Annotated in this window: 53 protein-coding genes, 4 tRNA genes and 1 pseudogene (1 of these 58 running past the window's edge); 50 read left to right on the top strand and 8 right to left on the bottom strand. The window is 29.8% G+C overall.

What is annotated here, in order from left to right; genetic code table 11:
- Both H8R92_RS08665 and H8R92_RS08660 read left to right on the top strand, forming a co-directional pair.
- On the top strand, positions 1-125 hold the end of the coding sequence (locus tag H8R92_RS08665; protein ID WP_186835227.1) for a helix-turn-helix domain-containing protein. 1,177 nt of this gene lie to the left of the window's left edge; the window shows 125 of its 1,302 coding nt (coding positions 1,178-1,302); its start codon lies off the left edge, out of view; it ends in the stop codon at positions 123-125.
- Between the two features lie 17 nt (positions 126-142).
- Positions 143-1,405 carry a helix-turn-helix domain-containing protein gene (locus tag H8R92_RS08660; RefSeq protein WP_022212956.1) on the top strand — a complete coding sequence of 421 codons (1,263 nt, stop codon included), beginning with the start codon at positions 143-145 and terminating at the stop codon, positions 1,403-1,405.
- 38 nt (positions 1,406-1,443) lie between these two features.
- On the opposite strand, the gene H8R92_RS08655 is transcribed toward H8R92_RS08660, so the two are convergent.
- Positions 1,444-3,510 carry a helix-turn-helix domain-containing protein gene (locus tag H8R92_RS08655; protein ID WP_186835226.1) on the bottom strand — a complete coding sequence of 689 codons (2,067 nt, stop codon included), beginning with the start codon at positions 3,508-3,510 and terminating at the stop codon, positions 1,444-1,446.
- A 197-nt stretch (positions 3,511-3,707) separates the two neighbouring features.
- Here H8R92_RS08655 and clpB point away from each other — a divergent pair, with 197 nt between their 5' ends.
- Positions 3,708-6,308, top strand: coding sequence for an ATP-dependent chaperone ClpB (gene clpB, locus H8R92_RS08650; RefSeq protein WP_186835225.1), 2,601 nt, complete (start codon positions 3,708-3,710; stop codon positions 6,306-6,308).
- A 44-nt stretch (positions 6,309-6,352) separates the two neighbouring features.
- Here the strand turns inward: clpB and H8R92_RS08645 are convergent, their stop codons facing one another.
- Positions 6,353-7,528, bottom strand: a complete 1,176-nt coding sequence (locus H8R92_RS08645; protein ID WP_186835224.1) for an MFS transporter — start codon at positions 7,526-7,528, stop codon at positions 6,353-6,355.
- A gap of 502 nt (positions 7,529-8,030) precedes the next feature.
- Here H8R92_RS08645 and H8R92_RS08640 point away from each other — a divergent pair.
- The 10 genes from H8R92_RS08640 (at position 8,031) to H8R92_RS08595 (ending at position 14,689) form a co-directional block, all read left to right on the top strand.
- Entirely contained in the window at positions 8,031-8,510 is a 480-nt protein-coding gene (locus H8R92_RS08640; protein WP_186835223.1) for a DUF2975 domain-containing protein, read from the top strand.
- A 9-nt stretch (positions 8,511-8,519) separates the two neighbouring features.
- Entirely contained in the window at positions 8,520-8,720 is a 201-nt protein-coding gene (locus H8R92_RS08635) for a helix-turn-helix domain-containing protein (RefSeq protein ID WP_186835222.1), read from the top strand.
- Between the two features lie 136 nt (positions 8,721-8,856).
- Positions 8,857-8,933: transfer RNA gene (locus H8R92_RS08630), tRNA-Arg, on the top strand.
- Between the two features lie 6 nt (positions 8,934-8,939).
- Positions 8,940-9,015: transfer RNA gene (locus H8R92_RS08625), tRNA-His, on the top strand.
- Positions 9,016-9,018: 3 nt separating this feature from the next.
- Positions 9,019-9,093 (top strand) — tRNA-Gln (locus H8R92_RS08620).
- A gap of 5 nt (positions 9,094-9,098) precedes the next feature.
- Positions 9,099-9,174 (top strand) — tRNA-Lys (locus tag H8R92_RS08615).
- A 152-nt stretch (positions 9,175-9,326) separates the two neighbouring features.
- Positions 9,327-10,334 carry a LacI family DNA-binding transcriptional regulator gene (locus H8R92_RS08610; RefSeq protein ID WP_186835221.1) on the top strand — a complete coding sequence of 336 codons (1,008 nt, stop codon included), beginning with the start codon at positions 9,327-9,329 and terminating at the stop codon, positions 10,332-10,334.
- 213 nt (positions 10,335-10,547) lie between these two features.
- Positions 10,548-12,209 (top strand): glycoside hydrolase family 13 protein, encoded by a 1,662-nt coding sequence (locus tag H8R92_RS08605; protein ID WP_186835220.1) that lies wholly within the window; start codon positions 10,548-10,550, stop codon positions 12,207-12,209.
- 25 nt (positions 12,210-12,234) lie between these two features.
- Positions 12,235-13,896 (top strand): PTS transporter subunit IIBC, encoded by a 1,662-nt coding sequence (locus H8R92_RS08600; RefSeq protein WP_186835219.1) that lies wholly within the window; start codon positions 12,235-12,237, stop codon positions 13,894-13,896.
- Positions 13,897-13,900: 4 nt separating this feature from the next.
- Positions 13,901-14,689 (top strand): endonuclease/exonuclease/phosphatase family protein, encoded by a 789-nt coding sequence (locus H8R92_RS08595; RefSeq protein ID WP_022211179.1) that lies wholly within the window; start codon positions 13,901-13,903, stop codon positions 14,687-14,689.
- Positions 14,690-14,796: 107 nt separating this feature from the next.
- Here the strand turns inward: H8R92_RS08595 and H8R92_RS08590 are convergent, their stop codons facing one another.
- Positions 14,797-15,390 carry an ECF transporter S component gene (locus H8R92_RS08590; protein WP_186835218.1) on the bottom strand — a complete coding sequence of 198 codons (594 nt, stop codon included), beginning with the start codon at positions 15,388-15,390 and terminating at the stop codon, positions 14,797-14,799.
- A 202-nt stretch (positions 15,391-15,592) separates the two neighbouring features.
- Here H8R92_RS08590 and H8R92_RS08585 point away from each other — a divergent pair, with 202 nt between their 5' ends.
- From H8R92_RS08585 to H8R92_RS08525, 13 genes are all read left to right on the top strand, one after another.
- A complete protein-coding gene (locus tag H8R92_RS08585; protein ID WP_186835217.1) occupies positions 15,593-15,937 on the top strand; it encodes a hypothetical protein in 345 nt (114 codons plus the stop codon).
- Complete coding sequence (locus H8R92_RS08580; protein ID WP_186835216.1) at positions 15,927-17,156, top strand: TcaA 3rd/4th domain-containing protein; 1,230 nt, start codon at positions 15,927-15,929, stop codon at positions 17,154-17,156. The genes H8R92_RS08585 and H8R92_RS08580 overlap by 11 nt, the downstream gene beginning before the upstream one ends.
- A 48-nt stretch (positions 17,157-17,204) precedes the next feature.
- Positions 17,205-17,405, top strand: coding sequence for a hypothetical protein (locus H8R92_RS08575; RefSeq protein ID WP_186835245.1), 201 nt, complete (start codon positions 17,205-17,207; stop codon positions 17,403-17,405).
- 20 nt (positions 17,406-17,425) lie between these two features.
- A complete protein-coding gene (locus tag H8R92_RS08570) occupies positions 17,426-18,220 on the top strand; it encodes a hypothetical protein (RefSeq protein ID WP_186835215.1) in 795 nt (264 codons plus the stop codon).
- A gap of 107 nt (positions 18,221-18,327) precedes the next feature.
- Complete coding sequence (tig, locus tag H8R92_RS08565; RefSeq protein WP_022211186.1) at positions 18,328-19,602, top strand: trigger factor; 1,275 nt, start codon at positions 18,328-18,330, stop codon at positions 19,600-19,602.
- Positions 19,603-19,763: 161 nt separating this feature from the next.
- The gene (gene clpP, locus H8R92_RS08560) at positions 19,764-20,351 is read left to right on the top strand and encodes an ATP-dependent Clp endopeptidase proteolytic subunit ClpP (protein WP_022211187.1); all 588 of its coding nucleotides are present in this window, start codon (positions 19,764-19,766) and stop codon (positions 20,349-20,351) included.
- Positions 20,352-20,392: 41 nt separating this feature from the next.
- Positions 20,393-21,688 carry an ATP-dependent protease ATP-binding subunit ClpX gene (gene clpX, locus H8R92_RS08555; protein WP_022211188.1) on the top strand — a complete coding sequence of 432 codons (1,296 nt, stop codon included), beginning with the start codon at positions 20,393-20,395 and terminating at the stop codon, positions 21,686-21,688.
- Positions 21,689-21,827: 139 nt separating this feature from the next.
- Positions 21,828-23,486, top strand: a complete 1,659-nt coding sequence (lonB, locus tag H8R92_RS08550; RefSeq protein ID WP_186835214.1) for an ATP-dependent protease LonB — start codon at positions 21,828-21,830, stop codon at positions 23,484-23,486.
- 113 nt (positions 23,487-23,599) lie between these two features.
- On the top strand, positions 23,600-25,927 hold the full coding sequence (gene lon, locus H8R92_RS08545) for an endopeptidase La (RefSeq protein WP_186835213.1): 2,328 nt from the start codon (positions 23,600-23,602) through the stop codon (positions 25,925-25,927).
- Complete coding sequence (gene yihA / locus H8R92_RS08540; protein ID WP_022211191.1) at positions 25,917-26,504, top strand: ribosome biogenesis GTP-binding protein YihA/YsxC; 588 nt, start codon at positions 25,917-25,919, stop codon at positions 26,502-26,504. The genes lon and yihA overlap by 11 nt, the downstream gene beginning before the upstream one ends.
- 145 nt (positions 26,505-26,649) lie before the next feature.
- Positions 26,650-27,114 (top strand): hypothetical protein, encoded by a 465-nt coding sequence (locus tag H8R92_RS08535; RefSeq protein ID WP_022211192.1) that lies wholly within the window; start codon positions 26,650-26,652, stop codon positions 27,112-27,114.
- Between the two features lie 26 nt (positions 27,115-27,140).
- The gene (locus H8R92_RS08530) at positions 27,141-27,470 is read left to right on the top strand and encodes a hypothetical protein (protein WP_186835212.1); all 330 of its coding nucleotides are present in this window, start codon (positions 27,141-27,143) and stop codon (positions 27,468-27,470) included.
- 106 nt (positions 27,471-27,576) lie between these two features.
- On the top strand, positions 27,577-28,089 hold the full coding sequence (locus H8R92_RS08525; RefSeq protein ID WP_186835211.1) for a hypothetical protein: 513 nt from the start codon (positions 27,577-27,579) through the stop codon (positions 28,087-28,089).
- A 146-nt stretch (positions 28,090-28,235) separates the two neighbouring features.
- Here H8R92_RS08525 and H8R92_RS08520 read toward each other — a convergent pair whose 3' ends face one another.
- Positions 28,236-28,976 carry a hypothetical protein gene (locus tag H8R92_RS08520; protein WP_186835210.1) on the bottom strand — a complete coding sequence of 247 codons (741 nt, stop codon included), beginning with the start codon at positions 28,974-28,976 and terminating at the stop codon, positions 28,236-28,238.
- A 234-nt stretch (positions 28,977-29,210) separates the two neighbouring features.
- The gene (gene perR / locus H8R92_RS08515; RefSeq protein WP_186835209.1) at positions 29,211-29,618 is read right to left on the bottom strand and encodes a transcriptional regulator PerR; all 408 of its coding nucleotides are present in this window, start codon (positions 29,616-29,618) and stop codon (positions 29,211-29,213) included.
- Positions 29,619-29,793: 175 nt separating this feature from the next.
- Here perR and H8R92_RS08510 point away from each other — a divergent pair, with 175 nt between their 5' ends.
- From H8R92_RS08510 to H8R92_RS08455, 12 genes are all read left to right on the top strand, one after another.
- Positions 29,794-30,111 (top strand): hypothetical protein, encoded by a 318-nt coding sequence (locus tag H8R92_RS08510; RefSeq protein WP_022211196.1) that lies wholly within the window; start codon positions 29,794-29,796, stop codon positions 30,109-30,111.
- 162 nt (positions 30,112-30,273) lie between these two features.
- Positions 30,274-30,498, top strand: coding sequence for a hypothetical protein (locus H8R92_RS08505; protein WP_022211197.1), 225 nt, complete (start codon positions 30,274-30,276; stop codon positions 30,496-30,498).
- 173 nt (positions 30,499-30,671) lie between these two features.
- Entirely contained in the window at positions 30,672-32,663 is a 1,992-nt protein-coding gene (locus H8R92_RS08500) for an ATP-dependent helicase (protein WP_186835208.1), read from the top strand.
- A 54-nt stretch (positions 32,664-32,717) separates the two neighbouring features.
- Complete coding sequence (locus H8R92_RS08495) at positions 32,718-33,107, top strand: hypothetical protein (RefSeq protein WP_022211199.1); 390 nt, start codon at positions 32,718-32,720, stop codon at positions 33,105-33,107.
- Between the two features lie 104 nt (positions 33,108-33,211).
- Entirely contained in the window at positions 33,212-35,278 is a 2,067-nt protein-coding gene (locus H8R92_RS08490) for a cell division protein FtsA (protein ID WP_186835207.1), read from the top strand.
- An 18-nt stretch (positions 35,279-35,296) separates the two neighbouring features.
- Complete coding sequence (locus H8R92_RS08485; RefSeq protein WP_186835206.1) at positions 35,297-36,481, top strand: M20 metallopeptidase family protein; 1,185 nt, start codon at positions 35,297-35,299, stop codon at positions 36,479-36,481.
- A 65-nt stretch (positions 36,482-36,546) separates the two neighbouring features.
- A complete protein-coding gene (locus H8R92_RS08480) occupies positions 36,547-37,524 on the top strand; it encodes an RluA family pseudouridine synthase (protein WP_022211202.1) in 978 nt (325 codons plus the stop codon).
- 12 nt (positions 37,525-37,536) lie between these two features.
- Positions 37,537-39,141: a putative polysaccharide biosynthesis protein gene (locus H8R92_RS08475; RefSeq protein ID WP_186835205.1), complete on the top strand. Its 1,605-nt coding sequence runs from the start codon at positions 37,537-37,539 to the stop codon at positions 39,139-39,141.
- A 112-nt stretch (positions 39,142-39,253) separates the two neighbouring features.
- Positions 39,254-40,297 (top strand): ABC transporter ATP-binding protein, encoded by a 1,044-nt coding sequence (locus tag H8R92_RS08470; RefSeq protein ID WP_186835204.1) that lies wholly within the window; start codon positions 39,254-39,256, stop codon positions 40,295-40,297.
- Entirely contained in the window at positions 40,291-41,157 is an 867-nt protein-coding gene (locus tag H8R92_RS08465; protein WP_186835203.1) for a carbohydrate ABC transporter permease, read from the top strand. The genes H8R92_RS08470 and H8R92_RS08465 overlap by 7 nt, the downstream gene beginning before the upstream one ends.
- A gap of 14 nt (positions 41,158-41,171) precedes the next feature.
- Complete coding sequence (locus tag H8R92_RS08460) at positions 41,172-41,996, top strand: carbohydrate ABC transporter permease (RefSeq protein WP_186835202.1); 825 nt, start codon at positions 41,172-41,174, stop codon at positions 41,994-41,996.
- A 71-nt stretch (positions 41,997-42,067) separates the two neighbouring features.
- A complete protein-coding gene (locus H8R92_RS08455) occupies positions 42,068-43,396 on the top strand; it encodes an extracellular solute-binding protein (RefSeq protein WP_186835201.1) in 1,329 nt (442 codons plus the stop codon).
- Between the two features lie 51 nt (positions 43,397-43,447).
- Here H8R92_RS08455 and H8R92_RS08450 read toward each other — a convergent pair whose 3' ends face one another.
- The 3 genes from H8R92_RS08450 to H8R92_RS08440 form a co-directional block, all read right to left on the bottom strand.
- Positions 43,448-43,630 (bottom strand): alpha/beta-type small acid-soluble spore protein, encoded by a 183-nt coding sequence (locus H8R92_RS08450; protein WP_022211208.1) that lies wholly within the window; start codon positions 43,628-43,630, stop codon positions 43,448-43,450.
- A gap of 127 nt (positions 43,631-43,757) precedes the next feature.
- Positions 43,758-45,257: a stage V sporulation protein B gene (gene spoVB, locus H8R92_RS08445; protein ID WP_186835200.1), complete on the bottom strand. Its 1,500-nt coding sequence runs from the start codon at positions 45,255-45,257 to the stop codon at positions 43,758-43,760.
- Positions 45,258-45,435: 178 nt separating this feature from the next.
- Positions 45,436-46,257 carry an undecaprenyl-diphosphate phosphatase gene (locus H8R92_RS08440; RefSeq protein ID WP_186835199.1) on the bottom strand — a complete coding sequence of 274 codons (822 nt, stop codon included), beginning with the start codon at positions 46,255-46,257 and terminating at the stop codon, positions 45,436-45,438.
- 182 nt (positions 46,258-46,439) lie between these two features.
- Between H8R92_RS08440 and H8R92_RS08435 the strand changes: the two genes are divergently transcribed.
- The 12 genes and pseudogenes from H8R92_RS08435 to H8R92_RS13605 form a co-directional block, all read left to right on the top strand.
- On the top strand, positions 46,440-47,723 hold the full coding sequence (locus H8R92_RS08435; RefSeq protein ID WP_186835198.1) for a PQQ-dependent sugar dehydrogenase family protein: 1,284 nt from the start codon (positions 46,440-46,442) through the stop codon (positions 47,721-47,723).
- A gap of 97 nt (positions 47,724-47,820) precedes the next feature.
- Positions 47,821-48,336: a class I SAM-dependent methyltransferase gene (locus H8R92_RS08430; protein ID WP_186835197.1), complete on the top strand. Its 516-nt coding sequence runs from the start codon at positions 47,821-47,823 to the stop codon at positions 48,334-48,336.
- 416 nt (positions 48,337-48,752) lie between these two features.
- Positions 48,753-49,079, top strand: coding sequence for an ATP synthase archaeal subunit H (gene ahaH, locus H8R92_RS08425; RefSeq protein WP_186835196.1), 327 nt, complete (start codon positions 48,753-48,755; stop codon positions 49,077-49,079).
- Positions 49,066-51,018, top strand: a complete 1,953-nt coding sequence (locus H8R92_RS08420) for a V-type ATP synthase subunit I (RefSeq protein WP_022211214.1) — start codon at positions 49,066-49,068, stop codon at positions 51,016-51,018. The genes ahaH and H8R92_RS08420 overlap by 14 nt, the downstream gene beginning before the upstream one ends.
- Positions 51,019-51,030: 12 nt before the next feature.
- A complete protein-coding gene (locus H8R92_RS08415) occupies positions 51,031-51,519 on the top strand; it encodes a V-type ATP synthase subunit K (protein ID WP_022211215.1) in 489 nt (162 codons plus the stop codon).
- 17 nt (positions 51,520-51,536) lie between these two features.
- A complete protein-coding gene (locus H8R92_RS08410; RefSeq protein ID WP_186835195.1) occupies positions 51,537-52,133 on the top strand; it encodes a V-type ATP synthase subunit E in 597 nt (198 codons plus the stop codon).
- An 11-nt stretch (positions 52,134-52,144) separates the two neighbouring features.
- Positions 52,145-53,146, top strand: coding sequence for a V-type ATP synthase subunit C (locus tag H8R92_RS08405; RefSeq protein WP_186835194.1), 1,002 nt, complete (start codon positions 52,145-52,147; stop codon positions 53,144-53,146).
- On the top strand, positions 53,139-53,450 hold the full coding sequence (locus H8R92_RS08400) for a V-type ATP synthase subunit F (protein WP_186835193.1): 312 nt from the start codon (positions 53,139-53,141) through the stop codon (positions 53,448-53,450). The genes H8R92_RS08405 and H8R92_RS08400 overlap by 8 nt, the downstream gene beginning before the upstream one ends.
- A gap of 17 nt (positions 53,451-53,467) precedes the next feature.
- A complete protein-coding gene (locus H8R92_RS08395) occupies positions 53,468-55,243 on the top strand; it encodes a V-type ATP synthase subunit A (RefSeq protein ID WP_022211219.1) in 1,776 nt (591 codons plus the stop codon).
- The gene (locus H8R92_RS08390) at positions 55,236-56,618 is read left to right on the top strand and encodes a V-type ATP synthase subunit B (protein WP_022211220.1); all 1,383 of its coding nucleotides are present in this window, start codon (positions 55,236-55,238) and stop codon (positions 56,616-56,618) included. Before H8R92_RS08395 ends, H8R92_RS08390 begins: the two co-directional genes overlap by 8 nt.
- 3 nt (positions 56,619-56,621) lie before the next feature.
- Positions 56,622-57,263 carry a V-type ATP synthase subunit D gene (locus tag H8R92_RS08385; protein WP_022211221.1) on the top strand — a complete coding sequence of 214 codons (642 nt, stop codon included), beginning with the start codon at positions 56,622-56,624 and terminating at the stop codon, positions 57,261-57,263.
- Between the two features lie 270 nt (positions 57,264-57,533).
- A pseudogene (locus H8R92_RS13605) lies at positions 57,534-57,671 on the top strand (recombinase family protein); the annotation flags it as partial.

Here is a 57,671-nt window from a genome sequence, read left to right as displayed (position 1 = left end):
GAGCAGCAGAAGTTGCTATAATTATTGGTAAATTATATATAGATCTAAAAAAAGATGGCCAAGCAGCTGAATATTTAAATCAAGGAGTTACAATATTTAAGGAGTTAGGTATTCTAAATAATTAAGTTATTTGGGGGTAGGAATGGAAATATTATCAACTGGAGAAAAAATAAAAAGAGCCAGAGTTTATAAAGGGATAACACTTAAGGAACTATGTAGTGATGAAATATCTATCTCTAAAATGAGCTGTATTGAAAATGGAAAAATAAAGGCAGATAGTGAAGTATTACAGTATATTTCTAAAAAAATTGATATAGATTATAACTATCTAGTTCAAGATGTTTATGAACAAATAGAAGAAAATCTTAATTTATTAAGAAATAATAAAGTACCACTTAATAAAATAGATGAATTTATAAATTATAATTTAGAGTATGCTATGGATTATTCATACTTAGACTTAGCATTTGAGTTAATTCATAGATTATTAAATTTTTATGTTGAAAATAATAAAATTGAAAATATACAGCTTCTTATTTCGCAATATTATGATTTATATCAAAAAAGTAGCAGTGATAAAAATACTTTGATTTATTATAATGATATGGCTTCATTTTTTATGAAGATGAAAGAGTATAATGAAGCAATTAATTATTTCTCAAAGATAAGGGAAGTAATTGAAGAAAATGGAATAAGAGATAAGAAGGGGTATGTATATACTTGTTTCAGAGAGGGGCTTTGCTACAAAGAAACTAATGAAATACAAGAGGGATATAATAAACTTATGAATGCCGTAAAATATATAGATTATATTGAAGATAATAAGGATAAAGGAAAAATATATCAAGAGTTTGCTAATTTAAATATATTGTTAAATAAAGTTGAGGCAGATAGATATATAAATCTTGCAAGAAGATATCAAGGTAATGATTTAGTTGAAGTTGCAAATTCAAAAGCAGAAAATGGAAAATATTACTTTGCCATAATGGATAATGTTAAGGCAATAAATGAAATAAAAGAATCTATAGATATTTTCCCAAAGGAAAATGAAAGAGAATATGTGAAATTTCTTATAAAATGTATTTGTACTTTATATTATAATAATGAACTTGATTTAGCTGTTTCTATTTGTGATACTGCTTTGAATTTAGCTATATGCTTTAATGACTTACATCTTATTGAAAGAGCATATTATTTTAAAGGAATGCTTTTACAAAAAAATAATAAATATAGAGAAGCAGAAATGTATATGAATTTATCTACAGATTCTTTATTTAGATTTGCCAATAAAGAAGAGAGATATAAGAGATGTCTGGAAATGGCTGATTTATATTATAATTTAAATGAACCAAAAGAATGTATAAAATATTTTACTTTAGCTATGAATTTAGAAAAGAAGCTATAAAAGATAAGCAAAACTGCTTATCTTTTTATAAATAATTGTTATTTTATGTTTCGTAAAATTATTAGTTTTGCACCGTATCCATTTAATTCAGTAATTATATTTAAGACAGAATTTTTTTTGCTGTATTTAAATTCAATTTTAGGATAAGAAGCTTTATGGAGTATTTCTTTTTCTTCTTTGTTAAGTCTTTTAGGAGAGCCCATAGAAAGCCAATAGTTATAGGAAGAACCAGTGCTTTCATCGATGGTATAAGTGATTATCCTTGTTGAACTTTTTAAATTAGCTATATTTAAAGAGTATTTCTTTTTAAAGGATTTTTTTAATATACCATTTTTATAGATAGTGTCATATTTAGCTAAAGAGTCTATATCGTTATTATGACAATATAGAAGTATAGCACATAGGTCATCAGATTTAGTTACGATACAACCATCATCAATGGATACTATTTCATCAGCCAGCTTGCTTAAAAGATAAAAAGCATAATAAGATGGTTTACGTATCCCCATATCATTAACAATTCCAGAGGCTCCAATAAATACTTCGTTAGTGATGTTGGTAGCTTTTTCTAACACATCAAAATTTCTTAAAAATGAAAGGTTATCCTTTTTAAAGATAGTACTGTGTATTATATAAGGAAGCATGTAAGAAGTGTCATATATTTGATTTAAAGTGTTTTCAATGATAAAATCATTATCCAAAATTTCGAAATTAAATTCACTATTTAGAAAATCTAAAAGATTATTTTTAATTTCTTTGTTTATGGTAGAAGAAAATTGAAATTTTAAGTGTTCTATAGGTGAAAAATCTAATGCTGAAAAATATTCAATAAAGCTTTTTAAAACATTTCTATATTTTTCGGTGGTAAAGGTTAAATTATCAATAACTATTAATGGTTTTATGTCAATATCATAAAGAAATTCTAATACAGATTTAGCTCTATTCCAATTATAAAAGTCAGAATCTATGAAGACCCCCATATCGTTATGGAACATCTTTTCCAGTCTACCATAAGTAAAGTGTATTTCTTCTTGCACCTCTTCTAAAATATCTTTATTATCTTCAATTAACAGGTCGAAAGCTTCACCGAGATTTAAAATATCTTTGAAATTATTATCAAATATATTTAATGATTCATTCATGTTTATATGTATATTCCAAAGTTTATTTTCAAAATTAAACCTATCATAGTTTTCTAAATTATATGATAATAAATTAAGAGCATTATTTAAATCTAAGGAAGTAACATTTTTGGAATTATCAAAATCCTTTTCGTTTAAATAATATTTCTTTCTGTATTGAAGGGGGGTACAACCAAAATATAATTTAAAGTTTTTATTATAATAACGTACATGGGAAAAACCTATTTCTTCAGATATTTCAGTTATACTCATAGAAGTATCTAAAAGAAGTTTAATTGATTCCTCTATACGAGTAAGATTTATTAAATGAGTAAAACTGTGGCCAGTAGCATATTTAATTTCATGAGATAAATAATGTGGACTAAGAAATTCCTTTTTAGCTATTTCCTGTAAGGTTATATTATTGTTATAATTATTAAAGATATACTTAGAGATTCGATGATATCTATCTAGTTGTTCTGATTTTTCTTTAAGCTCCTCTTTATCGGTAGTAAGGTAGTGAAAATTATTTATTAAATGATAAAGCAAGTTGATTAGAATATCTTCTATTTGTTCGTCGAAATCATCTAGAGTCTGAACAAATTCACATAATATTTTGCAAAGAAGAGATTTAAGCTCATCATATTTTTCGCCACTTTGATCCTCTTCATCGTTAGAATTAGTATAAAAGAAAACATTTCTAATATCTTTATAATACTTTTCGAAGAAATCAGGATCGATTTGAAATATCAACACTTTATTATCACTTTCGCTGGAGAATGAATGACATTCATCAGGGTTAATTATTTCAACTTCATTTTCTTTTAAAATAAAACTATCTGTATCTATGGAAATATTGATAGTTCCCTCCAGTACATAAATGATCTCGGTGGAACTATGCCAGTGAGTGGGATAATTATGAATATTATAATACGAAATATTCACTGGTAGATTTAAAGGATAGTTTATATATTGCTTTCTCAAAATTTCACCTCTTTTATCTAAAATTATCTTTTTTACTATCTTAAGCTTATGGTAAATATTATATCAATTAATTTATTATAAAACAAAAATACTGGTAATAATATAAAAAGAAAAAAGATAAAAATATACTTTGACTTTCTTTGACTTTTATATTACTATAATAATATAGTAAGAAAAAAATAAACGAGGTGAAATAAATGAACGTTGAAAAAATGACATTAAGAGTACAACAAGCATTAAATGACGCCAATTTAACAGCAGTAAAATATAGTCATCAACAAATTGATATAATTCACTTATTTTCTGCTTTATTAGAACAAGAAGATGGATTGGTACCTAATATTTTCACAAAGATGGGCATTAATATAAAAATGATGAAATTAGATGTTGCATCAGCTTTAGAAAGAATGCCAAAGGTATCAGGCAGTGGTTCTGAAGGTGCAGGACCATATATAACAAGGGATATTGATAGGGTGCTTATTGCAGCAGATGAAATAGCAAAAGAATTTAAAGATTCATATATAAGTGTAGAACATCTTATGCTTGCTATATTAGATGTAGATAAAAAAGGATCAACTAAAGAGATTTTAAATAAATATGGTGTTAATAAGAAGAGCTTTATGAAAGTACTTCAGGAAGTAAGAGGAAGCCAAAGAGTTGATACACAAGATCCAGAAGGAACATATGATGCTCTTGCTAAATACGGTACGAATCTTGTGGAGCTAGCTAAGAAGCATAAGCTTGATCCAGTTATAGGAAGAGATGATGAAATAAGAAGAACAGTAAGAATACTTTCTAGAAGAACTAAGAATAATCCAGTGCTTATTGGTGAGCCAGGTGTAGGTAAAACTGCTATTGTAGAAGGGCTTGCTGAAAGAATTGTTCGAGGAGATGTACCAGAAGGTCTAAAGGATAAGATTATCTTTTCATTAGATATGGGTTCATTGATTGCTGGAGCAAAGTATAGAGGTGAGTTTGAAGAAAGATTAAAAGCTGTATTGAAAGAAGTTCAAAATAGTGAAGGAAGAATTATTTTATTTATTGATGAAATCCATACTATTGTTGGTGCTGGTAAAACAGATGGGGCAATGGATGCTGGTAATTTAATTAAGCCACTTTTAGCTAGAGGAGAACTTCACTGTATAGGTGCAACAACCTTTGATGAATATAGACAATATATAGAAAAGGATAAGGCTCTAGAGAGAAGGTTCCAACCAGTAATTGTTGATGAACCATCAGTAGAAGATGCAATTTCTATTTTAAGAGGGTTAAAAGAAAGATTTGAAATTCATCATGGTGTTAGAATTCATGACTCAGCATTAGTTGCAGCAGCAAAATTATCAGATAGGTATATATCAGATAGATATTTACCAGATAAGGCTATAGATCTTATTGATGAAGCAGGTGCTATGATAAGAACAGAAATAGATTCTCTACCATCAGAGCTTGATGTTGTAAGAAGAAAGCTTATGCAACTTGAAATTGAAAAAGAAGCATTGACTAAGGAAAAGGATGAAGGTTCTAAAAAGAAGTTAGAAGCTCTTGAAAAGGAATATGCAGAGCTTAAGGGTAAAAATGATGAAATGACTGCCAAATTTGAAAGAGAAAAAGGTGCCATAGATAAACTTAAAGAGTTGAAGAGTAGGCTTGATGATGCTAGAGGAAACTTAGAGCAAGCTCAAAGAAATTATGACTATAATAAGGCAGCTGAAATACAATATAGTGAAATTCCATCATTAGAAGAAGCTATTAAGCAGATGGAAGTAGAGGTAAAGGAGAATTATGAAGGTGCACTTCTTAAGGAAGAAGTAACTGAGGAAGAAGTTTCTCAAATACTTTCAAAATGGACAGGAATTCCAGTATCTAATCTTCTAGAAGGTGAAAGAGAAAAATTATTAAGACTAGAAGATGAAATGGAAAAGAGGGTTATTGGTCAAAGTGAAGCAGTTACCGCAGTTACATCAGCTATTTTAAGAGCTAGAGCTGGATTAAAGGACATAAATAGACCAATAGGATCATTCATCTTCTTAGGTCCAACAGGTGTAGGTAAAACAGAACTTGCTAAAACACTTGCTAGAAATCTTTTTGATTCAGAGGAAAATATCATCAGAATTGATATGTCTGAATATATGGAAAAGCATACAGTATCTAGATTAGTTGGAGCTCCTCCAGGATATGTTGGCTATGAAGAAGGTGGGCAGCTTACTGAGGCAGTTAGAAGAAAACCATATAGTGTAATTCTTTTTGATGAAATTGAAAAGGCCCATGAAGATGTCTTTAATATCTTCCTACAAATATTAGATGATGGAAGACTTACTGATAATAAAGGTAAGACTGTAGATTTTAAAAATACAATAATTATTATGACATCTAATATAGGAAGTAACTATTTGCTTGAAAATACTTCTGAAGAAAGTATAGATCCTAGCATAAGAGCTTCCGTTATGGATGAATTAAAGATGAGATTTAAGCCGGAATTCTTAAATAGGGTTGACGATATAATTATGTTTAAACCATTATCTGAATCAGGTATCACAAAGATTATTGATATATTTGTTGGTGAAGTTGCCAATAGATTAAAAGATAGAAATATAACTTTAGAAATTACACCAGCAGCTAAGCATATCTTGGCTGTTGAAGGTTACGATCCAGTTTATGGAGCAAGGCCACTTAAGAGATTTATTCAAAATACTCTAGAAAATAACCTTGCTAGAAAGATAATCTCTGGAGATGTACATTATGGTTCACATGTAATTGTTGATGGCCATGATGATGAAATAGTAATAAAAAGTGAATAATAAATATCAAGGATATGGAATAAGTCATATCCTTGTTTTTGTAATTAATATGATTTAATTTTATTTGACAAACTTTTTTTTGTTGATAAAGCTAATATAATAAGTCCAGTGGCAATAATTATAGCTGAAATAAAGAAAGGTAATTTATTTCCAAGTTCAAATATAAATCCTGCAGAAAGTGAACCAGCAACCATACCTATAGCTTTACAAGAATTAAGAATACCCATCAATGAGCCATAGTTTTCATTAGATAGTTTGGTTATTAAAGTTTGTTGAAGAGGAATATGCATACTTGCTAATGAAGCAAAAAGTATTGCTGCACAAAAGAATATTGTTAAATTATTGCAATAAACCATAAGTAATAATGTTAAGCTTAAAAGTAAAGTAATTATTTTAAAAACATTAATTTCTTTAAAGTATTTTGTAAGTAGTGGTGTGAAAAATAAGTTCACTGTAAATCCAACTATACCAGCTATAGCTAAGAAAGCACCTATAAATGTTGATGATAAATTTAATACATCTTCTATATAATAATTTATTGTCGAATTATAACTTGTGGAAGCAAAGAAAAATAATATTATTACGATAAAAACTGACATTAAGTTTTTATTAGTAAAAGTTGAATTAGTATTAGATTTATTTTTCTTAAAGTATATTTTTTCACTTGAAGGTGTTATAGTTTCATTCAATAAAAAGTATACAGATATAGCTAATATCATACAGAAAATAAATTGTACAATAAATGTAATTTTATAGTTATTACGTCCAATAGTACCACCCAAAAGAGAACCAAGAGCAGAACCAATTGTACTAGTTGCTGAATAGTAAGTTATATACTTAACTCTTGTTTCTTTAGTGGTTATATCAGTAATATAAGCCATAGAAGTAGTTAGATAGCTTACTACAAAAAAACCACCTGTAAATCTAAAAAGAAGAATTATTAACGGGTTAGTTACATATCCAAATCCCAATTGACTAAAACCATATCCTAAAGCACCTAATATTAAAAATTTAATTCTTCCCTTATTATCGGATAATGTTCCCCATAGTGGAGAACCAATAAAGTTTCCAATAGCCATTACTGCAAATAAAATACCAAACATAAAAGATGGTAAACTTAATGATTTCATAAGCATAGGTGTTACTGGATGTGCCATGCTGAAAGTTAATGAACTAAATAGGGTAAGTAATAATATAAATATTAAAGATTTGTTTTTCATTTTTTCCTCCTGTGTAATGAATATATTTTATGGAGATATATTACCATAATGGAGAGGCAATTGAAAATGCTAATTAGTTAAGTCGCCTTCGGCTAGTTAAAAAATTAAGAATGAAAAATTAAAAATGAAAAATGAAGAATTGAGGATGAAACTCCTAAGGGAATTCCTTTTTACAATTATGAATTATGAATTATGAATTAAGGATGAGATTCCTTAGGGAATTTCTAAAATATATATTTAAAAGAATTTCGTAGAAATTCTCTCCTTAATTTTTTATATACTTGTATATAAAAATTTAATTAGCTTATGAGCGTAGCAATATAAGCGTTTCACTAGTCACTTGTGATGAGTTAATTAAGTGAATTAGCGGAGTGATATTCACTGTTTAACTAAATTAACGCTTCGCTAATTAATGTATTTTTATCGAAAAACAATAAAAATATATTGAAATAAACAAAAAAACAATATATTATATAATTAAGAAAAATTTGGGGGGGAAAGTATGGAAAAGGCAAAATGGACAAATTTATTTATTAATATGGCTTTATTTTTTGTTTTAGGAGCATTTGCAGCATCTATTATTGTAGGAATAGGAATTTATAGTGGGAAAATAGAAGCAAGTATTATTAAACTTTTATTAGGTGTTGTAGGAACTATTTTATTAACTATTATTTTGTATGAACTTAAAAAAATTGTTCAATTAGTAATAAAAAAACAAGTTTTTATCATGGAAAATGTAAAAAGGTTTAATATTATTTCGTATATACTATATGTATTAGCCATAGGCTTTTGTTTTGTTAACAATGAACAAGGTGGTATGCATATTATTGATATAAGTAGTATTTTTTCCATAAAATTTGAAACAGTGATTTTATTAGTATTAGGATCATTTTCAGCAGTAGTAGCTTATGTATTTCATGAAGCTATAAAAATAAGAGAAGAATCAGAAGAGTTAAAAGAAGAAAGTAAATACATAATATAGGAGGGAAATATGCCTATAATAGTAAATCTAGATGTGATGATGGCTAAGAGGAAGATGTCATTAAATGAATTGTCGGAAAAGGTGGGGGTGACTCCTGCTAATTTATCTATATTGAAAACAGGAAAGGCCAAAGCTGTAAGATTTTCTACTCTAGAAGCTATTTGCAAAGTTTTAGAATGCCAACCAGGAGACATTCTTGAGTATAGATAAACATTAGGTTAATTAAGTGCATTAGTGAAACGACATGTACTGGTTAACTTTTTAAAACTTTGAGGAAAGTTTTAAAAAAACTGTTGACATATGTCGAACTTGTCTATATAATATTAAAAGTAGTCGACAGACACATGCGTGTTTAGCTCAGCTGGATAGAGCAACGCCCTTCTAAGGCGTGGGCCAGGAGTTCGAATCTCTTAACACGCACCATGTATGGTGGACGTAGTTCAGTTGGTAGAGCGCCAGATTGTGGTTCTGGTTGTCGTGGGTTCGAGTCCCATCGTCCACCCCATATAGGGATATCGCCAAGTGGTAAGGCACCACACTTTGACTGTGGTATTCGTAGGTTCGAATCCTGCTATCCCTGCCATATGTGGTTTACTAGCTCAGTCGGTAGAGCACTTGACTTTTAATCAAGGTGTCCGGGGTTCGATTCCCCGGTAAGCCACCAAATTCAATGCTGAGATTATATAAAAAGAAGTACATGCGTATATGTACTTCTTTTTTTTATAAAATTAGTGTAATATTATGAATATAAATAAAGAAAATGCTTAAAAATTGGAGATATAAGCAAGCTATTTTAACATAAGTGAGGGTTATAACATGAAAGTTACAATTAAAGATGTTGCTAAAGAGGCTAATGTTGCTACTTCTACCGTCTCGAGAGTTTTATCTAATAGTCCGAGAATAAGTGAAGAAACTAAGAAGAAAGTAAACGCTGCTATAAAAAAATTAAATTATACTCCCAATGTGGTGGCTAGAGGTTTGGCTAATAATAGAACAAGGATACTAGCGGTAGTACTGCCAGATGGAGCTGAAAAGATGTTTTCTAATCCATTCTTTGCACAAGCTTTAAAGGGGATAAGCGTTTGTGCACAAAAGGAAAATTATTATATCATGTATGGCTTTAAAGAAGATTGTAGTGGTGATGGGTGGATAAAAAAATTTACTGAAAGTAATTTAGTAGATGGATTATGTCTTTTTAATGCAAAAGATAATGATGAAGATATAGAGTATTTAAAAAAAATAAACTTTCCTTTTGTTATAATAGGGCGTCCTGAAGAAGTGAAGGGAGTTTTATGGGCTGATAATGATAATTTTCAAGCTATGTATTTGCTGACACAAAAATTAATAGAGATGGGTCACGAAACAATTGGCTTTATAGGTGCAAAAGGAAATTTAAATATGTCCAAGGATAGATTAGAGGGATATAAGCAAGCACTTAGGAGTAGAGGTGTTGAAGCTAGGGAAGAATTGATAATAGAATGCGCTGATTTTACTGAAAAATGTGGTTATATTGCTATGGAGGATATTATAAAAAATGATGATGTGACAGCAATACTAACAACTGATGATTTGCTAGCATTTGGTGCACAAGATAAGATGAAGGACAGCGGTAAGGAACAAATAGCAGTGGTAGGATTTAATAATACTCCTCTAGCAGAATATAGAAGTACTCCTTTGGCATCAGTGGATGTAAAGGCAGAAGAGTTAGGTTATTACGGGGCAAAACTTTTAATAGATAAGCTTGAAAGAAAAACTATAGGAAAGAACTTCTATATAATTGATACAGAACTAGTGGAGAGAAAATCATTATTTGTAGATTTGTGAAATGTTAGTGCAAACGGTTGCCGAATGATAAAAATTAAAGAAAAATAGAGGGAAATGAGAATAGATTTTAAAAATCAGCGAATTTGGTACTTGTAAACAATTTCAAATAATGTTACATTATTAATGTAATATAAAATCTTAAATATATACAGTTGAAAAACTGTATATATATTTTAAAGAAAAAGCAAACGGTTGCACAGAAGGGAGATATAAATGGAGAGAGTATGGTGGAAAGAAGCTGTAGGTTATCAGATTTATCCAAGAAGTTTTAAAGATTCAAATAATGATGGTATAGGAGATATAATAGGTATTATTTCTAAGCTAGATTATTTAAAGGAATTAGGTATAGATGTAATATGGGTTTGTCCTATGTATAAATCACCTAATGATGATAATGGATATGATATAAGTGACTATCAAGATATTATGGATGACTTTGGAAATATGGAAGATTTTGATTTGTTGCTTGATGAAGTACATAAAAGAGGGATGAAACTTATCATTGACTTAGTTATTAATCATACAAGCGATGAACATCCTTGGTTTATGGAGTCAAAACTTTCAAAAGATAGCAAAAAGAGAGATTGGTATATTTGGAGAGATGGAAAAGATGGTGTTGAACCTAATAATTGGGAAAGTATATTTAAAGGATCAGCATGGCAGTATGATGAAAATACAGAACAATATTTTTTACATTTATTTAGTAAAAGACAACCAGATTTAAATTGGGATAATGAAGAAGTAAGACAAGAGATATATAAGATGATAAACTGGTGGCTTGATAAAGGCATTGATGGGTTTAGAGTAGATGCCATTAGTCATATAAAAAAGGAACCAGGATTAATAGATATGGAAAATCCTCATAATTTAAATTATGTATCATCCTTTGAAAAACATATGAATGTTGATGGAATACATGAGTATCTTGAAGAATTAAATAAAAATACTTTTGCTAAATATGATATTATGACTGTTGGTGAAGCAAATGGTGTAGATGCCAGTGAGTCAGAAATGTGGGTTGGTGAAGAAAATGGTAAATTCAATATGATTTTTCAATTTGAACATTTGAATTTATGGGGAGAAGTAGGAGAAAATAAATTTAATGTTAAAGAGTATAAGAATGTCCTTACAAAATGGCAAAATGCTCTAGAAGGAAAAGGATGGAATGCATTATTTATTGAAAATCATGATATTCCAAGAGTGGTTTCTTCATGGGGAAATGATAACGAATACTTACAAGCATCAGCTAAGGCATTTGCATTAATGTATTTCATGCAAAAAGGTACTCCATTTATTTATCAAGGACAAGAAATTGGAATGACAAATGTTAGATTTGATTCTATTGAAAAATATAATGATGTGAAGAGTATAAATATTTATGAGGAAAAGATTAATGAAGGAGCTAGTGTCCATGAAGCTTTAAAAGCAGTTTCAAGTATTTCAAGAGATAATGCACGTACTCCTATGCAATGGGATGCATCAGATTATGCAGGGTTTAGTGAAAATACACCATGGATTGATGTAAACGAAAACTATAAAACAATAAATGTTGAGAAACAACTGGCTAATAAAGATTCAGTATTAAATTTCTATAAAGATTTAATAAAGATTAGAAAGGAAAATCTTTCTTTAGTATATGGAAAATATGATATGATTCTTGATGAAGATGAAAATATTTATGCATATACAAGGACTTTAAATAATGATAAATATGTTGTGATAGTAAATTTATCAGATGAAAAAGCACTATATAAGTATGATGATTTAAATCTTAATTATGAAAACTTAATGCTTGCAAATTATAAGATAAGAGAGCATGGAATGTTAAATGAGTTGGTATTAAAGCCTTATGAGGCTAGATTATACAAGGTATAAAAGAATTATTGAGGGGGAATATAAAATGGGAAGAGAGAACAACAAGGGTAAGTTATTTTCATTTGATTTTTGGCAAAAATTTGGTAAAACTTTAATGGTGGTTATTGCAGTAATGCCTGCTGCAGGTTTAATGATTTCTTTAGGGAAATTAATTGGGATGTATTCACCTACTGATTCTGTATTACTTCAAGGATTCTCAAGAGTATTAGATACTATTGGATGGGGTTTTATAAATAATATGCATATATTATTTGCTGTTGCTATTGGTGGATCATGGGCAAAAGAAAGAGCAGGTGGTGCTTTTGCATCAATTATAGCCTTCATACTTATTAATAGAATTACAGGAAGTGTTTTTGGTGTAAGTAGTGATATGCTTTTAGATAGTACTGCAACAGTAAAATCACTTTTTGGTAGCACGTTAGTAGTTTCAGATTATTTTATTGATATTTTAGGAGCTCCAGCACTTAATATGGGTGTATTTGTTGGTATAATTTCAGGGTTTTTAGGAGCTGTAATATATAATAAATATTATAATTACAATAAGCTACCACAAGCATTAAACTTTTTTAATGGTAAGAGATTTGTACCTTTCGTAGTTATTTTATGGTCTACAGTTACAGCACTTGTGTTATCTGTTATATGGCCATTTGCACAAGGAGCTTTAAATAGCTTTGGTATGTGGCTTGCTAATTCAAAAGATACAGCACCAGTATTAGCACCTTTTATTTATGGCTGTTTAGAACGTTTACTATTACCATTTGGTCTTCATCATATGCTTACAATACCAGTAAACTATACAGAACTTGGTGGAGTTTATACAGCATTAACTGGAGCTTCAGCAGGAGTTACAATTGCTGGTCAAGATCCGTTATGGTTTGCGTGGATTACAGACTTAATAAACTTAAAAGGCGCAGGAGATATGACAACTTATAATAATATAATTTCAACAGTAGTTCCAGCAAGATTTAAAGCAGGACAAGTTGTTTTATCAACAGCTTCCTTAATGGGTGTTGCTTTAGCAATGTATAAAAATGTTGATGCAGATAAAAAGAGCAAATATAAATCAATGTTTATTTCAACTGCAATAGCGGTGTTTTTAACAGGTGTAAGTGAACCAATTGAATTTTTATTCATGTTCTTATCACCAGTTTTATATGTAGTTTACGCTGTTATAACAGGATTAGGTTTTGCCATAGCAGGTTTAATCAATTTAAGAGTACATTCATTTGGTGCTATCGAATTATTCACTCGTATTCCAATGCTTGTTAAAGCAGGGCTTACTTCAGATATAATCAACTTTGTAATAGTTTGTGCAGTATTCTTTGTATTAAACTATGGAGTATTTACATTCTGTATTAAGAAATTTAAGATACCTACACCAGGTCGTCTTGGAAATTATGATGAGGAAGAAACAAGTGTACAAAAGGAAGCAGCTGTTACATCAAATAATATACAAGCTTTAAATATTATTGAACTTTTAGGAAATAAAGATAATATAGAAGATGTAGATGCATGTATGACTAGATTAAGAGTTACAGTTAAAAATTTAGATAAAGTTGCCAATGAAGAAAAATGGAAACAAAATGGAGCTTTAGGACTTATCCTAAAAGGAAATGGTGTACAAGCGATTTATGGACCTAAGGCAGATATATTAAAGAGCGATATTCAAGATATAATAGGAGTATAAAATTATGAAGCTTATGACATTGAATTGTCATTCATGGCAGGAAGAAAACCAGCTAGATAAGATAAAGATCTTAGCTGAAAGAATAAAAAAAGAACAATATGATGTTATAGCCTTACAGGAAATAAGTCAGCATATTGATGGTGAATATATTTCAGAAAATATAAAAAGTGATAATTATGTACAAGTGCTTATTAATGAGTTAAACAACATAAATGAAGATTCTTATAAATATGTATGGGATTTTTCTCACATAGGATATGATGTATTTGAAGAGGGACTGGCAATATTATCGAGACATAAGATAAAGTCGTATGATTCATTCTATGTTAGTCAGAATCAAAGTGAAAATAATTATAAAAGTAGAAAGATAGTAAAAGCAACTATTGAGGCAAATGGAAAAGAAATTGATTTCTTTTCCTGCCATCTAGGTTGGTGGAATGATAAAGAGGACCCATTTAAGAAACAAGTAGATACTTTACTTAAGCATATTGATGATAATAAGCTTTCATTCCTTATGGGAGATTTTAATAATAATGCATTGTTAAGAAATGAAGGATATGATTATATTATTGCAAAAGGAATGATAGATACGTATATAATGGCAGAAGAAAAGGATTCTGGCATCACTGTTAAAGGCACAATAGATGGCTGGAGGGAGTGCAGTGAAGATAAGAGACTTGATTTAATATTAAGTAATAAAAAGATAGAAGTTAAAGACTCAAAGGTGATATTTAATGGAGAAAATTACATTGTATCAGATCACTTTGGAGTTGAAATAAATATAAATTTATAAAATATATAGCATCACACAAAAAAAGAGCTATCATATTGAAATTTTTCAATATGATAACTCTTTTTTTTATTATGAATTAAGGATTTTATTCCACAATTCATCGTTTGTTAGAATTTTCTAATTTTAGATAGTGCTGTTATCACTGGTATGGCAATAACGGCAGATGCTATAGCTTCTGCTATTCCATTGGTACCCACAACTGTAAGCAAGGCTCCAGCTACCATATCAGTTGAAATTTGTTTTGCAGCAGCGTACCTATCAAGGTATAAGATATAAGTAAGTCCAAGTACTCCAATGGTATTTGTTAATGTTCCAGCAATTGAAGCTACACCTATTGAAATACTTTTGTTCTTAAATTTATTTTTAATAAAAGCATATACATAATAAGTAACTATACCAATTAATATTCTTGGAAGTAATGCAATCATAGGATTCATAAATATGAAAGATGTTAAATTAGGTGCAGTTATATTTTGATACATTGAAAATAATCCAAATATAAGACCAATGGAACCACCAACTAATGGACCTTCTAAAATAGCTCCAATAATTACAGGGATGTGCATTATAGTTAAATTCATTACTGGAAGATGGATGATTCCTAAGGGGGTAAGTTCAAGGAAAATAGATATACCACCAAGCATTCCAATAATAACTAGTTTTCGAGTTTTTGATCTATAATTTTTTAAAGTATTGTCCATAGTTACCTCCTACGATTATTAGTATTACATTTAATCAATATAATTATATTTTTAAATGTAAATAATAACAATATTTTTTTGTAAAACTGTCAATAAACAATGAAAAATATTTATTGAATACTATTTAACAGATATATCTTGAATAGTATAATATATATAATATAAAATATAGCTTGATAATAAACAAAGGAGTTAGCTGGATATGGAATTATTTAAAATAAAGGATTTAGTATTTAGAAAAGAGGATTTCTTAGATGATATCAGTGAATTTGAAGATATATTACCTATAATAGAGGAATTACAAGATGGATTGTCATATGAAGAAATAGAATGTGTTGGAGTAAATGACTGTTGTAATGAAACAAATAAGAATTATGTTGTTGAGATACAAGGATTTATAGATTCAAATGATGAGTTTATTACAAAGGAAGAGTTAATGACATTAGGCAATATTGATGAAGATATGTTAGATACATTTATAATTACAATTCATATGTGTGTAAATTGTGGAAAATGGGTACTAGGAATTTTAGAGGATGAAATATAGCAAAATGAAGGAAACTATAAAAGAGTTTTTCTATAGTATACTTAATAAGATAAAGAGTGAAGAAAAAACTATAAGAGTTAAAGTATATATTGTTGTCTTGATTATAGCTATAGGGGTCAGTGTTTTTAATCTAATTAAGCCTATGAGTAAAAAAGAATTAATTAATCAGCTGGAAATGGCTTTACTAAAAGGAAAAGAAAACTGGGCAGAAAAAAATATAAAGATTGATGGAGTAAAAGCAGATGATGATGAATTAAAACCATTAATTGATTATTTTTTACTTAATGACGAAGATGTTGAGAGAGTAGTTGATAATCTTAAAAAGAATAATAAAAGTGTAATTTTCACCATTGAAAGTGAAAAAGGGCTTTTTGGGGAAAATTATTATTTAAATATAAGTACTATAAGCATAAGTATTGCTTCAGATATAAAAGAAGCCATTATATATATAAATGGAAAAGAAGTGAATGAAGAAATTGTTACTTTAATACCTGGAAGATATGAAGTTTCATATAAATTAAAAACAGATTATGGTGATATTGCAGAAAGTAAGGACATGGAGTTTTTAGAGGATGGAGACATAAATGTTGAAGTAGCAGCAGAATATATTACATTATATTCTAATTTCAATGATGCAAAAGTTTATATTAATGGAAAAGACACTGAAAAAACTGTCAGTGAAATTAAGACATATGGACCTATACCAAAGAATAAAGATATAATTATTTATCTTACCAAAGAATTTCCTTGGGGAGTGGTTAAAAGTCCAGAGGTGAAGATTCAAGAAGATAATATTTTAAAACTTGATATAAATATGGCTAATGATAAGCTTTTAGCAACTATAGAAAACACATTAAGAGGATTTTATAACAGTTTATTTGACTCTTTAAATAATAAAGATATATCATTAATGGAAAATGTTGAAGAAAATTCAAGAGAAGAAATTTTCAATTCCATTTATGAAAAGACCATGATTTTTTCTAATAACTATACCATAGATGATTTAGAATTAAAAATTGCCAATAGTGAGTTTAAATATGAGAATGAAAGGTATGTAGCAAATATCTTAGTAGATATCAATTATAGTGTTGCTAAAAAAATACTTCCTTTCATAAAGGAAGAAAAAGAAGAACGTTTTTTAATTGTTTTAATATATGATGAAGGAAAATGGTTAGTTGAAAGTAGCCAAAGAATAGAATTGGAATTAGATGAGCAATAAGTATATATTAATACCAAATAGGATAATATTAAAAAACAGGAGGAGGAAATGGAAAAAAAACAAGGAATTTTAAAAGAAACACCAGAATATGAAGATTATGATGTAAATGAAGCTAAATTATCTGTTCAAGAATTAAGAGAATTAGGTATAATAAAATGTGGAGGATGCAAAAGCAGTGGAAAATGTGCTACATGTAATTGTTCAACTGGATGTTGTAAGAAGAGCACAAAACTAGAAATTAAGAAGTAATCATTTAGAGGAGAGGTATTATGAAGAAGCCTAGCATATTTAGTAAGGATTATGAAAAAATAATGAGGAAAAGAAAGAGAAAGAAAATTATTATTGGAATTCTTTCTATATGTATTATAGGCATATTGGTAACAGAAGTTGCTAATTATGATTTTTCTAAATTAAAGGATAGACTTCAGGCATGGGTTGACGAAGATAAGGAAACGGATGATAATGAACAGTTGGTGCAGACGGATGAAACTAATGAAAGTTCAGAAGTACAAGAGCCAATGGTAGAAGAGACACCTGTAGAAAAGTATTTAGATGTAACTATTTCAGATACCCCTATAAGTTTTAAGTTAAAGGAAGAAAATTCAGAAACACTAATTGAATCTGTTAAGGAAGTTCCAGAAAATTATTATATTTATATAGGCAACAATGGTAAAGATGCAGTGGTATTAGATCCAAATCAAAATATTAACATAGTATATGCTAACGGAGAGATTAAGAATGTAACATTAGCACAATATGTTGGGCCTGATGGAGAAATATATATTAAAGACAATATAAGAGCTTTATATCAAGGATATATATGGCATAGTACACCTGTACAAATAAGTGAAAATAAAATTGCATATATTACTAATATTCCGTATTTTGGCTACAATTTAAATAAATATATATCCATAATAGACATAAATATGAATACACACTTTACTATATGGGCTTCTAAATCTACAGAAATTACTTTTGGACAGATGCAGGAAAAAGGTTTAGAGGTAAATATTGACGGCAATGTACGATATATTACTTCAAACGGAGAGTTAGTACAATAGATACAGGAATTTTATTGAACAAATATTTGAAAATATTAGCTTAGATATGTTATAATGACTAAGTTGTATTATGTAACAAGAGATACTAATTGTAGGAGGAATATACAATGGAAGCTAAAATGGAAAAAATCGACGTTAACGTTGTTAAATTTGAAGTAAAGGTTGAAGCAGATAAATTTAAAGAAGCTTTAACAAGAGCATATAAGAAGAATATTAAGAAATTCAATGTGCCAGGATTTAGAAAAGGTAAAGTGCCAATGAACGTTGTAAAGAAATACTATGGAGTAGAAGTTCTTTTAGAAGATGCAGTTAACTTTTCAATAGAAGGAAGCTATGCAGAGGCACTAAAAGAAAATAATGTAAGACCTGTAGATTTCCCAAAAGTTGAAGTAGTTCAAGCTGAAGAGGGAAAAGATTTAATATATACTGCTGAAGTAATTGTTTACCCAGAAGTAGAACTTGGAGAATACAAAGGGTTAAATGTTGAAAAGAAAACTTACGAAGTAACTGAGGAAGAAGTTTCTGCTAAGTTAAAAGAAATGCAAGAAAAGAATGCAAGAGTTGAAGTTAAAGAAGGTGCTATAGAAAATGGAAATATAGCTGTTATAGATTTCAAAGGATTCATTGATGGAGTTGCATTTGAAGGTGGAGAAGGACATGACTATTCATTAGAAATAGGTTCAGGTTCATTTATAGATAACTTTGAAGAACAATTAGTAGGAGCTAAAGCTGGAGATAAAGTAGAAGTTAATGTTACTTTCCCAGAAAGCTATGGAAAAGAAGAATTAAACGGAAAGCCAGCTAAATTTGAAGTAGAAGTTAAAGAAGTTAAAGCAAAAGAATTACCAGTACTTGATGATGAATTTGCTAAAGAAGTTTCAGAATTCGAAACTTTAGAAGCTTTAAAAGAAGATACTACTAAGAAATTAGAAGAAGCAAATACTGCAAGAGCTGAAAGAGAGTATGAAGAAGCTATATTACGCTCTGTAGTTGAAAATGCTAAGATGGATATACCAGCTGTTATGGTTGAACAAGAAATCGATAGAATGGTTCAAAACTTAGCTCAAAGATTACAATATCAAGGGTTAACTTTAGAACAATACTTCCAATTCACAGGAACAGATGCAGAAAAAATGAGAGAATACATGAAAGAAAATGCTGAAACTAAAGTTAAAACTGAATTAGTTTTAGAAGCTCTTCAAAAAGCTGAAAAAATGGAAGTTCTTGATGAAGAATTAAAAGAAAAAGCATCAGAAGTTTCAAAACTTTACGGAGCTAACGATGAAAAAATGGTTGAGTTATTATTACAAAACCAAAGAGAAGCATTAGTAGCTGATGTAATGACTTCAAAAGTTATAAACTTCTTAAAAGAAAATAACTAATATTTAGATAGAAATAAAGAATTGCCAGAAGAAATTTTGGCAATTCTTAAAATATATCATTAACAAATTAATGTAAATTATATATAATTTAATTATCATTACTTTTATCATTTTGGATATATTATTAAGAGAAGGGTTAAAAGAGAAAAGGAGGGAGCAAAATGAGTTTAGTTCCAATGGTTGTGGAGCAAACAGGAAGAGGAGAAAGATCATATGATATTTTCTCAAGACTGTTAAAAGATAGAATTATAATGCTTAGCGGTGAAGTCAATGATGATACTGCTAACTTAGTCGTTGCTCAATTATTATTTTTAGAAAGCGAAGATCCAGATAAGGATATATATTTATACATAAATAGTCCAGGTGGTTCAATTACTGCAGGCATGGCTATTTATGATACAATGCAATATGTTAAGCCAGATGTAAGCACTATTTGCATTGGAATGGCTGCATCAATGGGAGCATTTTTACTTTCATGTGGTGCAAAAGGTAAAAGATTTGCACTTCCAAATGCAGAAATAATGATACATCAACCTTTAGGAGGATTTAAAGGTCAGGCTACAGATATTGATATTCATGCTAAGAGAATATTAAAAATTAAAGAAAAGCTTAATTTAATATTAAGTGAAAATACCAATCAAGATCTTGAAAAATTAAAGAGAGATGTTGAAAGAGATTACTTTATGGAAGCTGACGAAGCTAAAGAGTACGGTATAGTTGATGAAGTAATAGTAAGACATGGTAAATAGAAAATTATTATAGATTGAAAAAGCTGAAGTGAGGTGAGGTTATGGCTAAATATGAAGATAAAAAGCAATTAAAGTGTTCTTTTTGTGGAAAAAGTCAAGACCAGGTAAAAAGATTAATTGCAGGGCCGGGAGTGTATATCTGTGACGAGTGTATAGATCTATGTTCAGATATAATTCAAGATGAGTTTGAGGAAAGTGTAGAGTTAGATACAACTTCATTACCAAAACCATCTGAAATAAGAAATTATTTAGATCAATACGTTATTGGTCAAGATAGAGCTAAAAAATCATTATCAGTTGCGGTTTACAATCATTATAAGAGAATAAAAAGCAACGTGATTGATGATGATGTAGAAATACAAAAGAGTAATATTTTACTATTAGGACCTACAGGTTCGGGTAAAACACTTTTAGCACAAACATTAGCTAAATTCTTAAATGTACCATTTGCTATAGCTGATGCTACAACATTAACAGAAGCAGGATATGTTGGAGAAGATGTTGAAAATATTCTTTTAAAACTTATACAAAATGCTGATTATGATGTTGAAAAAGCAGAAAAGGGTATAATTTACATTGATGAAATAGATAAGGTTGCAAGAAAATCTGAAAATCCTTCAATTACAAGAGATGTTTCGGGAGAAGGTGTTCAACAAGCCTTACTTAAAATATTAGAAGGAACAGTTGCATCAGTGCCTCCTCAAGGTGGAAGAAAACATCCACATCAAGAGTTTATTCAAATAAATACCTCTAATATATTATTTATTTGTGGTGGAGCTTTTGATGGTATAGATAAGATAATTGAAAAGAGAACAAGAAAGAGTTCAATGGGATTTGGTGCAGATATAGACTCTAAAGAAACTAAAGATGTTGGAGCTTTATTAAAAGATTTATTACCAGAAGATTTATTAAAATTTGGACTTATTCCAGAATTTGTTGGAAGAGTACCAATGGTAGTTTCACTTGAATCTTTAGATCAAAGTGCATTAATAAATATTTTAAGTAAGCCAAAGAATGCTTTAATAAAGCAATATTCTAAACTTTTTGAAATTGATAATGTTGAGTTAGAGTTTACTGAAGAAGCTTTAAAGGCTGTTGCTGATGAAGCTATTAAGAGAAAGACTGGCGCTAGGGGATTAAGAGCTATTCTAGAAGATATATTGGTTGATGTAATGTTTGAAGCACCTTCAGATGAAAATGTATATAAGGTTATCATTACTGAAGAAGCAATCAAAGAAAAAAAGCAACCAGAATTACTTAGATTAGCAGAGAATGAAACAAGACCAGCTATAAAAGTTAAAAAAGCAAAAAAGAAAAAAGGTGTTGAAACAGCTTAATTTTTCAAGGATATTACAAAATAATTATTTATTTTGTAATATCTTTTTTTATATTTTTATTATTTTAATCTAAGAATAGATGAATATTTTTAAGTTAATAATACTAATAATTAAATGCAAATGGAGGGTATTATTAAATATGAGTGAATTTTTGATTTTTTTACAAATAGTAATGATGATTTTATTTATAATTTATCTTTTTAATAGTAATAAGAATAATTATAGTAAAGTAAATATTATTGATAAAGAAAACAGAAAAGAAATGGAAAAGTTACTTAAGTTAAGAAGTGTAAGATTGACAGAGCCATTAACTGAAAAGAGTAGGCCTTCATCCTTTGATGAAATTATAGGTCAGAAAGAAGGAGTAAAGGCACTAAAAGCTGCTATTTGTGGGCCAAATCCACAGCATGTAATTATATATGGTCCTCCTGGTATAGGGAAAACTGCAGCAGCACGTCTAGTATTAGAATATGCTAAAAGTATGGAAAATTCACCTTTTAAGAAGGAAGCAAAATTCGTAGAAATAGATGCTACAACATTAAGATTTGATGAAAGAGGAATAGCAGATCCACTTATAGGATCAGTGCATGATCCTATTTACCAAGGAGCAGGATCTTTAGGGGTTGCAGGCATTCCTCAACCTAAACCTGGAGCAGTAACTAAAGCTCATGGAGGAATACTTTTTATTGATGAAATTGGTGAACTTCATCCAATAGAATTAAATAAGCTATTAAAAGTTTTGGAAGATAGAAAAGTATTTTTAGATAGTTCATACTATAGTTCAGAAGATACTAATATGCCTACGTATATAAAGGAAATATTTGAGAGAGGGCTTCCGGCTGATTTTAGGCTTATAGGTGCTACCACAAGAGGACCTGAGGAAATATCACCAGCCATTAGATCCAGATGCGTTGAGGTATTTTTTAAACCTTTAGAGTGCCCTGAAATTAGAACTATAGCATCAAATGCAATAAATAAGGTAAACTTAAACATATCTAATAGAGGGCTAGATATCATTAGTAGGCATTGTAGCAATGGTAGAGAAGTAATAAATCTAGTGCAACTTTGCTCTGGTGTGGCTATAAATGAAAAGCGTGATTATATAAGTGAAGAGGATATATTATGGGTTATTGAAAATGGAGAATATCATGAAATAGTTGAAAAAAAAGTTAGAAGTAAGGCAGAAATAGGTATAGCTAACGGTTTGGCAGTGCATGGAAGTAATATAGGTATTTTAATAGAGGTAGAAGTAGTAGCTAATTTAAATAAAAATAAAAAAGGGAGCTTAAAAATTTCAGGAATTATTGAAGAGGAAGAAATATCTAGTAACAATAGAAAAATGATTCGTAAGAGCACTGCATATTCGTCAATAGAAAATGTAATTACTGTATTAAATAATTTATATAACTTAAATTGTGATGAATATGATATTCACATAAGCATACCAGGGGGAGTGCCTGTAGATGGTCCATCAGCAGGAATAACTATAGCTGTAGCTATATATAGTGCAATTACTAAAAGACCTGTAAATAATAAGGTAGCTATGACTGGGGAAATAAGTATTTTAGGAGCTGTAAAGCCTGTAGGAGGAATTGTAGCTAAGATTATGGCAGCATCAAAAGCTGGAGCAGAAAAAGTATTAATTCCAATTGATAACTATAGTGAAGGTTTATTAAAGGACAAAAAAATAAAAGTTATTCCTGTAATTAGTATAAATGAGGTTATAGAAAATTCTATAATACCTTTAAAAGATACAATTGAATCAGTAGACGTATTATCAGCAGAAAGATACCAGTAAAATAGTTTAAATTACCAAATGAATCCTAAGTAAAGTTGAAAAAATGTTCTTTTATGTGTATACTAAGTAGGTTAGATAAAATAATTTGTAAAAGGATTGAATGGAGGGGGAAAATGAATAAGGATTCAATTAATTTACCAGCTATTCCTCTAAGAGGAATTACTATTTTTCCCAATATGATTATACATTTTGATGTCGGTAGGGAAAAGTCGATTTCAGCATTAGAAGAATCAATGTTAAAAGATAGCAAGATATTTTTAGTGTCTCAAATAGATCCAGAAATTGAGGATCCAAAGAGAAACGAAATTTATTCAATAGGGACTATCTGTAAGAAAAAGCAGATTTTAAAGTTGCCAAAAGGCGTTACAAGAGTATTGGTAGAAGGCGTTGAGAGAGCAGCTATAATTGACTTAATAGATGATAAGAAGTTTAAAGAAGTTATAGTTGAAAAAATTGATGATGAACTTAACTTAAAAGATGAAAATGAAGATTCAGCTTTAAGAAATTTACTATCTAAAGCCTTTAAAGAATATATTAGGGTTACAGAAGGTGACGAAAGTAAAGTTATCGAAGTTATAACTAAAGAAGAAGAACTAGGAAAAGTCACAGATTTAATAGCTGCATATATTCAATTAGATGAAGATAAAAAACAAACTATACTTGAAACAATAAATATTGGTGAGAGAATTGAAAAGCTTCTAGTATTTATTAAGGAAGAAGTAGAAATTGTTAAGATAGAAAATAGTATAGGGAAAAAAGTTAAAAATAAATTAGATAAGTCCAATAAAGAATATTTCCTAAGAGAACAATTAAAAGTAATTCAAGAAGAACTTGGCGAAGATGATGAAAAAAATGAGATAGATAATTACGCAGAGAGAATAAGTAAGGCAAAAATGCCAAAAGAAGTTCGTGAAAAAGCTGAACGTGAATTATCTAGATTAAAAACATCATACTCAGGTGATGGAAATAATATTAGAAATTACTTAGATTGGATTATAGAATTGCCTTGGAACAAATCAAGTAATGATTCTTTTAATATAGAAAAGGCAGAAAAAATTCTTGATGATGAACATTATGGGTTAGAAGAAGTGAAGGAAAGAATTTTAGAATATTTAGCTGTAAAACAATATACTAAATCACTGAATGGACCAATTCTTTGCTTAGTAGGACCACCAGGTGTTGGTAAGAGTTCTATAGCAAAATCTGTAGCTAACTCATTAAATAGAAAGTTTGCTAGGATTTCACTTGGTGGATTAAGAGATGAAGCAGAAATAAGAGGTCATAGAAGAACTTATGTAGGAGCTATTCCAGGAAGAATTATCTATGCCTTAAAGGAAGCGAAAGTAAATAATCCATTGATATTATTAGATGAAATTGATAAATTAAGTTCCGATTACAAAGGTAATCCGGCAGATGCACTTTTAGAAGTTTTAGATCCTAAGCAAAATAAAACTTTTAGGGATACATTTATGGAAGTAGATTTTGATTTATCTAATACTTTATTTATTACTACAGCAAACACCTTAGAAACTATTCCTAGACCACTTCTTGATAGAATGGAAATAATAGAAGTATCAGGATATACTTATGAAGAAAAATATCATATAGCAAAAGAGCATTTAATTCCTAAATCCTTAGAAGAGCATAACACAGATGCAGAAACAATAAAGATTTCTGAAGGTGCTATAAGAGAAATTATAAATAGTTATACTAGGGAATCAGGAGTAAGAAGTCTTGAACGTCAAATTAATAAGGTTATTAGAAAATCGATAACTGAAATGGTTAAGACAAAGAAGAAAAAGGTTACTATTACTGTAAATAATCTTAAAAAATATTTAGGAAATAAATATTTTGAGTTTGAGAAAGCTGATAGACAGGATACAATAGGTGTTGTTCATGGATTAGCATGGACTGCATATGGTGGAGATACACTGCCAGTAGAAGTTGTAGTGATGAAAGGTAATGGGAAGTTAGAACTTACTGGAAAGCTAGGAGATGTTATGCAAGAATCAGCAAAAGCAGCTTATAGCTATGTAAGAGCTAACTGTAAAAAATATGGCATTGATGAAGACTTCTATAAGAGCAAAGATGTTCATATACATGTGCCAGAAGGAGCAGTTCCTAAAGACGGACCTTCAGCAGGGGTAACTATTGTCACAGCTTTAGTATCAGCCCTATCCAAAAAGAAAGTTAAAGGGACTGTGGCAATGACAGGTGAAGTAACTTTAACTGGAAAAGTACTTCCTATTGGAGGCGTTAAAGAAAAGTGTTTAGCAGCACATAGAATAGGTATAGATACAATAATTTTACCTAAAGATAATGAAAAAGATATAATAGAGATTCCTAGTACTGTAAAAAATAAATTAAATTTAATTTTTGCAGCTCATGTGGAAGATGTATTAAAAAATGCTTTAATTGGAGTTGAAAATATTGATAATTAACAAGTCAGAATTTATAACATCAGCGGTTAGAAGAGAGCAGTATCCAGAAGATGGACTTAATGAAGTAGCTTTCGTTGGAAGATCTAATGTTGGAAAGAGCTCAATAATAAATGCTTTAACTAATAGAAGAAAATTAGCTAAAGTATCACAAACCCCAGGAAAGACAAGACTAATAAACTTCTTTTTAATAAATGATGGGTTTTATTTAGTTGATTTACCAGGTTATGGTTATGCAAAGGTATCAAAGAAAGAGCAGGAGTCATGGGGAAAAACAATTGAAACTTATCTTACAGCTCGTGAAGAATTAAAGAGAGTTATCTTATTAGTTGACTCAAGACATAAGCCTACAGCAGATGATATTACTATGCATGAATGGATAAAACATTATGGATATGATGTAATAGTGGTTGCAACTAAAAGTGATAAACTATCTAACAATGATTTAGTAAAAAGTAAAAAAATAATAAAAGAAACATTAAAATTAACTGAAAATGATACATTATGTTTCTTCTCGTCTTTAAATAAGAAGGGTGCAGAACAATTAAATGATATTTTATTCGGTGATTTATCTCAGTAGAGAGCTGCCAAATGGCAGTTCTTTTTTTGTAAGAAAAAATAGTATAAAAATAAAGCATTGAATAAAATAGTGTCAAATTATTTGCGGGAGAATAGTATATAGTATAAATTTAATTATAAATTTAAATCAATAGGAGGAATCAATTATGCAAATGAACGATATCATTGGTGAAATGCAACCATCAGATTATTCATCAGTTGGTAGTAGCTGTGGCTGTGGCTGCGGATGTGGCAATTTAGGTGGATTAGGCAATGCTGGTGGATTAGGCAATGCTGGTATTGGAAACTGCGGATTTGGTTGGTGGATTTGGATATTATTAATATTATTCTATACTAATCAAAGTACAAATAATGTAGGAAATAATTGTTGTTGTAATAATGGATCAAATGACTGTTGCTGCTGTCAAGGGAATTCAAATAATGGTTATGGAAATGGAGGCTGCAGTGGATGGTTATTCTTATTAGTTATTTTATTCTTATGTAGCGGATGTAATAACGGATTTGGTGGAGGATTCGGAAATTGCGGATTAGGCAGTGGATTTGGAAACTACGGACTAGGAAATTGTGGAATTTGTGATGGACTAGACGGCCTTGTTGGCGGATGCTACTAGAAAGTAAATAAGGAGGAGATGTTGAAATGTCAAAAAAACATTATCACAAAGATGAATGTTGCTGCTGTTGTCAGCCATGTTGTCCACAAAATTGTTGCTGTAATAACAATAATAACAACAATGGTGGATGCTGCGGAAATCCATTTTCAGGAATTAATAGTTGTGTAGCACCTATTATATTCTTATTAATAGCTTGTGGATCAGGACTATTATGTAGTGGTTCATCATATCTAATTATTTTATTATTCTTGCTATGTGGAGGTTGCGGAAGTTTCTTTGGTGGAAATGGAAACAACGGAAGCTGTTGCTGCACAAACAACTCAAATTGTTGCTGTGAAAGCAATTGCTGCTGCTAGTGTAGAGGGTGGAGGGTTTTTTAACCCTCCAAAAATATTATAAAAATATGCTACTTTTTTTACCTAAATACATATAATTTAATAGAAAGATAATAGGAGGGGGAAAATGTCAAAGAGAAGACATAAAAGCAAAAGGGATAATACCACTGAAAATAGAAGAAGACAGATGCAGCAGCAAAGACAACCACAGCAACAGGCTAGGCAGCAGCCGCAATATAACGGACCTTTTGGAATTAATCCTGCCCAGTTGTTAAGTATGTTTGGAAACATAGATATGAATCAGATTAATAATATGCTTCAAAATATGAATAGGGACGGAATAGATTTTAATAATTTTAATCTAGGCATGCTTCAAAATTTAATGGGTAACAATGGAGGAAGAACAGATAATGTAAATAGCGTTAATAATATAAATAATGATAATAGCGAATCTGTAGTAAATGAGGAAATGGATATTTTTAATGAAGATTTACCAAAGAATAATAGAAAGTTTCAAGTAGATGTAAATGATGAAAACATGCAACTATTAAGGTCTCTTAGAAATATAGTATCAATAGAAAGAGTGCCATTTGTAGATAAAATAATCGAATTATATGCTAAAGGTGCATTTAAAGATTAAGGGAGAAAGTGTATAAAAGAAAATTAAAGGGAAATAATAATAGTGTACCGGAGAAGTATTCTCCTATAGCAAATGAAGATAAATTCTTCATTAAGCTAAAAACCCCCCCATCCCCCTTTTAGGCCGCAATATAGCGGCCTTTTATTTTATGTTGAAATTGATGAAATCTTATAATGATTTAAATAATCTATATTAACAGTAAGGTGAATAAGTACTTCTTTAGAATGTTTGGTTATATCATTACGACTTATTTTTTGAAAAGATAAGGTCCATAAAATAGAGCTAGGATTACCTAAGTTATTCCAATCATTATCACAAAAATAAGCACTTTGGAATTTATATTCATAATTATCCTTATTTAAGTTCCAAAAAATTTTAAGTTCATCACTGGATATGTTAGGAGTAAATATATCAGGTAGTTCTTCTGGTTCGTAAGGGTATTCAATTAAATCAATAAATTTTCCTACTTCATCTAGTGAGAATATATTACCAGTATTGATGGTGACTTCCTTAACTGTGTCATTATCAAGGAAATATGATGAGAAATCGTTGTTATTTAAAAAATTGCTTTTTAAGAGGATTGGCGTTTTGGAATTCTTTGAATCTATTACTCCAAGTATATTATTATTGCAGCAGAATATGTTTTCAAAGCTAGTACCATTCCATTTAAAGATGCAGTATTGAGATGTATTGTTATAATAATTTGAAAGAATTATTTCAGGAATATTATCCCGAGATAAATCTAGAATATTTACTTTTAAATCATAATATGGGCAGATGGTTAAAAAATTTATATTTGAACAATTAAGAATGTAATCTTTATTTGAAGTTTCAATTTTGATTTCATAATAGTTGTTAATCTCAGATATAGTTAGTTCATCTTTCATACCATCTCCATCCAAGTCGTAATAATAAATATGATTAGGTTTTGAAAGAGTAAAAAAAGCGGAAATATTTTTAGTATAATTTATGCAGAAAAACAAGATGGAAATTGCTAAAATACTGAGCATAATAGCAATGATGGTTTTCTTCTTTATGATAATAAATTTTGTCATTATATCACCTCTATAATATATATGATTTTAAGGGTGAGATAATACAAAAAAGCCAGTAAGTTTAACCTACTGGCATTCTTTACATAGTCCATAAAAGAATACTTTATTCCAATTAACTTTATAGTCTGAATTTTCTTCAACTATAGAATTTAGATTTGGAAGAGGAAGATTCATTAAGTCTTCAACTTTACCACATTTTACACATTGAATATGACAATGCTCAAAACAGTTAGCATCATATCTAAAATTGCCTTCTCCTACATTAAGTTCCTGTACTAAGTTTACTTCTACAAGAGTTTTAAGAGACTTATATACAGTTGCAAGACTCATAGTAGGATAAGTTGCTTGAAGAGCATTATAAATAATTTCAGCAGAAGGATGCTCATTTGTAGATTTTAAATATTGATATACAGCTAATCTTTGAGGCGTAAGTTTTAATTTTTTTTCTTTAAATATTAAAGATATGTTCTCCATAAATAGCACCGCCTTTAATTCTATGTAATTATTATATGAAACTGTATAATTATTTGTCAATAATAAATATTAATTAATATAGAATATAAAGAAAAAATTTATAAATTTTTACAAAATTGTTGAAAAAATATTTAAAATATGTTAAATTAATATAAAAAGGTAAGGGGATGAGGATATGTCTAAGTATAAAGTTGGAGATGAATTAATTATTGTAACAGATCCAAATGAAGAAACAGAAAAATTAAATGAGCTTACTAGACTGAAAATAGATGGTGATTTTGCACAAATTTCTTGGGGGCTAAAAATAGTAGATGTTACTTTTGATAAGCCATATGTTACGCTTACTTATAGAAATGCAAATGGTGATATTAATAAAGTTTTTGCTGAATGCAGAGATATAGAAAATTTTGATAGAGAAAAAGTACTGGAAAAAGCTTTATTAAAAGCTTTTCAAAATGAAATTATTAATATTACTGTAATTAAAAATAAATAATATAAGTATTAATAGTTTAAGTCAAGAAAAAGGTGAGTATAAAGGACATATTCATAAATGTACAGGTAAATAAAGTAAAAGTATTTATTTTTTTACAGTTATGATGTATAATAACTGTATAATTAGATAAAATATAATCTTTATTTGCAAGGGGAGAGGTTTATGAGTAAGTGCCCATTTTGGTCAACAGGCAAAGTGAGAGTAAATTGTTATAATGAATGTCCAATGTATCCTGATCCTAAAGGTTATGAGATATGTCCATTTAAAGAGTATTTAGATAGCGAAAGTATTAATATAAAAGATAATATTGATAAGAAATTTAATTATTCTAATGATGATATAGAAGAAGATATCTATCAATTAGTTGGGGCATTAAAGGATTATTAATAAAAAGACATCTTAATTTTTTAAGATGTTTTTTTATTTTAGGATTAATTTAATAATTACTATACAAACATCTAGAAATTATTATTAATGTAGTTATTTTTATAAAATAAGGGCAATAATTATGATAACATAGTAGATATGTAAAAAAGATGTTTTGAATCATAGGGGGAAAAATGAAAGTAAATTTAGATATTAATCAAAGAAATGCAGTATATATAAAAGAAAAAAATGTTTTAGTTGTAGCTTCTCCTGGTTCAGGTAAGACAACAGTAATAATTAATAGAGTAAATCATCTTATTGAGGATTTGAAGATAAATGAAGGTAATATAATAGTGATAACATTTACAAGAGCAGCTGCTGATAATATGAGAAATAGATATAAAAATATATTTAAAAAAGAAAGAGCACCTTTTTTTGGTACTTTTCATGGATTGTTTTATAAGATATTACTGAGAGAGGGTTATGATATAAAAATAATGGATGGAGGAAAGGGGCATGCCATTATAAAGAATGTATTGTCTAGGTATTTTGATGATGTTAATGATGATAAAGTTAGAGAAGTGATGAATAATATTTCTATGTTTAAGACTTCTTTATGTACTGTTGATGAATTTAAATCTACTGTGAGCAAGGATATATTTTTAGAATGTTTAAAGGTTTATGAAAGTAACAAAGAAAGAGAGTGTTTATGGGATTTTGATGATTTATCGGTGAAAGTATTAAAGTTATTTACAGAAAAGAAGAATATTTTAGAAAAGTACCGAAGGGTGTTTAAGTATGTACTAGTAGATGAATTTCAGGATTGCGATAATATACAAGTGAGTTTTTTAATGCTTATGAATAAAGATAATGAACTTTTTGCTGTAGGTGATGAAGATCAATGTATTTATTCATTTAGGGGATCTAAGCCAGAATATATGGTTAATTTTCATGACACTTTTAAAGGTGGAGTAAAGGTTAAGCTTCTTACTAATTATAGAAGTAAGAATAATATTGTGGAGGTATCAAAGCGATTAATTGATAAAAATGAAAATAGAAATGATAAGGAAATAATATCTTATTGCAATAATTGTGGAATTGTTCATTATAGTACTCCATATAATGAATATATGCAAGGTGAAGAAATTGCTAAATACATAAAAGAAAATTATCAAGGCACATATGGGGATAATGCTATTTTATACAGAACCAATATGGAATCTAGAAGTATGATAGATGTGCTTACAAAAAGAAAGATTCCATTTGTGTTATTAGATAAAGGATATAATTTTTTTAATCATTTTATTTGTAGGGATTTAATTAACTATTTGAAATTATCTATTGACCAATATGATAAGAATGCCTTTGCATGGATAATAAACAAGCCTTTTAGATATATGAGTAAAGAAAATTTATCATATATTAATAATTATAAAGAAGATAAATCACCTTTTGATATATTAATTAATAAAAAGGATATGCCGCCGTTCCAGTGCAAAAAGATTGATGACTTAAGAAAAGAAATATTATATTTAAATAAAATGTCTTTAGGTAGTGCCATACAATACATAATATCTACCATGGGTTATATTGATTATTTAAGGGAATACGCTAATAAATATGGTCAAAGTCTTGATGATTTAGAAGATGTATTAGAAGAGTTTAAAGGGGCAGCTGAAGGTTTTAAAACTATTACTGAATTCTTGGTACACGTTAATAATGTGGAAGAACAGATTGAAAGTAGCAAAGTTGTTGAAGATGGTGTGATTTTAAGTACCATTCATGGAGTAAAAGGAATGGAGTTTAATAATGTCTATATTATTAATTGCAATGAAGAGGTAATACCTCATAAATCATCTATGGAAGAAAATATAGAAGAGGAAAGAAGGTTGTTTTATGTGGGTATTACTAGAGCAATAAATAATTTGTATGTATTTTCACCTAAAACAATGAGAGGAAAATTTAGAGAGGCTTCTAGATTTATTGCCGAGTCTCATCTTGAAGAAGAATCTGAAAAGGTTGATTATGGAATAGAAGTAGGTAATATGCTTTATCATAGGACTTATGGTGAAGGTAGTGTAATAGAGATAGACAAAGATAAAATTACCATTAAATTCAAAGACATTTGCAGAAGCTTTTCTTTAAAAGTACTGATGGAAAATAATTTAATTATATTAGTAAATTAATTTTTTAAACATAGTGCATAATAATATTGTCATATAGATGTTGGAGGAAGCTTTATGAAAAGTAAAAATACAGTTTTATGTATAATGGCAATAATATTATTTATTAATTTTTTAACTTTTGAAGCAAATGCTTTGATTTTATCTCCAGAAGAGATAGAACGTATAGAAATGCTTTTAAAAGAAAATGATGCATATGTTCATGATGAAGATAAAAAAGTGCTGGAAGGTTATAAAGAAAAATTATTAAATTATGAAATACTGAATCAGGAAGAAAAAGATTATTTACGAGAATGTTATTTAAATATGATTCGTAACAAGTTAGGGGAAGAAAAGTTTAATGAGTATTGTAAACTTATTGAAAAGAGAAGTAGCAGTGTAGAGTTTACACAGTCAGAAAAATTCAGGCTTTATGAACTAGAAAAGGAACTCAGAGAAAGTCACTAATAGGCTGTAAAACATTGAATATAGTCAATATATATAATATAATTTAAATAGGCTTATATAGCATTATATAATGCCTATTTATAATGTTAATGAGGTAAAAACTAATGAAAAAAGAATTTAGTGTTGAAGACATAAAATTTTCCTTGGACATTGGTACAAGATCCGTAATTGGATCAGCAGGGATTGTAAAGGGAACAAAGATTGATGTTATTAAAGAATGTTACATTGAGCACCATGAGAGGGCAATGCTTGATGGTCAAATACATGATATTTCTCTAGTTACAAAAACTGTTAAGTCAGTGATACAAAATTTAGAAAATGAACTAAATGTAAAGCTTGAAAAAGTTAATATTGCAGCTGCAGGAAGGTTCCTAAAAACTGTTAATAGTAAGGCAGAGCTAGATTTAAATAAAGATGAGTCCATAAATAGTGAATGGATAAAGACTTTAGAGCTTAAAGCTATAAAGGAAGCAGAAGAAAGTATAGCAAAAGAAGTGGTTGGAGAGCTATATTGTGTTGGCTATTCTGTAGTTAACTATTATTTAAATGGTTATATAATTTCAAATCTTTTAGGACATAAAGGTGAAAATATATCTGTAGAAATAATAGCAACTTTCTTACCAAAATCAGTAGTTGATTCTCTATATTCAGTTATGGATAAGTGTGGTTTGAGAGTAAGCAGCCTGACGCTAGAGCCTATTGCAGCCATTGAAGCAGTAGTTCCACAAAAGTTAAGATTATTAAATATTGCTTTGGTGGACATTGGAGCAGGAACATCAGATATAGCTATAAGTGCTGATCAAAGTATAGTAGCATATGGAATGGTTCCTATAGCAGGTGATGAAGTAACAGAGGTTATAGCAAAAGAATGTTTAGTAGATTTTAACACTGCAGAAATTATAAAAAGGCAAATAAATACAGAGGAAGAAATAAAATTTATAGATATATTAGGATTTGAATGTTCTAGAAGTTCTGAAAAGCTTAAAGAAGTTATTAGTCCTATAGTTGCAGAAGTAGGGGAGACCATTGGGGAAAAAATTAAAGAGCTTAATGGAAATAAACCTCCCAGTGCTATTTTTGTTGTAGGAGGAGGAGCGCATACACCAGGGATTCTTGAGGAAATAGCGAAAAATTCCAATATACCTAAAGATAGAATAGCAATAAAGGATAGAGATTCAATAGAATCATGTATAGCAGAAAATGCTTATGGCTCAGCAGGTGTTACTGTAATCGGTATAGCCCTTGTAGGTTTGAAAAATGAAGGCAATGATTTTGTTAATGTATATCTTAATCATATTCCAATAAGTTTATTTAATTCTCATGCTCATACTGTAAAAGATGTATTAGTACATGCTGATATAGATCCTGCCATGCTTATGGCAAAAAGAGGTAAAAATTTAAGATATACTTTAAATGGAGTTAAAAAGATAACCTTTGGAAACAAAGGAGAGAATGCTATTATTAAAGTAAATGGTCAAGAGGCATCTATTGATTCTACAATTAATGATGGTGATGAAGTAAATATAATTTATGCAAAAAATGGACAAAATGCAGCAGCTACAGTTACAGAATTATTAACTAATTATGAAGAAAAAGAAATTTTTATTAATAACATTAGTACCGTTATAAAACCAATTGCTATAGTAAATGATAATAAAGTTTCACTTGACACATATATATCTGACCAGGACATCATTGAAATAATATATCCAAAAAATATTGGAGATGTGAAAAAGTATATAATAAATACTACAAGTGATGTTTTTATCAATGAAGTAAAAGGCAATGATGAATATATAATAAATAATGGTGATAAATTGGTCTTTGAAGATTGTAGATACAGTGAAGAAAATCATTGTAATAATATAAATGAATCACTAATTATTGAGCAAGATGAAAAAAATACAAATTGTGACAAAGATAATATGACAAATGAATTCAGTGAAGAATTAGAGGATGAAGCTATATATGCCATGAAGGTAATAGTTAATGATGAAGAAGTTAAAATTAATGACATGTCTTCCATGATGTTTGTACAAATATTCAGCTACATAAACTTTGATTTATCAGAGCTAAAGGGAAATATAGTTCTTAAGCTGAATGGAGAAGTAGCATCATATACAGATATGGTTAAAGATGGAGATGTTATTAATATTTATTGGGAAAAGTAAAAAAGGGGCTAAAGGGGTATGAGTAGATTTAAAAATGAAGCAGAGAGCATTAAAGATGAAATTATAGCTATTAGAAGGACATTGCATGAAAATCCTGAAATAGGATATGAGGAGTTTAACACTTCTAGGCTTATTAAGGAGTTTTTAACTAAAGAGGGAATTGTTTATGAAGAATATGCAAAAACAGGAGTATGTGCATTGATAAAAGGTAAACAAGCTGATAATGGGAAGGTTATTGCTGTCAGGGCAGATATTGATGCTTTACCGCTAGAGGATAAGAAAAAGTGTAGTTATGCGTCAAAGATAAAAGGCAGGATGCATGGATGTGGACATGATGGACATACTTCTATATTATTAGGGGTAGCAAAGCTTATAAATAGGAATAGAGATATTTTTGGAGGAACTGTAAAACTTATCTTTGAGCCAGCAGAAGAAACTACTGGTGGAGCAAAAGTGATGATTGAGGAAGGAATATTAAAAAATCCAGATGTGGATATGGTGTATGGTCTGCATATGGAGGAAACTATTGATACAGGAACAATAATGGTAAAAAGAGATACTGTCAATGCAGCATCCAATCCATTTAGGATAGTGGTTAAGGGAAAAGGAGCTCATGGTGCTTATCCAGCAGCAGCTGTTGACCCAGTAGTGGCAAGTAGTCAAATTATTATGGCCTTGCAAACTATTGTTAGTAGAGAAATAAATCCAAGTAATTTAGCGGTGGTTACAGTAGGTTCCATTCATGGTGGTACAGCTAGCAATATAATACCTGATGAAGTTGAAATTGGCGGTATAATCAGAACCATCACTAAAGAGGATAGAGAACATTCTGTGAAAAGAGTGAAGGAAATTGCTGAAGGTATTGCTAGAACATTAAGAACAGAATGCCAAATTGAAATAGAAGAGTCTTATCCTTGTCTGATAAATAATGCTAACCTTGTTGAAATGCTTAGAGAAAATGCTGCAAAGGTAATTGGCATAGAAAATGTATTAGAACAAAAGAATCCTAAGATGGGAGTTGAAAGTTTTGCATACTTTGCCAATGAAGTTCCTTCGGTTTTCTATTTCTTAGGATGTAGAAATATTGAAAAAGGAATTATACATCCAGCCCATAGCAGTTTATTTGATATTGATGAAGAATCATTGCCAATAGGAATAGCCATTGGTTGTGAATTTATCGTTGATTATTTGACAAGTTGCTAAAATAATATTAATCTAATACAATGGGGAAAAGAAAAAAAGAGTACGGAAAACAGGAGATGATTTAAGTGAAAATAGAAATAGGAACAAATGAAGCTGGTCAGAGATTAGATAAATTTTTGAGAAAATACTTTAAAGATGTACCATTAAGTGCTATATTCAAAGCTTTAAGAAAAGGTGATATCAGAGTTAATGGAACAAAGAAAAAAGAAAATTATGCTTTAGAATTAGGTGATGAAATAGAAGTAAGATACTTACAATCTAAGAAAGAAACTAATACAAGCAAAGAAGTAAACTTTATAAAAGTAAATTCAGGTTCTATGAAGATTACTTTTGAAGATGACAATATACTAGTTGTTGAAAAGTGGCCAGGTGTTTTAGTTCATCCAGACCAAAAAGGAGCAGAACCATCTTTAACTGATTATGTATTATCATACTTAAATGATAAAGGTGATTATCTTCCAGAAAAGGAACTTACTTTTACACCAGCACCATGTAATAGATTAGATAGAAATACTTCTGGTGCTGTTATTTTCGGTAAAAACTTCGAAGCCTTAAGAGAAATGAATGAAATGATTAGAGAAGGACAGGTTAAGAAGTATTATAATGCATTAGTAACAGGAAGAATAAAAGATGGAATGTACACAGGATATATTTCTAAAAATGAAAATGAAAATATATCAAAAGTATATGATAAAGAAATGCCAAATACAAAGAAAATTGCCATGGAAGTTAAGACTATTCAAAGTAATGGAGCATTCTCATTCTTAGAAATAGACTTAATTACAGGAAGAAGTCATCAAATAAGAACTCACTTAAGTCACTTAGGACATCCGATTGTTGGTGATACTAAATATGGTGATAGAAATATAAATTCATTCTTTGACAATAAATTTGGGCTAAATTATCAATTCCTTTATGCTTACAAGCTTATTATTAAAGGTGGAGAAGGAAAGCTTGCATATTTAAAGAATAAGACAATAGCAGAAGCACTTCCTCCAATGTTTAAGAAAGTAAAGAGAGATGTATTTAAATTCACATTATAAAAGGGGATAATTATGGAGAAGAAATCATTAGGTAGGAGCTTTATGATACTATCTTTTGCGGGGATATTCATTAAGATATTATCAGCGGCATATGTACCATTGCTGACAGCTGTAATAGGTTCAGATGCATATGCTTCTTACTCTATAAGTTATACAATGTTCACATTTATATTAGCCGTAACATCATTAGGGGCTCAGCCTGCTATAACTAAGGTTGTGGCAGAATATAGAGCTGTTGGAAATTCTATTGATGCCTTAAGGGCAATGAAAATATCTAGGAAATATATGACTATTATAGGGCTATTTGGAACAATTATTTTATTGATACTGGCAAGGCCTATAGCTTTAGCTAGCACATGGGATAAGTCTATACTTGCCATAATGTTCCTTTCTCCTACAATTTTGTTTTCATGTATATTATCTGTTTATAGAGGGTATATGCAAGGAATTGAGGATATGGAGACTATCGGAATATCACAAATAGTTGAGCAGATAATAAATGTTGTTTTAAGTCTTGTTTTTGCAGGTATATTAATAAAAATTAATGAAGAAATGGGTATTGCAGGAGGGACTGTAGGTACTACTTTAGGAGCAGTAGTTGCAATTATATATATAATTTATATTTATCAAAAGAGAGACTACGAAGAAGAAGCATATTCTAGCAATACTAGTGAAAAGAGACATAGTGAAAAGAAGATAGTAAGAAAGATATTAATGTACGCATTACCCATTACATTAGTGGCAGCATTACAAAATTCAAGTCCGCTTGTGGATGCCATGATAGTGAAAAGAAGGCTTGCAACTTCAGGGATACCTAAAGCAAGTTTGGAAGTTACGTATGCTTATCTTTCATATTTTAATACTTTATTATATGTACCATTAGCATTGGTAACGGCACTTAGTACAGCTATATTTCCTAAGGTTATTTCAGCTTATACTTGTAAAAATCGTAAGGAGCTTAGAAGTAATATAAGTTATTCTTATAGAATAACTTTTATGATTACTATACCATCATTAGTAGGATTATCAGTTTTAAGTAAAGAGGTATTCCTTATGCTTTTTGGATTAAATGAAGGATATGAGCTTCTTATGTATGGTTCAATAGTGCTGGTATTTATGTCTATAACTACTATACAAAATACTATTTTACAAGGTGTAAATAAATTATATCTTGTTTTATCTACAGCATTTATTGGTGTAGTATTGAAACTGATATTAGATTTTATACTTGTAGCTATTCCAGAGGTTAATATTTTTGGAGCTGTAATTGCCAGTTTAGTATCGTATCTTGTTCCAGCTATTATAAATCATAGGAACTTAAGAATGATATTTAGAGTAAGAGTTCCAATTATTAAGCTGTCAATAACATCAATTATTGCTTCTTTGGCTATGGGGCTGGCTATTGTAGGTATAAGGATGCCTATAGATAGATTAATTAATATTTTTGAAGGCGGAAGACTTATGATTAGTATAGCAACATTAGTTATGGTAGCAATTGGCGGAATGGTATATTTAATAATAATGATTTTAATTGGAGGAATAAGAAAAACAGATTTAGATTTAATTTCTCCCAAGATATATAGAATTATGCCAAGATTTTTAAGAAAAATGATGTAATTATTATTTTAAAGATAACTTAATTTATATTGAGTTATCTTTTTTTTGTATATAAAGCATAAAAAATAAACATTATAACATTATGGTAAAGATAAAGATGAGGTGAAGAAGAGTGGGAATAAAATTACAAAATTTAGTGGTGAAATTTGGAGATTTTACAGCTATAAATGAGGTGACGTTGGAAATTCCAAAGGGAAAGCTAATTTCTTTACTAGGTCCATCAGGCTCTGGTAAATCAACTACGCTTTTCACTATATGCGGAATACACAAACCTTATTCAGGTAAAATAATATTTGGTGATAGAGATGTAACTGGCTTGGAGCCAGAAGAGTTAGGAATCGGTTTGGTATTTCAAAATTATGCCTTATACCCTCATATGACTATAAGGGAAAATATAGGATTTCCATTAAAGAATTTAAAGTGGAACAAGGAGGAAGCGGCAAAAAGGATAGTGGAAGTTGCCAAAACTGTAAAGATAGATGGACTTTTAGCCAGGAAACCATCGCAGCTTTCAGGAGGGCAACAACAGAGAGTGGCTATAGCAAGAGCTTTGGCTAAAAGACCAGATATTCTTTTGTTAGATGAACCATTATCTAATTTGGATACTAAGCTAAGAGTAGAAACAAGACAGGAAATAAGAAGAATACAAAAGGAAACAGGAGTTACTGCCATATTTGTTACTCATGATCAAGAAGAAGCCATGAGTATTTCAGATCAGATAGTGCTTATGAAGGATGGAGCTATTGAGCAGGTATCAACACCTACTGATATGTATTTAAATCCTATCAATAAATTTGTAGCATCTTTTATAGGAAGTCCAGAGATGAATTTTGTAAATTTAAAAGTTAAAGATGGCATAGGAGTAATTGATAATTATACCATAAAGAATATTACAAAAGAAAAGAAAAATGTTATTTTAGGCTTCCGTGCTGAAGATGTGGAAATAGCAAATGCAGGAATTGGTGCTAAAGTGGATACTGTAGAAATATTAGGGAGGGAAAAGCTTCTTACATTAAGTCATAATAATAGGATATTCAAGGTTTTAGTTGAAAATACTTTTCATATTGAAGAAGGTAAAGGAATATATATAAGACCTAAAGAAGGAAAATGTTATATATTTGATGAAAAAACGGAGGAATTTATTAAAAAATGTTAAAGAAAAAATATAAAGGTTATTTATATCTACTTCCAGCATTAATAGTGCTTTTAGTTTTTGTATTCTATCCCATAATAAATACTGTAATATTTAGCTTTGATGAAACAAAAGCCAGCGGATTTAAATTTGGTATAGGATCATATAAATATCTTTTTAGTGATAAGAGATTTAGACAATCCCTGGTAAATACACTGATATATGCAGCCATAGTTCCATTTTTATCAGTAAGTATTTCTTTGCTTTTAGCAAATGCTTTAGTACATTTAAAAAATAAAAAGTTACAAAGTATGTTTCAGAGTATATATTTTTTACCATATGTAACATCTTTAGTTGCCATAGGCATAGTATGGTCATGGCTTTTTAATAGTGAATATGGTGTTATTAATTATGTTCTTAAAGTTATAGGTTTCAAAGGTATTAATTGGCTTAATGATTCTAAATATGGAATGTTGGCATTAATTATTTTTGCAGTATGGAAAAGCCTAGCTTTCAATACACTTATTTTGACTACAGGCATAGCTTCTATTAATCCTCAGTATTATCAAGCTGCCAAAATAGATCAGGCATCAAGTAGGACAATATTTACTCAAATTACCATAAAGCTAGTTTCACCTATGATAGCTTATACATATATGATAAGTCTTATTGCAGCCTTTAAGGTATACACAGAAGTGTACGTATTATTTGGAGGAAGAACTTTAGATGGATCAGTATCCACAGTAGTTAGATATATTATTGACAGATTTTATGGCGATCAAGACTTTCCACTTGCTTATGCAGCAGCAGTAGTATTACTTGTAATTATTCTTTTGGTGACAGGAATACAGAAATATGCTCAAAGAAATAAAATTCATTACTAGAGGTGATTTATTTTATGAATAGAAAGTATTTTTTGAATTTTTTAAAATATATGGCATTAGTGCTATTTGCTATAATCACTTTATTTCCCTTTTATTGGATGATTGCTTTTTCCTTAAAGACAAGTTTTGAAGTAATCCAGATACCGCCAAGCTTGATACCTAAATCTCTTAAATTTGAAAATTATACTATAGCATTTAAAATGGCTCCATTTGTGAGATATTTTATTAATACTATCATTGTCACTGCATTAAGTATTATTTTTACAGTAATAATAGCTATTCTTTCAGCTTTTGCTTTTGCTAATTTGGAGTTTAAAGGTAGAGATTTGATATTTGCAATTTTTTTAGCATCAATGATGATTCCAGGAGAAGTTCTTATAGTAACTAATTTTAAAACAATATCTAAATTAGGTTGGATTGATACATATAGGGCTTTATTTATACCTTACATGGCAAATGTTTTATACATATATATGCTGAGAGAGTTTTTCTTAACAGTACCTAAGCAGCTATATTATGCAGCTAAGGTTGATGGTGCTAGTGATTGGAAGTTTCTTTGGAGTATATTGGTACCAATTGCTAAGCCATCAATAATAACCATTTGTATACTGGTAGGAATAAATTCGTGGAATGCTTTTTTATGGCCATTATTAGTAACAAATAGTGTTGATATGAGATTGGTAGCCAATGGACTTACAGCTTTTCAATCTGATGCTGGAAATAGCTATGAGTTATTAATGGCTGCATCCACAATAATTACTCTTCCAATAGTGATTATTTATATTTTTTTACATAAGAAAATTATGAGCGGTATATCAATAGGTGGAATAAAAGGATAATTTAGATGAATTTTTAAATTAAAGTTACACACAATAAATAGAGAAAATATATTAAATTAGAGGTGAAGCAAATGAAAAAAAGATTTTTGGCGTCATTGCTAACAGTGGTGACAACAATGGCATTGTTTGTAGGTTGTAAAAATACTACCAGTACTACAGAAGAAATTATTATAGAGGTGAATGAACCAGTTTCTATTGAACTGTGGCATTACCTAACAGGAAGTCAAGGGGAAGTACTACAGAGTATTATTGACGATTTCAATAGTACTAATGGTAAAGGAATTACTGTTACTGCTGTAAATCAAGGAAATATAACAGATTTAAATAAAAAGGTTGTAGCAGCAGCTCAATCTAATTCCTTGCCAGCAATTATCAATATATATCCAGATTTAGCAACAGGATTAATTCAAGATGGGAAAATAATTGATTTAACTCCATACATCAATAATGATAAAATTGGTATGAAAGATGAAATTAATAATGATTTTATTAAAACTTTTATTGATGAAGTATCACAGTGGAATGATGGAAGCATTTATGGTATACCACTAACTAAATCAACAGAAGTTCTTTATGTCAATGAAACATTGTTAGGTACTTTAGGATACACAATGAATGATTTGAATAATTTAACCATGGAAAAACTTACAGAGATATGCAAGAAGAGTAAAGAAGAATTAGATATTCCTGGTTTTGGTTTTGATTCAGGGTCTAATGCTTTTATTTCAACATTAAAAATGGATGGAAAAGACTTTATTGAATTAGATGGAACTATTAATGTTGATAATGAATGGGTTAAAGAATTTATGCAGTATTATAAAGATAATACTGAAAAGGGATATTTTAGAACACCAGGTGAAGACACTTATTTATCAGGGCCATTTTCCAATGAAAAATTACTTATGTATCAAGGCTCAACAGCAGGAGCATCACATATACAGACTAATGGTGCATTTGTTTTAGGTATTAGTGAGGTGCCAAAGTTTGAAGCTAAATCTAAAGCAGTTATTCAGCAAGGTGCATCTTTATTTGTAACTAATGATACCACAGCGCAACAAAAATATGCAGCATATGAATTTATTAAATATGCTACAAACACAGAAAATACAGCACAGTTTGCTGTAGCTACTGGCTATCTTCCAGTAAGATATTCAGCTGAAGAAACCATTACAATGAAAAATGTGTTAAATAATACTGAAAGTATATATGGAAAGGTATATCCAGTGGCTAAAGAAGAATTAAATTATGCTTATTATACTCCAGCAATTAATAATGCTCAATCTGCAAGAAATATAATTCAGGAAAAATATGAATCATATGTAAATGGCGGTATATCAGATATAGAAACCTTTATAAAGGACACTACATCACAAGTTGAAACTTCAATTCAAAGGCAATAACAATAGAGATAGGAATTAAATCCTATCTCTAATTTGTGTAATATTCAGTTTTTATTTTATTCCTTCTTCATATTGTTGGACCATTCTCTTAACCATTTCTCCGCCAACACTACCGCATTGTTTTGAACTTAAATTTCCATTGTAATCTGAAAATGGAACTCCCATTTCAGTTGCAACTTGATTTCTAAATTTAGCTAAACCGTTTTTTGCTTCAGGTACTAATTTTTGTGTCATAAATGATCCTCCTCTATCAGTGAAGTTTTGTCAAAGCATTAATTTGCTTTGCAGTATTATTATATGCAAAGTGATATTTAATAACCTATAAAATAGTAACCAACAAAGGAAAAAAATAGAGCCTACTTTAATCGTCTTCTAAGCCGAAAGTACTTAAGTAAGCAAAGATTACAAAGACTCCAATAACTGTAACTAAGACTTTTATTAAAGCTGAATAAGTTTGAATAATACTTAGTATTATTCTAAAAAATAAAAATATTAAAATTCCTAAAAGCGAAAAAATTAATATGTTCATTTTAGATAAATTTAAATCTATATGTTTTCTTATCTCCATGATGTTTATAGTGAAGCTGAGGATAGATGAAAAGAATACAGTGATTGCATAGGAAAATATGTTAATATTAGGAATGCTAGTTAGGCAAAAAAGCATTACTAATTCAAATGAAGAAGTTATAAGAGAATTCCTAAGTATTATACCTTGTTTATTTAAACCATTGAGAATACCGAACATAGTATTAGCAGGAAAAAGAATAGGTGCAGCAATTGAACAAGCTTTAATGTACAGACCTAAGTCATTGCGGTTATAAAATAATATTCCTAAATCATTAGGAATAAGTTGACAAATTATCATTGTAGCCATTCCTAAGAGGAAGGCTATCTTCAGCACTTTTTTGATTCGCATTGAGGCGTTATAATATTCCCCTCTGCTAAGACTTTCTGATAAATCTGGTACAAGTAACATATTTATTGAATTTACCACAATTATAGGAAAAGTGACAATTGTCAGTGACATTCCAACAAAGCGGCCTATCATAGATAAGGCTATAGAGTATTCAAATCCAGCAGCCACCAGTCTTCTAGGAATTATCAAGGTTGCAATGGTTGAGAAAATATTTGTTAAAAACCCATTAATACATAATGGAATAGAAATTACAAAAACATTAAATAATAATTGACCTCTGCTTTCTGTAGGTGCATTGGAAATGGGAATAGATTTAATTACATGTCTATAATAAACATAAAGTAATATAAGGCTCTGTAATTCTCCTATGGCTAAAGAAACAAATGCTAAAGTAACTAAACTAGATAATGTTTTTGTCTTAAACATATATACTAACAGAGAAATGGTAATAATTCTCATAGCTTTTTCTAAAATATCTATAAGGGCAGGAGCAGTTATTTTGGAAGTCCCATAAAAATAGCCCTTTAGGATATTGGATAGAGATATAAACACCATAGCCGGGCAAGTTACTCTGATGGCGTTAAGTGTTCTAAGATCTTTAACTCCATATCTACTTATGTATGGTGCCAGAAAAAATACAAAGACACCAATGAACAAAGACCATATGATATTAAAGATAGCAACAGAATCAATAGTTTTAAAAAGATTATTTGTTTCTCCATTAGATGTATATATGGCTGAAAGCTTTGAAATAGCAGCTATGATTCCAGCGGTCATAAGACAGATAAATAAATTATATATAGGCATTATTATTCCATAAAGACCAATTCCTTCAGCACCAATTAGCTTAGAAAGATAAATGGAAAAAATAAATCCAAGAAGACCTGTACTTATATTTGAAGCAGTTAAAAAGAAAGAATTTTTAAAAAAATTATCTTTTTCCATGTTATCACTCCTTTAAGTAAAGATGACAATGATAGAATTAATGGTAAAAGTACTGTAAAATTAAGTAATGCTTACGTAACTAATAATATCTATTCTAAAAATATAGGAAATATGAATACATATTGTTTTTAAGAATTTATATAAAAAAAGTGCAGTTTTACTACACTTTTTAAAGAAATTAGATTACTATTACGTAAAAGTATAATAGAACTAATAATCCTAAAACTATTCTATAATAACCAAATGACTTAAAATTATGTTTTTTAATATAGTCCATAAGAAATTTTATGGCAAATATTGAAACAATAAATGATACAAAGGAGCCTATAAGCAAAATTAGCCACTGAAAAGCATTGAATTGAAAGCCGGTTTTTATAAGTTTCAAAGCACTTGCACCAAACATGGTGGGAATTGCTAGGAAAAAGGAAAATTCAGCAGCTATGAAACGAGAGGCACCAATAAGGGTAGCACCTATAATAGTAGCTCCTGAACGAGATGTTCCAGGTATCAAAGCTAGTATTTGGAAAATACCAATGCCAAAGGCTGTTTTGTAGCTTAAATCGGAAAAAGTACTGATAGTAGGTCTTTTATCTCTATTTTCAAGAAAAATAAAGATAACTCCATAAATAATTAAAGTTATAGATACAGTAGTAGGATTAAAAAAAAGCTCATCTATTTTATCTTCAAATAATATGCCTACAACACCAGAGGGAATAACGGCAATTAATACTTTAATCCATAAATTCCAAGCTTCTTGTTTTTCTTGCATATTTTTACTATGGGAGAAAGGATTTAACTTATTAAAATATAATATCACCACAGCTAAAATGGAGCCTAGCTGCACAACTACTAAAAATGTATTAATATATTCAGTTGAAAAATTAAGTTTGATAAATTGATCTACTAAAATCATATGACCTGTACTACTAATAGGTAGCCATTCTGTTATTCCTTGGATTATCCCAAGAAATATAGCTTTAAGTATTTCAATATAATACATAAAAAACCTCCTAATATATAGATATATTATAAGTTAAATATATATTTATCTAAAAAGATTATGATAAATATAAAAAAACTTCTTTATATATAATATAGAGCATGTACTAATCATTTTTGTATACTTTAAATGGGAATATTTTATAAATTACAAAATATAAATTTAGTAATGGGAGGGGTGAAATGAAGAAGGTTATAAGTTTTTTCATAGTTAGTGTAGTCATTGTAGCCATATCCTTTGGTATATATAATTTAGATGATAAATACAAACTTAATATAGTATATGATGATATCCAGTGGACAATTAATAATAAAGATTGTTTAAATGCCGTTTCCTTTGATTTTGATAATGATGGAAATATATATGTTGCCTATGATAATTCAGTGGAAAGAATAAATGAGGATAATAAGGTAGAAAGATTATTTAGTAATGATGCATTAAAAATATATGATATTGTGGTATATAAAAATTATCTAATAATATCTAGTGGAAATTCTATTATAAAATATGATTTAGATAATGGAACTTTTAGTGATATAGTTAATAATATTCCTAATAACGGAATTAATAAAGAAATTAAGCTTTTAGTTAAAGGAGATGTTTTATACGCATCTATAGGTAGCAACACCAATAGTGGAGTAGTAGATAGTCCAGATGGGAAAGTGGATATACCATCATTTCATTGGACTCTATCAGGTAGGAAATATGGTAACAGTGGAACTTCAGGATTCTGTAATTATTCAGAGTCGGTGCAGGAGGATTCAACCATAAATGAGGGGAAATTTAGCAATGCAAGTATAATATCATGTAACCTTATGGATGATGAAATAGCTACATATGCTACAGGTATAAGGAATGTTAAAGGGTATAGTGTTACCAGTGATGGTAAAATAATTGCTATAGTAGGAGGTATTGAAAATTCGGGAGATAGACCTTTAGAAGGTGATAAAGATTATATCTATAGTATAAAAGAAAAGAGCTGGTATGGGTGGCCAGATTTCAGTGGAGGCGATCCTGTTACTTCACCAAGATTTATAAAAGGAAAGGAAGCTAATACATTTATAATAAAAAACCATCCTACAGAAGTGGTGTATGGTCCTATTTATCAACATAAGTCCATTGATGCATTAGAAGGATTGGCTATTGATATAGATGGCAAGTGCTTAAGTAAAGATACTATAGTATTTGCAGATAACAAAGAAAAGGTATTGTATGCCATGAATGGTGAAGGTGTAGCAAAATCAATAATAAGACTTTCGGAAGGAAGTGAGGTTAAAAGTATAAGATATCATAAAGACAGCATGTATATTTTAGATAGCGGTATAGGGTGCATATATAAGTTGAGAAACGGAAATAATCTATCAGTTTTTAATCTACCAAAGATTATATGGGTATTTCTGATAATATTTATCATAGCTATAGTTTTAATTGTGATGATAAAATTCAAGGGGAAAAATATAGGATAAAAAAGTTAATAGTAGGTAAACATAATATATTTATAAAAGAGCAAAATAATAGTAAAAATCAATAGTAAATTGTTAAAGTGTAATAAAGGGGGATAATATGGGAAAAACTATAGTATTGAATTTAAGTCATATTAATATAAAGGGGGATGTTCTAGATGTAGGTGAAAGCTTTGGAGTTATATACAATATAGCCAAAGATATTGATGATGAAGTTTCAGTTGATTATATCGAAGAGGAAAATTCAGAATTGCTTAAAGAAAGAAGTTATGATAATTGTACTATTTTCTTTGCTCTAAGCAATATTTGGGGAGATTATCAAAGAGAAAAGTTGCTTCAAAAGATAAGTAGAAGCATAAAAAGTGGAGGAAGCATTTATATATGGGATATTAATAAGGAAATAGGAAAGTTATTTAATAATAAAATAAGAGTTATTCTTCCGTCAGAAAAAATTAAAGAGTTTCAATTTAAAAATTTAAATCCTATGACTTCATCTAGTATTGAAGAAACTAGAAAGATTTTATCAGGACAGTTTGGTATTGAAGAAGAAAAGGTATGGGAAGATATTTATTACATTAAAGCAAGAAAAAATGAAGATTTTACTTATAACAATTAATTGCAATATGGAAATATTAGATTATTAATGTATAATTAAAGTATTTTCTATTAATTATAGATATAAGAGGGTATTATAAAAAATAATTAAGAAAAAGCTTCAAGTTGTGGCTTTTTCTAATACATATAAAAAGTATATTTTCAATAATAAATTAAATTTACTTAAGAAAGTTAAGTATATGTTCGATAAATATTATAATATAGAAGTAGAGGGAATAAATATGCATTGGTTATTGATGGGAAATGACTTAATTTAAGTTTTAATTTACAAAAATTAAAGTGATAAATTCAACTTTTTAAAGAAAAATCATAAAAATAAGTTGATAAAAGCATGAAATTGTGTATAATTAAAACAGTAATCAATACTATATAAGGTATTAATATTGATTATATAATACGAGAAAAGGTGGTGAGATTTTGGCATTAGATGCAATTAACGAGATAAAGAAAGCAGAGTTACAAGCTGAAGACATGATATCAGAGGCTAATAAGGCGTCTAAGGAGTTAATTTTGAATGCTCATAGTGAAGCTGAAAAACAATATGACAGTATTGTGAAAGATGCTAGAGCAAAGGCTGATAAGTTAATACAAGAAGCTATAGAAGCTGGAAATGTTGAAGCAAAGCCTATTTTAGAAAATGGTGAGAAAGAAAAAGAAAGTATAAGAAATTTATCACCTACATTAAAAGAAAATGCTATTAATATAGTTGTTGAGAGGATAGTGAAGATTCATGGCAATAGTTAAGATGAACAAATTCACTTTGGTTACTTTTGAATCTCACAAGAAAGAGCTTCTTCGTAAGTTACAAGGATTTTCTAAGGTTGAGTTTATCAATCTTCAAGATGAAGAAAAACTTGAAAAAAATGAAGTTTTAAAAGAACTTTCAAAAGATGAAGTGGATTCAAATAGTTCAGAGTATGAAGAAAATTTATCAAAAGCTAAATCATCTCTAGATTTTCTGAATAGCTATATGCCTAAAAAGTCTTTATTACAATCAATACAAGATGATAGGCAAAGCTTATCTGTAGAGGAATTAGAAGAATTGGTTGAAAAATCAAATTGGCCTGCTATTTACGAAAAAGTAAAAGAAAAAGAAGAACAATTACATGATTTTGAAAATTCAATAGTTAAACTTCAAGGGGAAATTGACATATTAAAACCTTGGGAATTGCTAGACTGTTCCTTTGAAAATCTAGATGAGTTAAACAAAACAGCTTATTTCATAGGTAGTATTGCAAAACAATATGAAGAAGAGCTAAGCTCTGCTTTAAAAGATGCTTATGTAGAAGTTGTTTCAAGAAACAGTAATGATACTAATGTACTTATATTAGTTGATGGCTCTAAAGCAGATGAAACTTTAAGTTTAATTAGAAATTATGGTTTCAGTGCATTTAAGACTGACTACAAAGATGTTCCTCAAAAAACAATAATGGATTTATCTGCCAAGATTGAGGACATAAAGACAAAGATATTTTTAATGAAGGAAGAACTAGCTTCTTATGAAGAAGATATTAAGGTAATGCAACTAGTTTATGATTATTACTTCAATAAGGTATCTAGAGAAAAAGCATCAACAAACTTCTTAAGAACAAACAACACTGTTACTATTCAAGGATGGTGCGCTGTTGAAGACAATAATGCCTTAAGTGCAATTTGTAAAGAAGTTACAGGTGAAGATTACTATATGACATTTGAAGATGTTAAGGAAGATGAAGTTGAAGAGGTACCAGTAAAGCTTAGAAATAGTAAACTAGTATCTGCTTTTGAATCTGTTACATCAATGTATAGTACACCTAGATATGATGAGTGGGATCCAACTCCGTTTTTAACACCATTCTACCTTGTATTCTTTGGGATGATGGTTGCTGATGCAGGATATGGATTAACAATGTTATTAATATGTTTATTAGCACTTAAATCATTAAAACTAAAAAAAGAAACAGCAGATTTCTTAAGATTTGGTTTATTTGTAAGTATACCTACAATTATATTTGGTATGATTTATGGTTCATATTTTGGTGATATTTTACCAATACCAGGACTTTTAGTTCCAACAAGAGATGTTGTTACAATATTAGCAATATCAATTGTATTTGGTGTTGTTCAAATATTTGCTGGACTTATAATTAAGTTCTCATACCTTTGCAAAATGGGTAAATCATTTGATGCCATTGTTGATGTAGGTTCTTGGATAATAGAGCTTGTTTCAATAGGTATTTTTGCTGGTTGTATACTTTTAGGGTGGCCAACAGTAGTTAAATACATTGCAATAGCTGGTATGGTTATTGGTGCACTTTTAATAATTTATTCTGGTGGTAGAAATGAAAAGAGTAAAGGTGCGCAAATAGGTCAAGGGTTATATAACTTATATAACATTACAGGATATGTAGGAGACTTAGTTTCTTATTCAAGACTTATGGCACTTGGATTATCAGGTGGATGTATAGCATCAGCTTTCAATATGCTTATTACTCAAATGAGTGGATGGTACGCTATAATAGTTATACCATTATTATTTGTTTTAATACACATATTTAACTTAGGATTAAGTTTACTTGGAGCTTATGTTCATACAGCAAGATTACAATATGTAGAATACTTTGGTAAATTCTACGAAGGTGGCGGAAAACAATTTGAGCCATTTACAGTATCAGAAAAATATATGAATTTAAAGGAAAATTAGGAGGAAATTAAAATGGAATTTGTACAAACTTGGATAGAATTTTTTATGAATAATAACGGTGGAATGATATTTGGAGCAATTGGTGTTGCTTTAGCAGTTGGTTTAGCAGGTATAGGTTCAGCTAAAGGTGTTGGTTTAGTTGGGGAAGCCGCTTCAGGATTAGTTACAGAAGAACCAGAAAAGTTCGGTAAGGCGTTAGTATTAGAATTATTACCAGGTACTCAAGGTTTATATGGTTTCGTTATTGGTTTCGTTGCTTACACTAAGCTTGCTCCAGGAATGGATTTATCTACTGGATTAGTATTAATCGGTGCATGTTTACCAGTTGCTATAGCAGGTTTATTCTCAGGTATCGCTCAAGGTAGAGTTGCTGCTGCAGGTATCCAAATATTAGCTAAGAAGCCAGAACACAACACAAAAGGTATCATACTTTCAGCAATGGTTGAAACATATGCATTATTAGGATTCGTTATATCATTCATGTTAGTTAACATGATATAAGATTGGAGATATAGGATATGTCAGTAAATAATATTACTTCAAAAATCTTAAGAGATGCTGAAGGAAGAAAGGAAAGTATTTTAGCTACTGCTGAAGAAGAAAAAAATAAGATTCTTTCTAAAAAAGTTGCTTCTGCAAAAGAACTTGAAAAAGAAATTTTAGAAAAAGCTGAAATTGAAGCTAAATCTAAAAAAGAAAGAGTAATTTCAGGTGCTAAGCTTAAAGCAAGAAATGAAAAATTAGCTGCTAAGCAAGAAGTAATTGAAGAAGTATTCTCTAAGAGTGTAGAAACGTTATGTAAATTAAATGATAGAGAATTTGTTAAATTTATTAAAGATTCTATTTTATCATTAAATATAGATGGTGATGAAACACTTATCTTAAATGAAGATGGTAACAAAATAGTGTCAAAAGAAGTTGTTGCAGAAATTAATACAGAATTAAAAGCAAAAGGACTTAAAGGTGAAATTAAAATAAGTGAAACTATTGGTTCATTTAGAGGTGGTTTCATATTAGAAAAAGGTGGCGTAGAAATTAATAATACCTTTGAATCTCTTGTTGATTCATTAAAAGATCAATTAGAATTTGAAGTTGCAAAGGTGTTATTTAATTAAGGAGGTAAGCTATGGATTTAATGCAATTTACCCAAGCTCTTTCAAGAATATGGGTATTAGAAACAAGACTCCTTGATAAGGCCAAAATCCAAAGAATGATAGAAGCTCCAAATGCAGATGATGTTATAAAAATACTTGGTGAAACTGAGTATGCAAATGTTATGGGGAATGTAAAAAGAGCAAGTGATTATGAGGAAATGTTAAGTGCTGAATTACAAAGAGTTTATAGTCTGGTATATGAATTATGTCCAGTAAAAGATATTGTAAATTTATTCAGCACAAAATATATTTACCATAATGTAAAAGTTCTTTTAAAAGGTAAATTCTTAGGAAAAGATTTTTCTAATCTTCTAATTCACTTAGGAAAAGATGATGTTAATGAAATAAAAAGAAAAATTGACTCAGATAGCTTTGGTGATTTAAGAGGAAATATAGGTAAGGCTGTTATGGCAGCAGTTGAAGATTTTGAGGCAACAAAAGATCCACAAAGAATCGATATAATTGTAGATAAGTTTATGTTTGAAGAATTAGTTCAAATAAAAAAATCATTAAACTACAGTTTTACTGATAAAATAATAAATGCAATGATTGATTCAACAAATATCAAGACTTTACTAAGAATTAAGAAACAAGGTAAGGGTCGTGAATTTGCTCAAGAAGTTATTGTTCCAGGTGGATACATAGATAAAGATACATTAGTATCAATAATCAATGAATCACCAGAGAATATTATTTCTAAGTTAAGTTTTTCTGTTTACTCAGAGATAGTAAGAGAAGGATTAGAAGGGTATATAGCTACAAATTCAGCAAACCTATTAGAAAAATTAAGCGATAATTATATAATGGCGCTAATGAAGGATTCAAAATTTGTTACCTTTGGACCAGAAAGAATTCTTTCTTATATATATGCAAAGGAAACAGAAATTAAATTAATTAGAATTATAATGGTTGGTAAGCTTAATAATGTTGCTGAGGAAGTAATTAGAGAAAGGCTGCGTGATAGTTATGTATAAGAAGATTGGAGTTGTTGGTGATAAAGACTCAGTTTTAGCTTTCAAAGCACTTGGCGTAGATGTTGCACCAGTAGTTGGAGCAGACGAAGCAAGAAGAGCAGTAGATAAGATGGCTATGAATGATTATGCAGTTATATTTGTTACAGAACAAGTTGCTGTAACAATAGAAGAAACTATTGAACGTTATAATAATCAATTGCTTCCTGCTGTAATATTAATTCCAAGTAATCAAGGAACTTTAAATATAGGTTCTAAGAGAATTAGTGAGAGTGTGGAAAAAGCTGTAGGTATGAATATTTTATAGGAAGGCAGGTTAGAGAATTGAAGACCGGAAGAATTATTAAAGTTTCTGGACCTTTAGTTGTAGCTGAAGGAATGGAAGAAGCTAATATATATGACGTAGTTAAGGTTGGAGAAAAGAAGCTTATCGGTGAAATCATCGAAATGAGAGGAGATAAGGCATCTATCCAAGTTTACGAAGAAACAACAGGTATCGGAACAGGAGATCCAGTTATAACAACAGGAGAACCATTAAGCTTAGAGCTTGGACCTGGATTAATAGAATCAATGTTCGATGGAATACAAAGACCATTAGATGCTTTTGAAAAAGCAGCTAATTCTCCTTTCCTAGTTAGAGGGATAGCTGTTAATGCATTAAATAGAGAAAAAGTTTGGACATTTGTTCCAACTGTAAAAGAAGGCGATGAAGTAGAAGCAGGTGATGTAATAGGTACAGTTCAAGAAACTGCTGTAGTATTACACAAAATAATGGTTCCTTACGGAGTAAGTGGTAAAGTTAAATCAATAAAAGGCGGAGACTTCACAGTAGACAGTACTGTATGTGTTGTTGAAACTGCTAAAGGTGATAGAGAGTTATCGTTAATGCAAAAATGGCCTGCAAGAAAAGGTAGACCTTTTGCAAGTAAATTAAAACCAGATGCTCCAATGACTACAGGTCAAAGAGTTATCGATACATTCTTCCCTGTAACTAAAGGGGGAGCAGCTGCAGTACCAGGACCTTTCGGAGCTGGTAAAACAGTAACTCAGCACCAAATTGCTAAATGGGGAGATGCTGAAATAGTTGTTTACGTTGGATGTGGAGAACGTGGAAACGAAATGACAGACGTTCTTAATGAATTCCCTGAACTAATTGACCCTAAAACTGGTCAAAGTTTGATGAAGAGAACAGTTCTTATAGCAAATACATCTAACATGCCAGTTGCTGCCAGAGAAGCATCAATTTACACTGGTATAACAATTGCTGAATACTTTAGAGATATGGGTTACTCAGTATCAATCATGGCTGACTCAACTTCAAGATGGGCAGAAGCACTTAGAGAAATGTCTGGTAGACTTGAAGAAATGCCAGGTGATGAAGGATATCCAGCATACTTAGGATCAAGACTTGCTGAATACTATGAAAGAGCTGGTAGAGTTATCTGTTTAGGTAAAGATGGTAGAGAAGGAGCTGTTACAGCTATCGGTGCCGTTTCTCCTCCAGGTGGAGATATATCTGAGCCAGTTACTCAATCAACATTAAGAATAGTAAAAGTATTCTGGGGATTAGATGCTCAACTTGCATATAAGAGACACTTCCCAGCAATCAACTGGTTATCTTCTTATTCATTATATGCAGATACAGTTGATACTTACTTTAACAGAGAAGTTGCTCCAGACTGGTCAGAATTAAGAATGGAAGCTATGGCTTTATTACAAGAAGAAGCAAGCTTAGAAGAAATCGTAAGATTAATCGGTATTGATGCTTTATCAGCTCAAGATAGATTAAAACTTGAAGTTGCTAAATCTATTAGAGAAGATTACTTACAACAAAACAGTTTCCACGAAGTAGATACTTATACTTCACTTGAAAAGCAATATAGAATGCTTAAGTTAGTAATTCTTTTCAAGAAAGAAGCAGAAAGAGCTCTTGAAGCAGGTGTATATTTAAATGATATCTTAAACTTAGAAGTTAGAGATAAAGTTGCTAGAGCAAAATATATAGAAGAAAAAAATATAAGCAGAACTGATGAAATAGCTGTAGAAGTTAAATCTGCTATAGACGAATTAATAAGCAAAGGAGGAGTTCTGAATGCTTAAGGAATATAGAACTGTAACTGAAGTTGTAGGTCCTTTAATGGTTGTTGAAGGAGTTAGCGGTGTAAAATACGATGAGCTAGTTGAAGTTGAAATACAAACTGGTGAAAAAAGAAGAGGTAAGGTTCTAGAAGTTAACGGAACTAGAGCAGTAGTTCAGTTATATGAAGGATCATCAGGAATTAACTTAAAAGGAACAAAAGCCAAATTCTTAGGAAGATCATTAGAGCTTGGTGTTTCTGAAGATATGATAGGAAGAATATTCGATGGTATGGGTCACCCAATAGACAATGGTCCAAAAATAATACCAGAAGCATATAAAGATATCAATGGTGAAGCTATTAATCCAGTATCAAGAGACTTCCCAGCTGAGTTTATTCAAACAGGAATTTCAGCTATCGATGGGTTAAACACTTTAGTTAGAGGACAAAAGCTTCCTGTATTCTCTGCATCAGGTCTTCCACATGCAGAATTAGCTGCACAAATAGCAAGACAAGCAAAAGTTTTAAATTCAGATACTAACTTTGCCGTTGTATTTGCTGCTATCGGTATAACATTTGAAGAATCACAATTCTTCGTTGATGAATTCAAGAAGACTGGTGCTATAGATAATGCAGTATTATTTATGAACTTAGCATCTGACCCAGCTATTGAAAGAATTTCTACACCAAGAATGGCATTAACAGCTGCTGAATATTTAGCATATGAAAAAGATATGCACGTTCTTGTTATTATGACAGATATCACTAACTATGCAGAAGCATTAAGAGAAGTATCTGCAGCAAGAAAAGAAGTTCCAGGTAGAAGAGGATATCCAGGATACCTATATACTGACCTTTCTACATTATATGAAAGAGCAGGAAGAATCACTGGAAGAGGTGGATCAATCACTCAAATTCCAATACTTACAATGCCAGAAGAAGATAAGACTCACCCAATTCCTGACTTAACAGGATACATTACAGAAGGACAAATAATCCTTTCTAAAGAATTATATAAGAAAGGTGTTATGCCTCCAATAGATGTTTTACCATCATTATCAAGACTTAAAGATAAAGGTATTGGTAAAGGTAAGACAAGAGAAGATCATGCTGATACAATGAACCAATTATTCTCAGCTTATGCTCAAGGTAAGCAAGCTAAAGAATTATCAGCAATCTTAGGTGAATCAGCTTTATCAGATGCAGATAAGAAATTTGCTAAATTTGCTGAAGCCTTTGAAAAAGAATATGTTTCTCAAGGGTTTAATACAAATAGATCTATTGAAGAAACATTAAACTTAGGATGGAAGTTATTAAAGATACTTCCAAGAACAGAGCTTAAGAGAATTAGAGATGAATATCTTGAAAAGTATATGCCTAAGGGAGAGGAAGAGTAGAATATGGCAAAATTAAATGTCAATCCTACTAGAATGGAGCTGACTAAGCTTAAAAAGAGATTAGCAACATCTACAAGAAGCCATAAGCTTTTAAAGGATAAGCAAGATGAATTAATGAGACAATTTATAGGTCTTGTTAAATATAACAATCAGCTTAGAAAAGAAGTGGAAGCAGAATTAGAAGGTTCTTTTAAAGATTTCGTTATGGCAAGCGCTGTAATGAGTACAGAATTTTTAGAGGAAGCAGTTGCCTATCCTAAAGATAGCATTTCTGTTGAAGTAGGAGTAAAAAACGTAATGAGCGTTAATGTTCCAAAAATGGAATTTCACAGACAGCTTCAAGATGATGAAGGCGGTATATTCCCATATGGTTTTGCAAATACATCTTCAGAGCTTGATGATGCAATTACGAAGCTATATTCAATATTCCCTAAATTGCTTGAGCTTGCAGAAGTGGAAAAATCAACTCAGCTAATGGCTGATGAAATAGAGAAAACTAGAAGAAGAGTTAATGCTCTTGAGTATATGACAATTCCTCAATTACAAGAAACTATTAAGTTTATTAGAATGAAACTTGATGAAAATGAAAGAGGTGCTTTAACAAGACTTATGAAGGTTAAAGCAATGATTGATGCTAAAAACTAGTTTTCAATAAGAAAAGGTAGAGCTATTATAAGCTCTGCCTTTTTGCATATTTAAATAAAAAATACTGATATTTGATAAAAGCCACGAAAGATAGTATAATCTAATAGATATTTAAAGTGAAACTTAACTTAAGTGTGCAAAATGCTCCAAAACTCTAAAGTGGGAGTAGTTCACATACAATACATATAAGGAGAAAACTATAGTTAATAAAAATGTTGATAAACGTGTTTAAAAGTTCTAATATATACTCAAGGAGTGATATTAATGAACTATACTAGAGTTTCTACTAATGGGCAAAAAGATGATTTGAAAAATCAGATAGAATTTCTTTTAAACTTTACATCTTCAAAAGGGATAATAGTAGATGAAACAATTGAGGATATAGGTAGTGGATTGAATTACAATCGT

The sequence above is a fragment of the Clostridium lentum genome (genome assembly GCF_014287815.1).
GTDB classification, from domain to species: Bacteria; Bacillota; Clostridia; order Clostridiales; family Clostridiaceae; genus Clostridium; species Clostridium lentum.
This window is presented reverse-complemented; position numbering and strand designations above follow the sequence as displayed.

Excerpts from the sequence above, each read along its gene's own strand:
- H8R92_RS08485 (WP_186835206.1), top strand. The coding sequence starts at position 35,297 with ATGAGTAGATTTAAAAATGAAGCAGAGAGCATTAAAGATGAAATTATA.
- H8R92_RS08450 (WP_022211208.1), bottom strand. The coding sequence starts at position 43,630 with ATGACACAAAAATTAGTACCTGAAGCAAAAAACGGTTTAGCTAAATTT.
- perR (WP_186835209.1), bottom strand. The coding sequence starts at position 29,618 with ATGGAGAACATATCTTTAATATTTAAAGAAAAAAAATTAAAACTTACG.
- H8R92_RS08605 (WP_186835220.1), top strand. The coding sequence starts at position 10,548 with ATGGAGAGAGTATGGTGGAAAGAAGCTGTAGGTTATCAGATTTATCCA.
- H8R92_RS08510 (WP_022211196.1), top strand. The coding sequence starts at position 29,794 with ATGTCTAAGTATAAAGTTGGAGATGAATTAATTATTGTAACAGATCCA.
- H8R92_RS08405 (WP_186835194.1), top strand. The coding sequence starts at position 52,145 with ATGGATTTAATGCAATTTACCCAAGCTCTTTCAAGAATATGGGTATTA.
- H8R92_RS08455 (WP_186835201.1), top strand. The coding sequence starts at position 42,068 with ATGAAAAAAAGATTTTTGGCGTCATTGCTAACAGTGGTGACAACAATG.
- H8R92_RS08580 (WP_186835216.1), top strand. The coding sequence starts at position 15,927 with ATGAAATATAGCAAAATGAAGGAAACTATAAAAGAGTTTTTCTATAGT.
- clpX (WP_022211188.1), top strand. The coding sequence starts at position 20,393 with ATGGCTAAATATGAAGATAAAAAGCAATTAAAGTGTTCTTTTTGTGGA.
- H8R92_RS08430 (WP_186835197.1), top strand. The coding sequence starts at position 47,821 with ATGGGAAAAACTATAGTATTGAATTTAAGTCATATTAATATAAAGGGG.
- H8R92_RS08590 (WP_186835218.1), bottom strand. The coding sequence starts at position 15,390 with ATGGACAATACTTTAAAAAATTATAGATCAAAAACTCGAAAACTAGTT.
- H8R92_RS08390 (WP_022211220.1), top strand. The coding sequence starts at position 55,236 with ATGCTTAAGGAATATAGAACTGTAACTGAAGTTGTAGGTCCTTTAATG.
- H8R92_RS08640 (WP_186835223.1), top strand. The coding sequence starts at position 8,031 with ATGGAAAAGGCAAAATGGACAAATTTATTTATTAATATGGCTTTATTT.
- H8R92_RS08570 (WP_186835215.1), top strand. The coding sequence starts at position 17,426 with ATGAAGAAGCCTAGCATATTTAGTAAGGATTATGAAAAAATAATGAGG.
- H8R92_RS08435 (WP_186835198.1), top strand. The coding sequence starts at position 46,440 with ATGAAGAAGGTTATAAGTTTTTTCATAGTTAGTGTAGTCATTGTAGCC.
- clpP (WP_022211187.1), top strand. The coding sequence starts at position 19,764 with ATGAGTTTAGTTCCAATGGTTGTGGAGCAAACAGGAAGAGGAGAAAGA.
- H8R92_RS08440 (WP_186835199.1), bottom strand. The coding sequence starts at position 46,257 with ATGTATTATATTGAAATACTTAAAGCTATATTTCTTGGGATAATCCAA.
- H8R92_RS08595 (WP_022211179.1), top strand. The coding sequence starts at position 13,901 with ATGAAGCTTATGACATTGAATTGTCATTCATGGCAGGAAGAAAACCAG.
- H8R92_RS08420 (WP_022211214.1), top strand. The coding sequence starts at position 49,066 with ATGGCAATAGTTAAGATGAACAAATTCACTTTGGTTACTTTTGAATCT.
- H8R92_RS08460 (WP_186835202.1), top strand. The coding sequence starts at position 41,172 with ATGAATAGAAAGTATTTTTTGAATTTTTTAAAATATATGGCATTAGTG.
- tig (WP_022211186.1), top strand. The coding sequence starts at position 18,328 with ATGGAAGCTAAAATGGAAAAAATCGACGTTAACGTTGTTAAATTTGAA.
- H8R92_RS08535 (WP_022211192.1), top strand. The coding sequence starts at position 26,650 with ATGCAAATGAACGATATCATTGGTGAAATGCAACCATCAGATTATTCA.
- spoVB (WP_186835200.1), bottom strand. The coding sequence starts at position 45,257 with ATGGAAAAAGATAATTTTTTTAAAAATTCTTTCTTTTTAACTGCTTCA.
- H8R92_RS08495 (WP_022211199.1), top strand. The coding sequence starts at position 32,718 with ATGAAAAGTAAAAATACAGTTTTATGTATAATGGCAATAATATTATTT.
- H8R92_RS08610 (WP_186835221.1), top strand. The coding sequence starts at position 9,327 with ATGAAAGTTACAATTAAAGATGTTGCTAAAGAGGCTAATGTTGCTACT.
- H8R92_RS08490 (WP_186835207.1), top strand. The coding sequence starts at position 33,212 with ATGAAAAAAGAATTTAGTGTTGAAGACATAAAATTTTCCTTGGACATT.
- H8R92_RS08585 (WP_186835217.1), top strand. The coding sequence starts at position 15,593 with ATGGAATTATTTAAAATAAAGGATTTAGTATTTAGAAAAGAGGATTTC.
- H8R92_RS08400 (WP_186835193.1), top strand. The coding sequence starts at position 53,139 with ATGTATAAGAAGATTGGAGTTGTTGGTGATAAAGACTCAGTTTTAGCT.
- H8R92_RS08660 (WP_022212956.1), top strand. The coding sequence starts at position 143 with ATGGAAATATTATCAACTGGAGAAAAAATAAAAAGAGCCAGAGTTTAT.
- H8R92_RS08530 (WP_186835212.1), top strand. The coding sequence starts at position 27,141 with ATGTCAAAAAAACATTATCACAAAGATGAATGTTGCTGCTGTTGTCAG.
- H8R92_RS08415 (WP_022211215.1), top strand. The coding sequence starts at position 51,031 with ATGGAATTTGTACAAACTTGGATAGAATTTTTTATGAATAATAACGGT.
- H8R92_RS08410 (WP_186835195.1), top strand. The coding sequence starts at position 51,537 with ATGTCAGTAAATAATATTACTTCAAAAATCTTAAGAGATGCTGAAGGA.
- H8R92_RS08575 (WP_186835245.1), top strand. The coding sequence starts at position 17,205 with ATGGAAAAAAAACAAGGAATTTTAAAAGAAACACCAGAATATGAAGAT.
- H8R92_RS08475 (WP_186835205.1), top strand. The coding sequence starts at position 37,537 with ATGGAGAAGAAATCATTAGGTAGGAGCTTTATGATACTATCTTTTGCG.
- H8R92_RS08600 (WP_186835219.1), top strand. The coding sequence starts at position 12,235 with ATGGGAAGAGAGAACAACAAGGGTAAGTTATTTTCATTTGATTTTTGG.
- clpB (WP_186835225.1), top strand. The coding sequence starts at position 3,708 with ATGAACGTTGAAAAAATGACATTAAGAGTACAACAAGCATTAAATGAC.
- H8R92_RS08385 (WP_022211221.1), top strand. The coding sequence starts at position 56,622 with ATGGCAAAATTAAATGTCAATCCTACTAGAATGGAGCTGACTAAGCTT.
- lonB (WP_186835214.1), top strand. The coding sequence starts at position 21,828 with ATGAGTGAATTTTTGATTTTTTTACAAATAGTAATGATGATTTTATTT.
- H8R92_RS08645 (WP_186835224.1), bottom strand. The coding sequence starts at position 7,528 with ATGAAAAACAAATCTTTAATATTTATATTATTACTTACCCTATTTAGT.
- lon (WP_186835213.1), top strand. The coding sequence starts at position 23,600 with ATGAATAAGGATTCAATTAATTTACCAGCTATTCCTCTAAGAGGAATT.
- H8R92_RS08465 (WP_186835203.1), top strand. The coding sequence starts at position 40,291 with ATGTTAAAGAAAAAATATAAAGGTTATTTATATCTACTTCCAGCATTA.
- H8R92_RS08520 (WP_186835210.1), bottom strand. The coding sequence starts at position 28,976 with ATGAAAGATGAACTAACTATATCTGAGATTAACAACTATTATGAAATC.
- H8R92_RS08525 (WP_186835211.1), top strand. The coding sequence starts at position 27,577 with ATGTCAAAGAGAAGACATAAAAGCAAAAGGGATAATACCACTGAAAAT.
- H8R92_RS08500 (WP_186835208.1), top strand. The coding sequence starts at position 30,672 with ATGAAAGTAAATTTAGATATTAATCAAAGAAATGCAGTATATATAAAA.
- H8R92_RS08635 (WP_186835222.1), top strand. The coding sequence starts at position 8,520 with ATGCCTATAATAGTAAATCTAGATGTGATGATGGCTAAGAGGAAGATG.
- H8R92_RS08505 (WP_022211197.1), top strand. The coding sequence starts at position 30,274 with ATGAGTAAGTGCCCATTTTGGTCAACAGGCAAAGTGAGAGTAAATTGT.